Source organism: Oceaniglobus roseus, assembly GCF_002869745.1.
GTDB lineage: Bacteria > Pseudomonadota > Alphaproteobacteria > Rhodobacterales > Rhodobacteraceae > Oceaniglobus > Oceaniglobus roseus.
In genome coordinates, this window is the sequence record NZ_PNOS01000010.1 from 53889 (window position 1) to 109739 (window position 55851).

The 55851-nt window shown below is 70.6% G+C and carries 50 protein-coding genes and 2 pseudogenes (1 of these 52 cut by a window edge); 28 read left to right on the forward strand and 24 right to left on the reverse strand.

Going from position 1 to position 55851, the window contains the following annotated elements; translation table 11 throughout:
* A protein-coding gene (locus A7B20_RS07085; protein ID WP_216641177.1) for a threonine dehydratase crosses the window boundary here: on the forward strand, positions 1–684 show its 3' portion. The gene continues 285 nt to the left of window position 1, outside the view; only the last 684 of its 969 coding nucleotides appear in the window; its start codon lies off the left edge, out of view; its stop codon occupies positions 682–684.
* 223 nt (positions 685–907) lie between these two features.
* Here the strand turns inward: A7B20_RS07085 and A7B20_RS07090 are convergent.
* Positions 908–2032, reverse strand: a pseudogene (locus A7B20_RS07090) (acetoin utilization protein AcuC); the annotation flags it as partial.
* 153 nt (positions 2033–2185) lie between these two features.
* Here A7B20_RS07090 and A7B20_RS07095 point away from each other — a divergent pair.
* The 7 genes from A7B20_RS07095 to ptsP all read left to right on the forward strand — a co-directional run bounded on the left by A7B20_RS07095 (position 2186) and on the right by ptsP (position 9667).
* A complete protein-coding gene (locus A7B20_RS07095) occupies positions 2186–2656 on the forward strand; it encodes an NUDIX hydrolase (RefSeq protein ID WP_245866654.1) in 471 nt (156 codons plus the stop codon).
* A gap of 66 nt (positions 2657–2722) precedes the next feature.
* Positions 2723–3166 carry a DUF1178 family protein gene (locus A7B20_RS07100; RefSeq protein WP_102107867.1) on the forward strand — a complete coding sequence of 148 codons (444 nt, stop codon included), beginning with the start codon at positions 2723–2725 and terminating at the stop codon, positions 3164–3166.
* A gap of 13 nt (positions 3167–3179) precedes the next feature.
* Positions 3180–3821, forward strand: coding sequence for an SDR family NAD(P)-dependent oxidoreductase (locus tag A7B20_RS07105; RefSeq protein WP_102107868.1), 642 nt, complete (start codon positions 3180–3182; stop codon positions 3819–3821).
* A 50-nt stretch (positions 3822–3871) separates the two neighbouring features.
* Complete coding sequence (locus tag A7B20_RS07110) at positions 3872–4990, forward strand: THUMP domain-containing class I SAM-dependent RNA methyltransferase (RefSeq protein WP_102107869.1); 1119 nt, start codon at positions 3872–3874, stop codon at positions 4988–4990.
* A gap of 74 nt (positions 4991–5064) precedes the next feature.
* On the forward strand, positions 5065–6300 hold the full coding sequence (locus A7B20_RS07115) for an aspartate kinase (protein WP_102107870.1): 1236 nt from the start codon (positions 5065–5067) through the stop codon (positions 6298–6300).
* 120 nt (positions 6301–6420) lie between these two features.
* On the forward strand, positions 6421–7176 hold the full coding sequence (locus tag A7B20_RS07120; RefSeq protein ID WP_102107871.1) for an SDR family oxidoreductase: 756 nt from the start codon (positions 6421–6423) through the stop codon (positions 7174–7176).
* A gap of 232 nt (positions 7177–7408) precedes the next feature.
* On the forward strand, positions 7409–9667 hold the full coding sequence (ptsP, locus tag A7B20_RS07125) for a phosphoenolpyruvate--protein phosphotransferase (RefSeq protein WP_102107872.1): 2259 nt from the start codon (positions 7409–7411) through the stop codon (positions 9665–9667).
* Between the two features lie 124 nt (positions 9668–9791).
* Here ptsP and A7B20_RS07130 read toward each other — a convergent pair whose 3' ends face one another.
* Complete coding sequence (locus A7B20_RS07130) at positions 9792–11684, reverse strand: acyl-CoA synthetase (RefSeq protein WP_102107873.1); 1893 nt, start codon at positions 11682–11684, stop codon at positions 9792–9794.
* Positions 11685–11940: 256 nt separating this feature from the next.
* Complete coding sequence (locus A7B20_RS07135) at positions 11941–13731, reverse strand: ABC transporter transmembrane domain-containing protein (RefSeq protein WP_102107874.1); 1791 nt, start codon at positions 13729–13731, stop codon at positions 11941–11943.
* Between the two features lie 423 nt (positions 13732–14154).
* Between A7B20_RS07135 and A7B20_RS07140 the strand changes: the two genes are divergently transcribed.
* Positions 14155–14583: a glyoxalase superfamily protein gene (locus A7B20_RS07140; RefSeq protein ID WP_102107875.1), complete on the forward strand. Its 429-nt coding sequence runs from the start codon at positions 14155–14157 to the stop codon at positions 14581–14583.
* 80 nt (positions 14584–14663) lie between these two features.
* Here A7B20_RS07140 and A7B20_RS07145 read toward each other — a convergent pair whose 3' ends face one another.
* The 5 genes from A7B20_RS07145 to A7B20_RS07165 all read right to left on the reverse strand — a co-directional run bounded on the left by A7B20_RS07145 (position 14664) and on the right by A7B20_RS07165 (position 20324).
* Positions 14664–15611: an ABC transporter substrate-binding protein gene (locus A7B20_RS07145; protein ID WP_102107876.1), complete on the reverse strand. Its 948-nt coding sequence runs from the start codon at positions 15609–15611 to the stop codon at positions 14664–14666.
* 74 nt (positions 15612–15685) lie between these two features.
* Entirely contained in the window at positions 15686–16693 is a 1008-nt protein-coding gene (locus A7B20_RS07150; protein ID WP_102107877.1) for an ABC transporter permease, read from the reverse strand.
* On the reverse strand, positions 16690–18219 hold the full coding sequence (locus A7B20_RS07155) for a sugar ABC transporter ATP-binding protein (RefSeq protein WP_245866657.1): 1530 nt from the start codon (positions 18217–18219) through the stop codon (positions 16690–16692). The genes A7B20_RS07150 and A7B20_RS07155 overlap by 4 nt, the downstream gene beginning before the upstream one ends.
* Positions 18220–18444: 225 nt before the next feature.
* Positions 18445–19026 carry a methylated-DNA--[protein]-cysteine S-methyltransferase gene (locus A7B20_RS07160; protein WP_342747235.1) on the reverse strand — a complete coding sequence of 194 codons (582 nt, stop codon included), beginning with the start codon at positions 19024–19026 and terminating at the stop codon, positions 18445–18447.
* Positions 18954–20324, reverse strand: a complete 1371-nt coding sequence (locus tag A7B20_RS07165; RefSeq protein WP_102107879.1) for an aminotransferase — start codon at positions 20322–20324, stop codon at positions 18954–18956. Before A7B20_RS07165 ends, A7B20_RS07160 begins: the two co-directional genes overlap by 73 nt.
* A gap of 103 nt (positions 20325–20427) precedes the next feature.
* Between A7B20_RS07165 and argE the strand changes: the two genes are divergently transcribed.
* Positions 20428–21588, forward strand: a complete 1161-nt coding sequence (argE, locus tag A7B20_RS07170; RefSeq protein WP_102107880.1) for an acetylornithine deacetylase — start codon at positions 20428–20430, stop codon at positions 21586–21588.
* A gap of 50 nt (positions 21589–21638) precedes the next feature.
* On the opposite strand, the gene A7B20_RS07175 is transcribed toward argE, so the two are convergent.
* Positions 21639–23396 (reverse strand): ABC transporter ATP-binding protein, encoded by a 1758-nt coding sequence (locus A7B20_RS07175; RefSeq protein ID WP_102107881.1) that lies wholly within the window; start codon positions 23394–23396, stop codon positions 21639–21641.
* Between the two features lie 325 nt (positions 23397–23721).
* On the opposite strand from A7B20_RS07175, the gene A7B20_RS07180 reads away from it, so the two are divergent.
* The 3 genes from A7B20_RS07180 to A7B20_RS07190 are packed head-to-tail and all read left to right on the forward strand — an operon-like array spanning position 23722 to position 25627.
* A complete protein-coding gene (locus tag A7B20_RS07180; RefSeq protein ID WP_102107882.1) occupies positions 23722–24885 on the forward strand; it encodes an acyl-CoA dehydrogenase family protein in 1164 nt (387 codons plus the stop codon).
* Positions 24885–25220 carry a hypothetical protein gene (locus A7B20_RS07185; RefSeq protein ID WP_102107883.1) on the forward strand — a complete coding sequence of 112 codons (336 nt, stop codon included), beginning with the start codon at positions 24885–24887 and terminating at the stop codon, positions 25218–25220. The genes A7B20_RS07180 and A7B20_RS07185 overlap by 1 nt, the downstream gene beginning before the upstream one ends.
* Positions 25217–25627, forward strand: a complete 411-nt coding sequence (locus A7B20_RS07190; protein ID WP_102107884.1) for an ASCH domain-containing protein — start codon at positions 25217–25219, stop codon at positions 25625–25627. The genes A7B20_RS07185 and A7B20_RS07190 overlap by 4 nt, the downstream gene beginning before the upstream one ends.
* Before the next feature lie 4 nt (positions 25628–25631).
* On the opposite strand, the gene A7B20_RS07195 is transcribed toward A7B20_RS07190, so the two are convergent.
* The gene (locus A7B20_RS07195; RefSeq protein ID WP_102107885.1) at positions 25632–26651 is read right to left on the reverse strand and encodes a ribose-phosphate pyrophosphokinase; all 1020 of its coding nucleotides are present in this window, start codon (positions 26649–26651) and stop codon (positions 25632–25634) included.
* Positions 26652–26756: 105 nt separating this feature from the next.
* Between A7B20_RS07195 and A7B20_RS07200 the strand changes: the two genes are divergently transcribed.
* Together A7B20_RS07200 and A7B20_RS07205 are read left to right on the forward strand one after the other, a co-directional pair.
* Entirely contained in the window at positions 26757–27350 is a 594-nt protein-coding gene (locus tag A7B20_RS07200) for a 2-hydroxychromene-2-carboxylate isomerase (protein WP_102107886.1), read from the forward strand.
* Positions 27350–28147, forward strand: a complete 798-nt coding sequence (locus A7B20_RS07205) for an alpha/beta fold hydrolase (RefSeq protein WP_102107887.1) — start codon at positions 27350–27352, stop codon at positions 28145–28147. The genes A7B20_RS07200 and A7B20_RS07205 overlap by 1 nt, the downstream gene beginning before the upstream one ends.
* Here A7B20_RS07205 and A7B20_RS07210 read toward each other — a convergent pair.
* The 5 genes from A7B20_RS07210 to A7B20_RS07230 form a co-directional block, all read right to left on the reverse strand.
* Positions 28137–29180 carry a threonine aldolase family protein gene (locus tag A7B20_RS07210; protein WP_102107888.1) on the reverse strand — a complete coding sequence of 348 codons (1044 nt, stop codon included), beginning with the start codon at positions 29178–29180 and terminating at the stop codon, positions 28137–28139. The two genes, A7B20_RS07205 and A7B20_RS07210, sit on opposite strands and share 11 nt — an antisense overlap.
* Positions 29180–29659, reverse strand: coding sequence for a YcgN family cysteine cluster protein (locus A7B20_RS07215; protein ID WP_102107889.1), 480 nt, complete (start codon positions 29657–29659; stop codon positions 29180–29182). The genes A7B20_RS07210 and A7B20_RS07215 overlap by 1 nt, the downstream gene beginning before the upstream one ends.
* Entirely contained in the window at positions 29656–30594 is a 939-nt protein-coding gene (locus tag A7B20_RS07220) for a bifunctional riboflavin kinase/FAD synthetase (protein ID WP_102107890.1), read from the reverse strand. Before A7B20_RS07220 ends, A7B20_RS07215 begins: the two co-directional genes overlap by 4 nt.
* Before the next feature lie 39 nt (positions 30595–30633).
* Positions 30634–31086: a MaoC family dehydratase gene (locus tag A7B20_RS07225; RefSeq protein ID WP_102107917.1), complete on the reverse strand. Its 453-nt coding sequence runs from the start codon at positions 31084–31086 to the stop codon at positions 30634–30636.
* A gap of 100 nt (positions 31087–31186) precedes the next feature.
* Positions 31187–32059 carry an HAD family hydrolase gene (locus A7B20_RS07230; RefSeq protein ID WP_102107891.1) on the reverse strand — a complete coding sequence of 291 codons (873 nt, stop codon included), beginning with the start codon at positions 32057–32059 and terminating at the stop codon, positions 31187–31189.
* Between the two features lie 263 nt (positions 32060–32322).
* On the opposite strand from A7B20_RS07230, the gene A7B20_RS07235 reads away from it, so the two are divergent.
* The gene (locus tag A7B20_RS07235; RefSeq protein ID WP_102107892.1) at positions 32323–33417 is read left to right on the forward strand and encodes a transglutaminase-like domain-containing protein; all 1095 of its coding nucleotides are present in this window, start codon (positions 32323–32325) and stop codon (positions 33415–33417) included.
* Positions 33418–33433: 16 nt separating this feature from the next.
* On the opposite strand, the gene A7B20_RS07240 is transcribed toward A7B20_RS07235, so the two are convergent.
* The 6 genes from A7B20_RS07240 to A7B20_RS07265 form a co-directional block, all read right to left on the reverse strand.
* Complete coding sequence (locus A7B20_RS07240; protein ID WP_102107918.1) at positions 33434–34741, reverse strand: TRAP transporter large permease; 1308 nt, start codon at positions 34739–34741, stop codon at positions 33434–33436.
* A 151-nt stretch (positions 34742–34892) separates the two neighbouring features.
* The gene (locus A7B20_RS07245) at positions 34893–35399 is read right to left on the reverse strand and encodes a TRAP transporter small permease (protein WP_102107893.1); all 507 of its coding nucleotides are present in this window, start codon (positions 35397–35399) and stop codon (positions 34893–34895) included.
* 424 nt (positions 35400–35823) lie between these two features.
* Positions 35824–36819: a TRAP transporter substrate-binding protein DctP gene (gene dctP / locus A7B20_RS07250; protein WP_102107894.1), complete on the reverse strand. Its 996-nt coding sequence runs from the start codon at positions 36817–36819 to the stop codon at positions 35824–35826.
* Positions 36816–37367, reverse strand: a complete 552-nt coding sequence (locus A7B20_RS07255) for a 3-isopropylmalate dehydratase small subunit (RefSeq protein ID WP_102107895.1) — start codon at positions 37365–37367, stop codon at positions 36816–36818. Before A7B20_RS07255 ends, dctP begins: the two co-directional genes overlap by 4 nt.
* Positions 37364–38731 carry a 3-isopropylmalate dehydratase large subunit gene (leuC, locus tag A7B20_RS07260; protein ID WP_102107896.1) on the reverse strand — a complete coding sequence of 456 codons (1368 nt, stop codon included), beginning with the start codon at positions 38729–38731 and terminating at the stop codon, positions 37364–37366. Before leuC ends, A7B20_RS07255 begins: the two co-directional genes overlap by 4 nt.
* A 328-nt stretch (positions 38732–39059) precedes the next feature.
* On the reverse strand, positions 39060–39863 hold the full coding sequence (locus tag A7B20_RS07265) for a GntR family transcriptional regulator (RefSeq protein ID WP_102107897.1): 804 nt from the start codon (positions 39861–39863) through the stop codon (positions 39060–39062).
* A gap of 137 nt (positions 39864–40000) precedes the next feature.
* Between A7B20_RS07265 and A7B20_RS07270 the strand changes: the two genes are divergently transcribed.
* Genes A7B20_RS07270 through A7B20_RS07295 form a run of 6 tightly spaced genes read left to right on the forward strand, consistent with a single transcriptional unit; the run spans position 40001 to position 46931 of the window.
* The gene (locus A7B20_RS07270; RefSeq protein ID WP_342747231.1) at positions 40001–40375 is read left to right on the forward strand and encodes a nuclear transport factor 2 family protein; all 375 of its coding nucleotides are present in this window, start codon (positions 40001–40003) and stop codon (positions 40373–40375) included.
* Positions 40372–42063, forward strand: a complete 1692-nt coding sequence (locus tag A7B20_RS07275; RefSeq protein WP_102107899.1) for a hydantoinase B/oxoprolinase family protein — start codon at positions 40372–40374, stop codon at positions 42061–42063. Before A7B20_RS07270 ends, A7B20_RS07275 begins: the two co-directional genes overlap by 4 nt.
* Positions 42060–44105: a hydantoinase/oxoprolinase family protein gene (locus A7B20_RS07280; protein WP_102107900.1), complete on the forward strand. Its 2046-nt coding sequence runs from the start codon at positions 42060–42062 to the stop codon at positions 44103–44105. The genes A7B20_RS07275 and A7B20_RS07280 overlap by 4 nt, the downstream gene beginning before the upstream one ends.
* Positions 44102–44719, forward strand: a complete 618-nt coding sequence (locus A7B20_RS07285) for a cysteine hydrolase family protein (RefSeq protein ID WP_102107901.1) — start codon at positions 44102–44104, stop codon at positions 44717–44719. Before A7B20_RS07280 ends, A7B20_RS07285 begins: the two co-directional genes overlap by 4 nt.
* On the forward strand, positions 44716–45579 hold the full coding sequence (locus tag A7B20_RS07290) for an isocitrate lyase/PEP mutase family protein (protein ID WP_102107902.1): 864 nt from the start codon (positions 44716–44718) through the stop codon (positions 45577–45579). The genes A7B20_RS07285 and A7B20_RS07290 overlap by 4 nt, the downstream gene beginning before the upstream one ends.
* Positions 45576–46931 (forward strand): FAD-dependent oxidoreductase, encoded by a 1356-nt coding sequence (locus A7B20_RS07295; RefSeq protein WP_102107903.1) that lies wholly within the window; start codon positions 45576–45578, stop codon positions 46929–46931. Before A7B20_RS07290 ends, A7B20_RS07295 begins: the two co-directional genes overlap by 4 nt.
* Positions 46932–47107: 176 nt before the next feature.
* Here the strand turns inward: A7B20_RS07295 and A7B20_RS07300 are convergent, their stop codons facing one another.
* The gene (locus tag A7B20_RS07300) at positions 47108–48511 is read right to left on the reverse strand and encodes an amidase (RefSeq protein WP_102107904.1); all 1404 of its coding nucleotides are present in this window, start codon (positions 48509–48511) and stop codon (positions 47108–47110) included.
* Positions 48512–48759: 248 nt separating this feature from the next.
* Between A7B20_RS07300 and A7B20_RS07305 the strand changes: the two genes are divergently transcribed.
* Positions 48760–50058, forward strand: a complete 1299-nt coding sequence (locus tag A7B20_RS07305; protein ID WP_102107905.1) for a glycerate kinase type-2 family protein — start codon at positions 48760–48762, stop codon at positions 50056–50058.
* 48 nt (positions 50059–50106) lie between these two features.
* On the opposite strand, the gene A7B20_RS07310 is transcribed toward A7B20_RS07305, so the two are convergent.
* A complete protein-coding gene (locus A7B20_RS07310; RefSeq protein ID WP_102107906.1) occupies positions 50107–50469 on the reverse strand; it encodes a response regulator in 363 nt (120 codons plus the stop codon).
* Positions 50470–50676: 207 nt separating this feature from the next.
* Between A7B20_RS07310 and A7B20_RS07315 the strand changes: the two genes are divergently transcribed.
* From A7B20_RS07315 to A7B20_RS07335, 5 genes are all read left to right on the forward strand, one after another.
* Positions 50677–51051: a DUF1636 family protein gene (locus A7B20_RS07315; RefSeq protein ID WP_102107907.1), complete on the forward strand. Its 375-nt coding sequence runs from the start codon at positions 50677–50679 to the stop codon at positions 51049–51051.
* Positions 51048–52085 (forward strand): aminotransferase class I/II-fold pyridoxal phosphate-dependent enzyme, encoded by a 1038-nt coding sequence (locus A7B20_RS07320; RefSeq protein WP_102107908.1) that lies wholly within the window; start codon positions 51048–51050, stop codon positions 52083–52085. Before A7B20_RS07315 ends, A7B20_RS07320 begins: the two co-directional genes overlap by 4 nt.
* Entirely contained in the window at positions 52082–52984 is a 903-nt protein-coding gene (gene cbiB / locus A7B20_RS07325; protein WP_102107909.1) for an adenosylcobinamide-phosphate synthase CbiB, read from the forward strand. The genes A7B20_RS07320 and cbiB overlap by 4 nt, the downstream gene beginning before the upstream one ends.
* Before the next feature lie 54 nt (positions 52985–53038).
* A complete protein-coding gene (locus A7B20_RS07330) occupies positions 53039–54226 on the forward strand; it encodes a lytic murein transglycosylase (RefSeq protein ID WP_102107910.1) in 1188 nt (395 codons plus the stop codon).
* A 310-nt stretch (positions 54227–54536) separates the two neighbouring features.
* Positions 54537–55010, forward strand: coding sequence for a PRC-barrel domain-containing protein (locus A7B20_RS07335; protein ID WP_102107911.1), 474 nt, complete (start codon positions 54537–54539; stop codon positions 55008–55010).
* Between the two features lie 6 nt (positions 55011–55016).
* Here A7B20_RS07335 and A7B20_RS07340 read toward each other — a convergent pair.
* Positions 55017–55851: pseudogene (locus tag A7B20_RS07340) on the reverse strand (chromosome segregation protein SMC); the annotation flags it as partial.

Consider the following 55851-nt stretch of genomic DNA (forward strand, 5'->3'; position numbering starts at 1 on the left):
CTGGTCTATGTCCCGAAGGGCAACTCGCCCGAGAAGAACGCCGCCATGCGCGCCTTCGGGGCCGAGCTGGTGGAGTTCGGCGAGGATTTCGACACGGCGCGCGAGGAAGCCTTCCGCACCGGCGCCGAACAGGGGCTGACCATCGTGCCGCCCTTCCACCCCGAACTCGTGCGCGGCGTCGCCACCTATGCGCTCGAACTCCTCACCGCCCATCCCGACCTCGACCGCATCTACGTCCCCATCGGCTGCGGCTCGGGCATCTGCGGCACGATTCTCGCCCGCGATGCCCTCGGCCTCGGGACCGAGGTGATCGGCGTGGTCAGCGAGAACGCGCAGACGGCGAAACTCTCCGCCGAGAAGGGCCGCCTCGTCGAAACGGACACCGCCCGCACCTTCGCCGACGGCATCGCGGTGCGGGTGCCCGTCCAGGCGGCCCTCGACATCTACGGCCACGGCGCGGCCCGCATCGTGACGGTAAGCGACGACGAGATCGCCCGGGCGATCCGCATCTACCTCACCGACACCCACAACCTCGCCGAAGGTGCGGGCGCCGCGCCGCTCGCGGCACTCCTCAAGGAGGGCCCCGCGCGGGCCGGAGAGAAGGTCGGCGTCATCCTCTGCGGCGGCAACCTCGACACCCCGAAACTGGCCGAGATCCTCGCGGGCCGCACCCCCGCGCCCTGAACCTTCGCCCGACCGGCGCAGCGCCCCCCATCTTTGCTTCCCAAATATCCTCGGGGGAGCGCCGCAGGCGCGGGGGCGGAAGCCCCCTGCAACGCCTCCACCCGCCGGGCGACGTTGCCCTGGATGTGCCGGGGGGGTGCCGGGGGGGCGCCCCCGCCCGCCCCCCCCCCCCCCCCCCCCCCCCCCCCCCCCCCCCCCACCCCCCCCCCCCCCCCCCCGCCCCCCGCGCCCCGCCGTCGCGCACCGCGTCGTTCGGCGCGCCCTCGCGGGGCGCATCGCGCAGGGTGGTGAACCAGTGGGCGGGCGGCGCCCTGCCGTGGCGGTGGCCCTCCCAGACGAGGCCGCGCAGCACCGCCTCGGCCTCGGGCGGCAGGCGGTCGGGGATCTCGTGACCGTTCAGCACCGCCCAGATGCCCGACCAGCAGCGGCCGACGGACCATGGGTTGTAGCCACCGCCGCCCAGCACCAGCAGGCGCGGCGCGACGTCCCTGAGCGCCCGCACCACGGCGAAATAGGCGTTGTTCGACAGCGACAGCCGCGACAGCGGATCCTCCTCCAGCATGTCGGCCCCGCACTGGAGCACCAGCGCCTCGGGCCGGAAGGCCGACAGCACCGGCAGGATCAGCTCCTCCAGCACCGCCGCCATGCCGGTATCGTCGAAGCCGCGCGGCACCGGCAGGTTCCACACCTGCCCCGCGCCCCGCTCCTCCAGCGCGCCGGTGAAGGGCCAGCGCCGCTCCTCGTGGACCGAGAGCAGGAGCGTCTCGGGATCGGTGGCGAAGGCGTGTTCCACCCCGTCGCAGTGATGCGCGTCGATGTCGACATAGGCGACCCGCCCGATTCCTGCCGCGCGCAGCGACAGGATGGCGAGCACGGGGTCGTTCAGGAAGCAGAAGCCGTTGGCGCGGTCAGGCATGCCGTGATGGGTGCCGCCGCCGGGGCTGTGGATCACCCCGCCCTTCGCCAGCAGCTGCCCGGCCATGATCGACGCGCCCGCCGCGGTCGCCGGGCGGCGGTACATCTCGGGATAGACCGGGTTCGACGGCGTGCCGAGCGCGTGGCGCGCGCGCACCTCGTCGCTGACCGCGCCCTCCGCCTCGGCCCGCTGCAGCGCCGCGATGTAGTCGGGCGTGTGCCAGGCGGTCAGGGCCGCGGGACGGGCGCGGGGGCTGGTCAGGTACTGGCCCGGGGCGATCCAGCCGAGGGCGCGGGTCAGGTCCATCACCGTCGACACCCGCGGCACCCTCAGGGGATGCCAGCCGCCATAGCTCGACGCGCGGTAGATGTTGGATCCGATGAAGCGCGGCAGTGTGGCCCCGGCAGGGCCGGAGGCGATCGGCTCCGGCATGCTGCGCGGCTTTTCCATGTGCAGCGAGGTAACAATCGCCCGACACCTGTCAAGGTCCGGACGGTCCGACTTTGTCTTTGCTTAATGAAGCGTTAGGTTGAACTCCGGTAGCATTCACCAACCCTTCGGGAAGAGGAGCGCCGGGTCACTTCCATGAGCATGTCGGACCGCACGAAGATCGTTCTCGACGTCGACCCCGTGCGCAAGCGCGACGTGCGGACGCAGTTCGGCGCGCTCTGCTGGCGGCGCCGCGGGGGCGAGGTGCAGGTGCTGCTCGTCACCACCCGCAGGACCCGCCGCTGGACGCCGCCGAAGTGCTGGCCGATGCCGGGCGAGACGCCCGCCCGCGCCGCCGCCCAGGAGGCGTTCGAGGAGGCGGGGGTCGAGGGCCAGTCGCCCGAGGTCTGCCTCGGAATCTACACCTACACGAAGGAGATGCCGGACGACGACCTGCCCTGTGTCGTCGCCCTGTTCCCGCTCCGCGTCACCACCGTCCACAAGCGGTGGCCCGAGATGAAGGAGCGTCGGCGCCGCTGGGTCGGGCTGAAGAAGGCGGCGAAGCTCGTGACGGAGCCCGAGCTGGCGCGCATCCTGGCCGAGTTCGATCCCCGGCGCCTGATTTGACGCCGATGGATATTGCAGGCGCCGCCGGTCCGGCTAAATCAGGGAGGTAAACCGGGAAAAGGGCCGATGATCCGCTTCACCCTGCGCTGCTCCAACGATCACCGCTTCGACAGCTGGTTCAAGTCCGGCGACGCCTTCGAGGCGCTGAGCGCGCGCGGCCAGCTGACCTGTCCCGACTGCGGCGACAGCGAGGTGGCGAAATCCCTGATGGCCCCGCGGGTAAACACGGCCGCGACAGGGGACGGCGCGCCGCGCCTCCCCGCGCCCCGGCCGGCCGATCCCGAGGCCGAGGCGCGCCGCCGGGCACTGGCCGCGCTGCGCCGGAAAATCGAGGAATCTGCGGACTACGTCGGGGCCGACTTCGCCCGCGAGGCCCGTGCGATCCACGAGGGCGAGATCCCCGACCGCCCGATCTATGGCGAGGCGCGTCCCGCCGAGGCGCGGGCGCTGATTGAGGACGGTGTGCCGATCGCGCCGCTGCCCTTCATCCCCAAACAAAAGACCAACTGAAAGGGCGAGAACCATGAAAACCCTCATCACCGGCGCCAGCCGGGGCGTCGGCGCCGCGCTGCTCGACGCCTGCCGCAGCGCCGGGCACGACGTCCAGGGCACCGCGACCGCGACCGAGGGGCTGATTCCCCTCGACGTGACCGATCCCGAGGGCTTCGGAGCGCTGAAGGCGGCGGCGGGCGACCGTCTGGACCTGCTGGTCTGCAACGCGGGCGTCTATCTCGAGAAGGGCCAGCGGATCGAGGACGGCTATGCCGCCGATCTCTGGGCGAAGACCTTCGCCACCAACGTCACGGGCGTGTTCCTGACGGTGCAGCACCTCCTGCCCGCCCTGAAGGCGGCGGAGGGGGCGAAGATCGCGATCATCTCCAGCCAGATGGGCAGTTCCGAACGCGCGGGCGGCAATTCGCTGATCTACCGCTCGTCCAAGGCGGCGGCGCTGAACCTCGGGCGCAACCTCGCCGTGGCGCTGAAGGACCAGGGGATCGCCGTCGGCATCTACCACCCCGGCTGGGTCCGCACCGACATGGGTGGCAGCGGTGCCGACATCTCGCCCGAACAGTCCGCCGCAGGCCTTCTGCAGCGGTTCGAGGCGCTGTCGCTTTCCACCTCCGGCTGCTTCGAGATGTGGAACGGGGAGCCGATGCCGTTCTGAGCGGCCGGATCCCCCTCGCCGCGCCCGGCAATCGGCGCTAAGGAACGGCGATGACCGACACCGCCTTCGAATTCTTCGTGACCGCGCCCCCGGGGCTGGAAGACGTCCTGCTGGCCGAGATGCAGGCGAAGGGCTTCGCGAGCGCCGTGGCGATCCCGGGTGGCGTCACGGTGCAGGGCGGCTGGCCCGAGGTCTGGCGCGCCAACCTCGAACTGCGCGGCGCGGGCCGGGTGCTGGCGCGCATCGGCGGCTTCCTCGCCTTCCACCTCGCCCAGCTCGACAAGCGGGCGCGGAAATTCCCCTGGGGCGAGGTGCTGCGCCCGGAGGTGCCGGTCCGGGTCGAGGTGACCTGCCGCGCCTCGAAGATCTACCACGCGGGCGCCGCGCAGCAGCGGATCGAGACGGCGCTGCGCGACGGCTTCGGCGCCACGGTTGATCCGGCCGCGCCGGTGGTGCTGAAGATCCGCATCGACGACAACAACGTGCTGGTCAGCGTCGACACCTCGGGCGAGAGCCTGCACAAGCGCGGCCACAAGGAAGCCGTGGGCAAGGCCCCGATGCGCGAGACGCTGGCGGCGATGTTCCTGGCCCGGTGCGGCCATGCGGGCACCGAGCCGGTGCTGGACCCGATGTGCGGCTCGGGCACCTTCGTGCTGGAGGCGGCCGAGATCGCGGCGGGTCTGGCACCGGGCCGCGACCGCCGCTTCGCCTTCGAGCAGCTGGCAACCTTCGATCCCGCAGCATGGTCCGCGATGAAGGACGGTGCCGCGGCCCGGGCCGTGATGCCCGCCCCGATGTTTTACGGCTCGGACCGCGATGCCGGTGCGGTGCGGATGAGCCGGGACAATGCCGCGCGCGCCGGGCTGGCCGACGCGACCCGGTTCGACTGCCTGCCCGCCGCCGACATCGTGCCGCCCGAGGGGCCGCCGGGCCTCGTCATCGTCAACCCGCCCTACGGCGGGCGGATCGGCAACCGCAAGCTTCTCCTCGCGCTGCACGGCCAGCTGGGCGAGGCGCTGCTGACACGGTTCAGGGGCTGGCGCGTGGGTCTCGTCACGTCCGAGCCGCCCCTGGCCAGGGCCCCCCGCCTGCCCTTCGGCAAGCCGGGCGCGCCGGTGCCCCACGGCGGGCTGAAGGTGCAGCTTTACCAGCCCCCGCCCCTGCGCTGAGTCCTGCCCTTGCGTGAGCGCGCCGCCAGCCGTAAAAGCCCGCGGACTGAAAGACGCGCGAAGGCCCGCCGACCATGACCCGACTCGTGATGAAATTCGGCGGAACCTCCGTCGCCACCCTCGACCGCATCAAGCGGGCAGCGAAGCGGGTCGGCCGCGAGGTGGCGAACGGCCACGAGGTGATCGTCATCGTCTCGGCCATGGCCGGCAAGACGAACGAGCTGGTGGGCTGGGTGAACGAGACCTCGCCCTTCTACGACGCCCGCGAGTACGACGCGGTCGTGAGCTCGGGCGAGAACGTGACCGCCGGGCTGATGGCGCTGACGCTCCAGGAAATGGATATCCCGGCCCGCAGCTGGCAGGGCTGGCAGGTGCCGCTGAAGACCAACGGCGCCCACGGCGCCGCCCGGATCGAGGAGATCCCGACCCGCAACATGGACGTGAAGTTCGCCGAGGGCATGAAGGTGGCGGTCGTCGCGGGCTTCCAGGGCGTCAGCCCCGAGGGCCGGATCACCACGCTGGGCCGCGGCGGCTCGGACACCACCGCCGTCGCCTTTGCCGCCGCCTTCGACGCGGTGCGCTGCGACATCTACACCGACGTCGACGGCGTCTACACCACCGATCCCCGGATCAGCTCGAAGGCGAGGAAGCTCGACAGGATCGCCTTCGAGGAGATGCTGGAGCTTGCCTCGCTCGGCGCGAAGGTGCTGCAGACCCGTTCCGTCGAGCTTGCGATGCGCTACAAGGTGAAGCTCAGGGTGCTGTCCAGCTTCGACGAATATGACGAGGACGCGGGCACGCTTGTCTGCGACGAGGAGGAAATCATGGAATCCAAGGCCGTGGCCGGTGTCGCCTATTCCCGCGACGAGGCGAAGATGACCCTGATCTCGGTGGCCGACAAGCCCGGGATCGCCGCCGCGATCTTCGGCCCGCTGGCCGCCGCGGGGGTGAACGTGGACATGATCGTGCAGAACATCTCGGAAGAGGGGCGCACCGACATGACCTTCTCCTGCCCCGTCGACCAGGTGAAGCGGGCCGAGAAGGCGATGTCCGAGGCGAAGGCGGCGGGCAAGATCGACTACAGCGAATTGGTGGCGGACACGGACGTGGCCAAGGTCAGCGTCGTCGGCATCGGGATGCGCAGCCACGCGGGCGTCGCCGCGCGGATGTTCGAAAGCCTCCGGGACGAGAACATCAACATCAAGGTCATCACCACGTCCGAGATCAAGATCTCGGTCCTGATTGACCGCAAGTACATGGAACTGGCGGTGCAGGCGCTGCACGACTGCTTCGAGCTGGAAAAGGCCTGACAGGACCGGGCGGACGCGGCGCATCCCCCTGCCCCCGGCAGGTCGGGCGCCGCGATGCCCCGCACGGGTGGATGTCCCGGCGCCGCCCGCCCGCACCAGGATCAACGAAAGGGCCACACCATGACCGACACCGCGAAGACCATCGTCATCACCGGCGCCTCCCGCGGGATCGGGCGGGCGACCGCCCTGCTCTGCGGGGCGCGGGGCTGGAACGTGGCCGTCAACTACCGCGCCGATGCCGCGGCCGCCGAACGCACCGCGGATGAGGTGCGCGCGGCAGGCGGACAGTCGATCGCCGTGCAGGGCGACGCCACCGACGAGGCGGCGACCCTCGCGCTGTTCGACGCCGCCGAAGCCGCCTTCGGCCGGATCGACGGCGTGGTGGTCAACGCGGGCATCGTCGCCCCGGGCATGGCCCTGGCCGAGATGACGCTGGAGCGGATGCGCCGCGTGGTGGAGACCAACGTGATCGGCGCCCTGCTCTGCGCCCGCGAGGCGGCGCGCCGCCTGCCCCGCCCCATGGGCGAACCCGCCGCATCGCTCGTCTTCGTCTCTTCCGTCGCCGCCCGCCTCGGCTCGGCCGGCGAATACGTCGACTATGCAGCGTCGAAGGGCGCCATCGACACGCTGACCGCCGGTCTGGCCGTCGAGCTTGCGCCGCAGAACATCCGCGTCAACGCCGTGCGCCCCGGCGTGATCGAGACCGAGATCCACGCCAGCGGCGGCCAGCCCGACCGCGCCGCCCGCGTCGCCCAGATGGTGCCGATGAAGCGGCCGGGCCGCGCCCCCGAGGTGGCCGAGGCGCTGGCCTGGCTGCTGAGCGAAGCCGCCTCCTACACCTCCGGCGCGATCCTCGACGTCTCCGGCGGTCGCTGACGGCATCGGCCGCCAAGTCCCCTTCTTCTTTGCAGAAATACTCCACGGGGGTCCGGGGGTGTGAAACCCCCGGTCCGCCGCCCGAAGCGCATGCACCATCGGCAGCAGGGCCGCCCGAACGTCACCGGCCGCGAAACGGACTGTCCGCGAATCCCGTTCCGTTCTCCGCCGCGTTGTGGTCTAACGGGCCCGCGCGTTCACGCCAGCGCGAGGGAAGCACGGACGACACGGGATGGCCGATAGCACGGAAAGCGAAAGCCGCAAGCTGCTGGGCCGCCTGCGCGAGGCATTGGCCGAGGATTCGGCCGGGCAGGCGCGGCTCGACCGGATCACCCACCTGACCGCCACCTCGATGAACACCGAGGTCTGCTCGATCTACCTGTTCCGCGACGCCGACACGCTGGAACTCTGTGCCACCGAGGGCCTGAAGAAGGAGGCGGTGCACCAGACGCGAATGCGCCTCGGCGAGGGGCTGGTGGGGCGCGCCGCGAAGTCGGGCCGCCCGATCAACTCGGCCAACGCCCCGCAGGAACGCGGCTTCCGCTTCATGCCGGAGACGGGGGAAGAGATCTATTCCTCCTTCCTCGGGGTGCCGATCCAGCGGCTGGGCGAGCGTCTGGGCGTCCTCGTGGTGCAGAGCAAGGAGGCCCGGCAGTATTCCGACGACGAGGTCTATGCCCTGGAAGTCGTCGCCATGGTGCTGGCCGAGATGACCGAGCTTGGCGCCTTCGTCGGCGACGGCGCGGCGATGACGGCGCGGCACAAGAACCCCGAGCTGTTCCGCGGCACCGTCGGCCAGGAAGGCACGGCCATCGGCCACGTCTACCTGCACGAGCCCCGCGTCGTCGTGACCAATCCCATCGCCGACGATCCCGCGCGCGAGCAGGAGCGGCTGAACGCCGCCATGGAGTCGCTGCGCACCTCGGTCGACGACCTGATGAACAGCGCGATGGGCACGGACACCGACAGCCGGCAGGTGCTGGAAACCTACCGGATGTTCGCCAATTCCCGCGGCTGGCTCAGGCGGATGGAAGAGGACATCGCCCGCGGCCTCTCGGCTGAGGCGGCGGTGGAGAAAGAGCAGTCGGTCGCCCGCGCCCGCCTGCGCTCGCAGCCCGACGCCTATCTGCGCGAGCGGTTGCAGGACCTCGACGACCTGTCGAACCGTCTGCTGCGAATCCTGACCGGCCAGGGGGCCGAGACCGGCGCCGCGATGCCCGAGAACCCGATCCTCGTCGCCCGCAACATCGGCCCCGGCGAGCTCCTCGAATACGGCCGCGCGCTGAAGGGCGTGGTTTTGGAACAGGGCTCGGTCGGCAGCCACGCCGCCATCGTGGCCCGGGCGCTGGCGATCCCGCTGGTGATCCATGCCGAGCGGATCACCACCGAGGCGCTGAACGGCGACCCGATCCTCGTCGACGGCGACCAGGGGATCGTCCACCTGCGCCCCGAGGAAACCGTCGCCAACGCCTTCCGCGACAAGATCGCCATGCAGGCCCATGCGCAGGAGCGCTATGCCTCGCTGCGCGGGTTGCCGGCGCAGGCGAAATGCGGCTCGGTGGTCGCGCTGATGATGAATGCGGGACTGATGGCCGACCTGCCCTCGCTCGAAGGCTCGGGGGCCGAGGGCGTGGGCCTGTTCCGCACCGAGCTGCAGTTCCTGATCCGCTCGAAGGTGCCGCGCCGGGGCGAGCTTGCCGCGCTCTATTCCCGGGTGCTGGACGCCGCCCAGGGGCGGCCGGTGGTGTTCCGCACCCTCGACATCGGCTCGGACAAGGTGCTGCCCTACATGAAGCCCCAGGACGAGCCGAACCCGGCGCTCGGCTGGCGGGCGATCCGGGTGGGGCTGGACAAGCCCGGTGTGATGCGGATGCAGCTCCAGGCGCTGATCCGCGCCGCCAACGGCCGTCCGCTGAACGTCATGTTCCCCTTCATCGCCCAGTTCGACGAGTTCCGCGATGCCCGCCAGCACATGCTGGCCGCGCTCGAGAACGAGGATCGGCTGGGCCACGTGATGCCGTCGGACTACAGGATCGGCGCGATGCTGGAGACGCCGAGCCTCGCCTTCGCGCCGCGGCAGTTCTTCGAGATGGCGGATTTCATCTCGATCGGCGGCAACGACCTGAAGCAGTTCTTCTTCGCCGCCGACCGCGAGAACGAGCGGGTGCGCCGCCGCTACGACACGCTGAACGTCAGCTTCCTGCGGCTGATCGAGCATATTGTCGCCCGCTGCGCCGAGACGGAGACGCCGCTGAGCTTCTGCGGCGAGGATGCGGGGCGCCCCTTCGAGGCGATGTGCCTGGCGGCCATGGGACTGCGGACCCTGTCGATGCGCCCCGCCTCCATCGGCCCGGTGAAGCACCTGCTGCGCCGCGTCGACCTAACCGAGGTGAAGGCGGTCATCGACCGGGCCTTCGCCTCGGGCGAGCAGTCGGTGCGGCCCGCGGTGATGGACTGGCTGACGACCGAAGGCTGGGCCGTGGGCCGCTAGGCCGCCGGCCCCCTGCGGGCGGAGGGTGCGGACGGGGGCCCTGCCCCCGCGGCGCTGGCGCACCGTCCCCCGGAGTATTTGGGCAAAGAAGAAGAAGCAGGGGGCGGTGCGAAGGGGCGTCCCGTCAGGCCGCCCACTCCCAGGGCGTCGTGAACTCGCCCATCACGTGGGGCACCTTGTCGGCGCCCGCGGCGTCGCGGCCCGAGAGGCGGGCGACGAGGCCGCGCTTCTTGTCCTCGACCACCTCGGCGACGCGCGCCTCGCAGCCCGCGGTCTTCAGCGCGGCATCGAAGACACGGGTGATCGCGCGACGCCGCAGGTCGGGCTTGAACACCTTGCCCACGGCGGTCTTCGGCAGCTCGTCCAGCACCTCGACGTATTTCGGCACCGCCGCCCGCTCGCTGATCTTCTCGCGGGCGTATTTCATCAGCTCCTCGGCCGTGCACTCGGCGTCCTTCACCAGCTCGACATAGGCGCAGGGCAGTTCGCCCGCGAAGGCGTCGGGCTGGCCGATGGCGCCGACCATGGCCACGGCCTCGTGGCCGGCCAGCGCCTCCTCGATCTCGGCGGGGTCGATGTTGTGGCCGCCGCGAATGATAAGGTCCTTCGCGCGGCCGGTGATCCAGATGTAGCCGTCGGCGTCGATCCGGCCCAGATCGCCGGTGCGCAGGTAGCGGTCGTAGTGGAACAGCTCGTGGTTCTTGTCGGCCTCGGTATAGGTCGAGCCGGCAAAGACGCCCGGGTTGGCGACGCAGATCTCGCCCACGCTGTCGCAGGGGCATTCGATCACGCCCTCGGGCGAGTGTTTCAGGATCTTCACGTCGGTATAAGGGAAGGGGATGCCGACCGAGCCGATCTTCTTCGTCCCGTCGATCGGGTTGATCGAGACCAGGCAGGTCGCCTCGGTCAGCCCGTAGCCCTCGCAGATCGCGACGCCGGTCGCCGCCTCGAACCGCTTGTAGAGCTCGACCGGCAGCGGCGAGGAGCCGGAGAACGCCTGCCTGATCGAGGAGATGTCGGCATTCACCGGGCGCTGCATCAGCGCCGAGATCGCCGTGGGCACGGTGATGACGAAGCTGATCTTCCAGCGCTCGACCAACTTCCAGAAGTTGTCGAACACCCCCTCGCCGCGATAGCCCTGCGGCGTCGGGAAGACGACATGGGCGCCGGAGCGGATCATCGCCATCAGGATGACGTGGCAGGCGAAGACGTGGAACAGCGGCAGCGGGCAGATCACGTTGTCGGTTTCCGAGAACAGCAGCCGGTCGCCCAGCCAGCCGTTGTAGACCATGCCCGAGATCTTGTGCTGCGCCACCTTCGGCATGCCCGTGGTGCCGCCCGTGTGGAAATAGGCGGCGACGCGGTCGGCCTCGGGGTCGTCGAAGGTCAGCCCGTCGGCTTTGCGCTTCGCCACCTCGCGGGTGAAGTCCATCACCTTCGCCTTGTGCGCGACCGGGTTCTTCGGCCGGATCAGCGGCACGATCCAGGACTTCGGCGGGGTGAGGTAGCGGTTCAGGTCCACCTCCAGCACCGTCGTGACGTTCGGCGCCAGCTTCACCGCCTCGGCGGCCTTCTGCGGCACGTCGGTCTTCGGGAAGGCCTTCAGCGTCACCAGCACCTTCGCCTTAGTCTCGCGCAGGATCGCCGCGATCTGCTCGGCCTCGAGCAGCGGGTTGATCGGGTTGGCGATGCCCGCGATGCAGCCGCCCACCAGCGTCACCGCCGTTTCGAGGCAGTTCGGCAGCAGGTAGGCGACGACGTCGGTCGGGCCCACGCCGAGTTCGCGGAACAGGTTGGCGGCCTGGGTGGTCTGGCGGTGGAACTGCGTCCAGGTCAGGGTCTCGGCCTTGTCCTTCGGGCCGGACTGGAGCTGGAAGGTGATCGCCGGGCGGCTGCCGTGGCGGGCGGCCACGTCGGCCATGAAGCGGTGCATGGTGCGCGGCAGGTCGCGCTGGTCCCAGGGGGCCTCGGCCTCGATGGCGGCGCGGTCGGCCGCGCCGGCGAAGTGGCGGTTCATCGTGCAGTCTCCTCCGCAGGACGGGCTTGGCGCCCGCTCTCTTGTCGCGGGAAAGATGCTGGCAAAGCCCGCGCAGGGCAAGACGGGCGCGCGGGCGCAACGTGGCGTCACGGGGCGGGATGACGAAGGGTCACGCAGGGTGCGGCCGGCGGCGCGGAACCGGGCCACCCAGCCCTTGGCCGGTGCGGGGCGGGGCCATTTTCCTCGAGGAAAATGGTCCGGTTTCCTCGAGGAAACCGGATCCGGCGCGGTGGGCCTATTCCGCCGCCAGACCCTCGGTGAACTGGAGCCGGGCGAGGCGGGCGTAGAGGCCGCCTTCGGCCACCAGAGCGTCGTGGGAGCCCTGGGCGACGATCCGCCCCTGGTCGAAGACCACGATCCGGTCGGCCTTCTTCACCGTGGCAAGGCGGTGCGCCACGATCAGCGTCGTGCGCCCGGCGCTGAGCCGGTCCACCGCCACCTGCACCAGCCGCTCGCTCTCGGCGTCCAGCGCCGATGTCGCCTCGTCGAGGAGCAGCACCGGCGCGTCGCGCAGGATCGCGCGGGCGATGGCGATGCGCTGCTTCTGGCCGCCCGACAGCATCACGCCGCGTTCGCCGACATAGGTGTCGTAGCCCTCGGGCAGCGCGGTCAGGAAGTCGTGGGCGGCGGCGGCGCGGGCGGCCTCCTCGACCTCGGCATCGGTGGCGGAGGGACGGCCGAAGCGGATGTTCTCGCGCGCCGAGGCGGCGAAGATCACCGGGTCCTGCGGCACCAGCGCCATGTGGCGGCGGAACGCGGCGCGGTCCAGGTCCTTCAGGTCGACGCCGTCGAGCCGGATCGTCCCCGCGTCGGGATCGTAGAAGCGCAGCAGCAGCTGGATGATCGTCGTCTTGCCCGCGCCAGAGGGGCCGACCAGCGCCACCGTCTCGCCCGGGGCGACGTCCAGCGTCACGCCGTCGAGCGCGGCGGCATTGGGGCGGGCGGGGTAGTGGAACACGACGTCCTCGAAGCTGAGCGCCCCCCTGACCGGTGCCGGGAGGGTCGCGGCCGTCTCGGGGTCGGTCACGGTGTCGAGCGCGTTCAGCAGCTCCACCAGCCGCTCGGTCGCCCCGGCGGCCCGCTGGAGTTCGCCCCAGATCTCGGAGAGGGCGGCGACCGCGCCCGCCACCATCACGGCGTAGATCACGAACTGCACCAGCTCGCCCACGCTCATCAGGTCGGCGCGCACGTCGCGGGCGCCGATCCACAGCACCCCGACGATGCCGGAGAAGATCAGCGCGATCACGATCACCGTCATCACCGCCCGGGTGCCGATGCGCCGCTTCGCCACCTGGAAGCTCTTCTCGGTCACGTCGCCGAAGGATTTCCGGCTGATCGCCTCGTGGGTGAAGGCCTGCACCGTCTGTACCGAGGACAGCAGCTCCGAGGCCGAGCCGGAGGAGGCGGCGATCCAGTCCTGGTTCTCGCGGCTGAGCACACGCAGGCGGCGGCCGAGCACGATGATCGGCACGATCACCGCGGGCACGATCAGCAGCACCATCAGCGTCAGCTTCGGCGAGGTGAAGAACAGCAGCACCAGCCCGCCGACGAGGATCAGCGCGTTCCTGAGCGCGATGGACACGGAGGAGCCGATGACCGACAGGATCAGCGTCGTGTCGGTGGTGATCCGGCTCAGCACTTCGCCGGTCATGATCCGCTCGTAGAAGGCGGGGCTCATCCCGATCACGCGGTCGAAGACGGCCTTGCGGATGTCGGCCACCACCCGCTCGCCCAGCCGGGTCACGAAGTAGTAGCGCAGGCCGGTTCCGACGGCGAGCAGCCCGGCGATGCCGAGCGCGGCCAGGAAGTAGCCGTCGAGAAGGTTCGCGGCCGAGGTCTCGAACCCGTCCACGACGCGGCGCACCGCGATCGGCAGGACGAGCGAGACGCAGGCGGTCAGGATCAGCGACAGGAGCGCGAGGGCCAGCAGGCGGCGATAGGGGCGCAGGAAGGGCCAGAGATGTCCGAGGGCGCCGATCTTGCGGGATTTCGCCCGCTCCTGCTCTGAATACTTGTCCGCCGCCATGCCCGTCTCTTGAGTTCTGCGCCTGCGGCTTACCCGCTCCGCCCCGGCGAGACAAGTTTTCCCGCCGCGGCATATGGCCCGAAGACCCGGCCCCGCCACCGGCGGCCGGGTGGAGCACGGCGCGGCGGCTGCGGATTTGTCTTGTCCGGACGGCGCGTTCGCCGTATCCGACTGTCAGGGTGCCGGGCACCTGCCGCCTGCAGACGAAAGTCACGGTGAAGCCCGGAACGCGACGACATCTCACCCCCGAAGCATTTCGAAGGTGGGCAATGCAGGCTCCCTCCCGATCCGGAATGCATTTGCGAAGGAGTGGGCGATGTCTGTCGGACAAGCCGAATGTTCCAGATCCCGTGCGGCCCCCGTCGAACGGACCCCGCGGATTCTCGCGCGCGGGTCCGGCCCGGCGTGCGTGGAGGGCCGGGCATGACGCCGGCGACCCTCGACACCGTCAAGGCGCAGGCACGGGCATTGCGCCAGGCGCTGGAGGCCGACGGCACCCCGGTCAGTCATGCACAGGCGCTCGAACTGGTCGCGCGGCAGCACCGTGCCCGCGACTGGAACACCCTCAGGGCCCGGCTGGCGCAGCGCAACGCCCCGCCGGAGCTGGCACTCGGAGACCGGGTGACGGGGCTCTACCTGGGCCAGGCGTACAGCGGCGAGATCATCGCCCTGTCGGGTCCGGCCGACCTTCGCACCGTCGAGATCCGGCTGGACCGCCCGGTCGACACGGTGCGGTTCGCGAGCTTCTCGAACTGGCGCCACAGGATCCGCGGCACCGTCGATGCCGAGGGCCGCAGCCGCCGGAAAACTTCGGACGGCGCGCCCCAGATGACGGTGCGGAAGGCGACCTGAACGCAGGCGCGGGTCGCAGCGTCTCTGACAGCAGAAGGCCCGGCCCCGTTTCCGGGGACCGGGCCGCGTCACGGCATGGCTCAGTTATAGAGCACCGCCTTGATGTCGGCGTCGTCGATGTTCGACTTGTCGTAGTAGTAGAAGCCGGTGTCGATGCTGGCCGGGACGCTCTCGCCCTTGGCCGCGGCCACGGCGGCCTTCACCGTCTCGTAGCCGATGCCGACCGGGTTCTGGGTGATCGCGCCCGCCATCACGCCGTTCCGGATCGCGTCCATCTGCGCCTGGCCCGAATCGTAGCCGATGATCACCACGTCGTCGCGCTTCATCTCGGTGACGCCGTTCACCACCCCGATGGCCGAGCCCTCATTGGCGCCGAAGATGCCCTTGAGGTCGGGGTTCGCGGTGAGGATCGCCTTGGTCAGCTCGGTCGATTGCAGCTGGTCGCCGCCGCCGTACTGGACCGTCACCACCTCGATGTTCGGATGCTTGTCCTTCATCTGGTTGACGAAGCCGTCGACCCGGTCGATGCCCGTGCGCGAGGTCTGGTCATGGGCCACCACGGCGACCTTGCCCTCGTCGCCGATCAGCTCGGCCATCTTGTCGGCCGCCAGCGCCGCCGCGGCGACGTTGTCGGTGCTGGCCGTCGTCACCGGGATGTCGCTGTCGACGCCCGAATCGAAGGCGACGACCGGGATCCCCTTCTCCTGCGCCTGGCGCAGCAGCGGGATCGCGGCCTGGCTGTCGAGCGCGGCGAAGCCGATGGCGGTGGGGTTCTTGGCCAGCGCCGCGGCCAGCATGTCGATCTGGCGGTCGACCTGCGCCTCGGTGTCCGGCCCCTCGAAGGTGATGTCGACGCCCATCTCGGCGGCGGCCTTGTCGGCCCCGGCCTTCACGGCCTGCCAGAACTGGTGCTGGAACCCTTTCGAGATCAGCGGAATGTACATCTTGTCCTGCGCCATCCCCGGCAGGCTGGTGGCCAGCAGGGCCGTGGCGGCGATGGTGCCCAGAAGGCTTCTGCGTGTGAACATGTGGGTCTCCTCCCGTTTGCGTTCAGTCGATTCGTGCGCGCCTTGCCGGCGTCTTGTGATGTCTGGTGGTCGTCTCAGGCCTGCCGCCGCTTGCGGGCCATGTCGGCATAGACGGCGAGGATGATGATCGCGCCGGTCACCACGGTCTGCCATTCCTGGGCGACCGACAGCACGCGAAGGCCGTTGGTCAGCACCGCCATGATCAGTGCCCCGATCAGCGTGCCGAGGATCGTCCCCCGCCCGCCCGACAGCGACGTGCCGCCGATCACCACCGCGGCGATGGCCTCCAGCTCGTAGCCGAGGCCGAGGGCGGGCTGCGCCGAGTTCAGGCGCGAGGCGATGAGGATGCCCGCGACGCCGCAGATCGAGCCCGACAGCGCGTAGATCGCGATCTTCCAGCGGTCGGTGTTGACGCCGGACAGGCGCACGGACTCCTCGTTGCTGCCGAGGGCGAAGCAGTAGCGCCCGAGGACCGTGCGCCCGAGGATCCAGGCGGCGCCGCCCGCCACGAGGAACAGGATCAGCACGCCGTTCGGGATCGGCGCCCAGGGAAACACCGCCCCGATCAGCGAGCCGCGCGAGATCAGGTCGAACCCCGGCGTGTCGTTGAAATAGATCGGCCGGGTGCCCGAGATCACCAGCGACAGCCCCTTCAGGATCAGCATCATGCCGAGGGTGGCGATGAAGGGCGGGATCTTCATCTTGGCGACGAAGGTGCCCGAGCAGAAGCCGCAGAAGGCCCCCGCCGCGATGGCCGCGATCACGCCCATCGGCAGCGGCAGTCCCATGTAGGTCAGCACGACCCCGGCGATCACGGCGCAGAAGGTCATCAGCGTGCCGACCGACAGGTCGATCCCGCCCGTGATGATGACCAGCGTTGCCGCCACCGCCAGCACCCCGTTCACCGAGGTCGCCTGGAGGATGGCGATCATGTTGCTCATCTGCATGAAGTTCGACGAGGCGAGCGAGAAGCCCACCAGCAGCACCATGAGCGAGGCGAAGGCCAGGAGCTTCTGGTGCGCGCCGGATTTCGTCAGCCGCGCCAGTGCGCCCGGCCTGGTCCCTGAATCGATGGCGGTCATGTGGTCGCTCCCTCCGGCTGCATGGCGGGCGCGCGCAGCGTCGCCAGGTGCATGATGTCCTCCTGCCCCGTCTCGCGGCCGCCGGGCAGGATCCCGGTCAGCCGCCCCTCGCACATCACCGCGATCCGGTGGGAAAGCCGCATCACCTCGGGCAGTTCGGACGAGATGACGACGATCGCCTTGCCCTCGGCGGCGAGCGCCTGGAGCAGGCGATAGATCTCGGCCTTGGCGCCCACGTCGATGCCGCGGGTCGGTTCGTCGAAGATCAGGATGTTGCAGTCCCTGAGCAGCCACTTGGCGATGACCACCTTCTGCTGGTTGCCTCCGGACAGAAGCCGCACCTCCTGCGTGTCCGAGGGCGTGCGGATGCCGAGCCGCTGGATGTAATTCTTCGCCACCCTGCGCATCGCGCCCTCGTCCAGCGTTCCGGCTGCCGAGGTGAAGCGCGGCATCGAGGCCATGGCGATGTTGGCGCGCACGTTCATGCCGGTGGCCAGCCCGAACTGCTTGCGGTCCTCCGAGAGGTAGCCGATCCCCGCCCGCACCGCGTCGTGCGGCGAGCGGATGTCGGTCTTGCGGCCCTCGACGAAGACCTCGCCCGCGTCCAGCGGATCGGCGCCGAAGATCGCCCGCGCCACCTCGGTCCGCCCTGCGCCCATCAGGCCCGCGAAGCCCAGGATCTCGCCCTTCCGGACGGAAAAGGACACGTCGCGGATCTCCCGCCCCCGGCACAGCCCCCTCACCTCCAGCGCGACCGGCGCGGCCGAGAGGTCGGGCGGGGCGACGAACTCCTCGCCCACCTCGCGGCCGACCATCATCGAGATGATCCTCGACACCGGCGTCTCCGCCGCATCCACGGTGCCGACATGGGCCCCGTCGCGCATCACCGTCACCCGATCGGCGATCCGTTTCAGCTCGTCCATCTTGTGCGAGATGTAGATGATCCCGACGCCTTCCGCCTTCAGCCGCCGGATGATGACGAACAGCTCGGCGATCTCGGCGTCGTTCAGCGCCGCGGTCGGCTCGTCCATCACCAGGATCCGGGAGCGGAACGACAGCGCCTTGGCGATCTCGATCATCTGCTGTTTGGCGATCGTCAGGCCGCCCACCCGCGTCGTCGGCGCGAGGTTCAGGTTCATCGAGGCGAAGATCGCGGCGGCATCGGCGTTCAGCTGCCGTTCGTCCAGACGCCCGAGGCTTTTCCGCGGCTCGCGCCCGATGAAGATGTTCTGCGCCGCGGTCAGGTCGTTCATCAGCGCCAGTTCCTGGTGGATGATCCCGATCCCCAGCGCCTGCGCCTCGCGCGGGCTTGTCGGGGCGGCGTCCTGCCCCATGATCCTCAGCGTGCCGCCGTCGCGGGCATAGATCCCCGAGAGGATCTTCATCAGCGTCGACTTGCCCGCGCCGTTCTCGCCCATCAGCGCGTGGACCTCGCCCGCGCGCAGGTCGAAATCCACCGCCTTCAGCGCGTGGACGCCGGGGAACCGCTTCTCGATCCCCTTCATCGCGACGATGGTGTCGGTCACGGGCGATCCTCCCAAATCGCAGGTGTCCGGTAAGACGGCATCCCCGGCAGGACGCCGCCGCCTCCCCGATGACCGCGGCATTTTAACAAGGGTGCAGGGCTCTCCGGCCCCGTGCTCCCCGCCGCCGCGGATCGGTCCGGGCGGTCCTGAACCGCTCCGGCCTTGGCACGCTAGGGCGGCAAAATTCGTTCGTCAACGCACATGGTTGGCAAGAGGCGCGCCGGGTCAGAGAAGGCTCGGCTGGCCGTTCAGCCCGCCCGCGACGCGCGCCTCGTGCTCCAGCAGGAAGGTCTTGACCGGCAGCCCGCCGCCGAAGCCGGTCAGCGCGCCGTTGGCGCCGATCACCCGGTGGCAGGGCACGATGATCGGCAGGGGATTGGCGCCGTTCGCGGCCCCCACCGCGCGGCTCGCCCCGGGATCGCCGAGCGCCCGGGCGATCTGGCCGTAGCTGCGGGTCTCGCCATAGGGGATCGCCGACAGCAGCGCCCAGACCCGGCGGCGGAAGTCGGTGCCGCGCGGTGCGAGGGGCAGGTCGAAGCTGCGCAGGGTGCCGGCGAAATAGGCGGCAAACTGGGCGCGCAGGTCGTCGAAGGCCGCGTCGTCGCGCCGCCATCCGGGGTCCGGGGCGACGGCGCGGGAGCCTTCGGGGAAGCTCAGCAGACGCAGCCCGGCGGCGTCCCCGGCGGCCAGCAGCGGGCCGACGGGGCTGTCGATGTGGGTGTAGAGCGTGCCGCTCAGCCCAGCACCTGCTCGACCGCGGCCTTCGTCGCCGCCACGATCTTGTCCGCCTCGTCGCGGGTCAGGCAGAGCGGCGGCGCGAAGCCGAGCGAATCGCTCTGCGGCATGGCGCGGGCGATCACGCCCTTCTCGGCCATGGCCGCGATGACCTGGGGACCCTTCTTCTTCGCCGGGTCGAAGAACACGGCGTCGTCCCGGTCCTCGACCAGTTCCACCGCGCAGAGCATCCCGTCGCCCCTGACCTCGCCGACATGCCTGTGATCGCCGAGCGCGGCGCGCATCTGCTCGACCAGGTAGGGGCCGACCTTGGCGGCGTTGGCGACCAGCCCCAACTCGTCCACCAGCTTGAGGTTGGCGACCCCGGCGGCGGCGCCGATCGGGTGTGCGGAATAGGTCCAGCCGTGGCCCATGGGCCCGTTCCGGTCCGTCCCCTCCTCCAGCACCTTCGCGACGCCCTCGGACAGGATCGACCCCGACAGCGGGGCGTAGGCCGACGTCAGGCCCTTGGCGATGGTCATCAGGTCCGGCTTGATGCCGTAGTATTCCGAGCCGAACATCGTGCCCATGCGCCCGAAGCCGGTCACCACCTCGTCTACGACCAGCAGGATGTCGTGCTTCTTCAGCACCTTCTGCACGCCCTCCCAGTAGCCCTTCGGCGGCGGCACGATGCCGCCGGTGCCGAGGATCGGCTCGGCCCAGAAGGCGGCGATGGTGTCGGCGCCCTCACGCTCGATCAGCGCCTCGAGCTCGGCGATCAGGTGCGCGGTGAACGCCTCCTCGTCCATCGAGCGGTCTTCGCGGCGGTAGAAATACGGCGCCTCGGTGTGCAGGAAGCCCGGCAGCGGCAGGTCGAAGGTCTTGTGGAACAGCTGGAGGCCGGTGAGCGAGCCGGTGATGAGGCCCGAGCCGTGGTAGCCGCGCCAGCGGGCGATGATTTTCTTCTTCTCGGGGCGGCCGAGGATGTTGTTCATCGCCCAGACCAGCTTCACGTTGGTCTCGTTCGCGTCCGAGCCGCCCATGCCGAAGTAGATCTTGCTCATCCCCGGAGGCGCGCGGTCGATCACCATCTGGGCGAGCGTCACCGAGGCCTCTGTCGAATGGCCCGCGTAGGCGTGGAAATAGGCGAGCTTTCTCGCCTGCTCGGAAATCGCCTCGGCGATCTGCTGGCGGCCGTAGCCGACGTTGACGCAGTAGAGCCCCGCAAAGCCGTCGAGCATCCGGTTGCCGTCGCGGTCCTCGACATAGACTCCCTCGCCCCCCGCCATGATCCGCGTCGCGCTTTCCCCCCGGCTGTGCTGGGCCCAGTGGGTGGAGGGGTGCAGCATCGAGTTGCGGTCCCATTCGTCGAGCGCGTCATTGCGGAGCATGTCAAAAACCTCGGGTTCTGTGTTGTGGCGGCAGACTAGGCGGCGGCGGGGGAAAGCGCAAACGCCACTGGCCCGGCGCGCGCATCTGGTGTTGGATCGGGGCATGAGCCGCCTCGACGACACCATCGCCCACCTCGCCCGCCTCGTGGCGTTCCCGACCGTCTCCTCGGACAGCAACCTCGCCATGATCGCGCACATGGCCGGGATCCTGTCGGAGGCCGGGGCGCGGATCGACGTTCAGCCGAACGGCGAAGGGACGAAGGCCAACCTCTTCGCCTCGCTCGGGCCCGAGGGGCCGGGGGGCATCCTGCTGTCGGGCCATTCCGATGTGGTGCCGGTGGCCGACCAGCCCTGGACGAGCGACCCGTTCGAGATGGTCGCGCGCGACGGGCGGCTTTACGGGCGGGGCACCTGCGACATGAAGGGGTTCCTCGCCGCCTGCCTCGCCCTGGCGCCGGTCTTCGCCGCGAAGCCCTTGAGTCGGCCGCTGCACTTCGCCTTCACCTACGACGAGGAGACGGGCTGCATCGGCGGCCAGCACCTCGCCCATGTGCTGAAGGACCGCGGGCTGGTGCCCGAGATCTGCATCGTGGGCGAGCCGACGATGATGGGGCTGATCGACGGCCACAAGGGCTGCAACGAATACACGACGCGGTTCACCGGGCTCGAAGGCCACGGCTCGGCCCCCGAACGGGGGGTGAACTGCGCGGAACACGCTAGCCGCTATGTCATGCACCTTCTGGAGCTGCGGGAGGCGCTGAAGACGCGGGCGCCCGAGGACAGCCCGTTCGAGCCGCCCTGGCCGACGCTGAACATCGGGCGGATCGCGGCGGGGCAGATCCACAACGTGATCCCCGGCACGGCCGAGGTGTTCTGGGAGATGCGGCCGATCCGCGACGGCGACGCGGCTTTCGTGCTGGTCTCGGCCGATGCCTTCGCACAACGTCTGCAGGACGAGATGCGGCAGGTTTTCCCCGGCGCCGAGGTCGCGCGGGACACCGTCGGCGAGGTGCGTGGCCTGCTGCCGACCCGGGCCAACCGGGCGCGCGACCTGGTGGCGCGGCTGACCGGGGCCAACCGGGCGGGGGTCGTGTCCTTCGGCACCGAGGCCGGGCTGTTCCAGGAGATCGGCACCGACACGGTGATCTGCGGCCCCGGCGACATCGCCCAGGCCCACAAGCCCGACGAGTTCGTGTCCGTGGACCAGCTGGGCCAGTGCGTCGCCCTGCTGGAGGCGCTGGCGGATCACCTGCACCGGGGCTGACCCGCGGGTCCGGCCCCCCCTGCGGAGGGCCGGGCGATGGTGTCGGCGGATCAGGCCGCGAGCGTCTGGCGCTGGCGCAGCGCGCGGTAGAGCCCGCCTTCCCGCCGCATCAGTTCGGCCGGGGTGCCGTCCTCCACGATGCGGCCCCGCTCGAACACTAGGATCCGGTCCATCCGCTCGACCGTCGCCAGCCGGTGCGCGATGACGAGCGTGGTGCGCCCCACCATCAGCCGCTCGGCCGCCTCGGCCACCCGCGCCTCGGCCTCGGAATCGAGCGAGGAGGTCGCCTCGTCCATCACCAGAACCGGCGCGTCCGACAGGAAGGCCCGGGCGATGGCGACCCGCTGACGTTCGCCGCCCGAAAGCTTCACGCCCCGCTCGCCGACCTCGGTGTTGTAGCCCTTGGGCAGCTTGTCGATGAACCCTGCCGCCCCGGCCCGCGCCGCGGCCTCGCGCACCTCCTGGAGGGTCGCGCCGGGCCGCGCATAGGCGATGTTGTCGGCCAGCGAGCGGTGGAACAGGACCGGATCCTGCGGGACAAGGGCGATCTGCCGCCGCAGCTCCGAAAGCGGCACCTGCGCGATGTCGACCCCGCCGAGCGTGATCGCGCCGCCCGTGACCTCGTGCAGCCGCTGGATCAGCTTGACGAAGGTCGTCTTGCCCGACCCCGACCGGCCCACCAGCCCCACCTTCTGCCCCGCCGGGATGATCACGTCCAACCCGGTGAACAGCGGCGTGGCGGCCCCGTGATAGCCGTAGTCGACCCGCTCGAACGCCAGCGTGGCGGCACCGGGCGGCAGCGCGCGCGCGGGCACCTTCGCGACCTCGCGCTCGGGCGGCGCGGACATGAGCGCGACCAGCTCCTCGGCATCGTTCACCGATTTCTGGAGCATCCGCACATGCTGGCCGATCTGCCGCAGGTAGCCGTCCAGCATCCCGAGCGCGGTGACCACGAAGGCGATCTCGCCCGCGCCGGCCGCACCCTGCACGAAGGCGAGGAGCGCGCTCCCCAGCACCGCCGCCCTGAGTGCCCAGAGCGAGCCGTCCTGCATCAGCCCCGAGACGGTGCCGCGCCGCCAGGTCCGCTTCGTCCGGTGGCCCCATTTCTCCAGCACCCGCGCCAGCCGCGCCTCCTCGCGGGTCTCGCCCGCGTGGGCGCGCACCACGGCGTTCGAGGTGATGGCGTCGGCCAGCGCGCCCGACACGCGGCTGTCCTGCGCGTTCGACAGCCGGGCCGCCGGGGCCACCCAGCGCAGCGTCAGCACCAGCGACAGCGTGACGAACAGCGCCGCCCCGAGCAGCGCGACGAGGCCGACCTGCCAGTGGAAGGCCGTCAGCGTGCCGATGGTGCCGAGCAGCACCAGCGTCGAGGGCAGGAGCGCCAGCAGCAGCACGTCGGCCATGTCGTCGAGCGCCCAGGCGCCGCGGGTGATCTGCCGCACGGTCGAGCCCGCGAAGGCGTTGGCGTGCCAGTCCGTCGGCAGCCGCTGGACCCTGGCGAAGGCCTCGGATTCGGCGGCGATCATGGTCGGCACGGTCAGGGCGATGATGGTGAAATAGCTCAGGATCTTGGCCGCGATGGAGACGGCGCCGAGCACCAGCAGGGCGCCGAAGAAGCTCCAGGGCGAGGCATCGGCCGATACGGCGTTCACGAGGCGTCCGGTGACGACGGGGATCGCGACATCGGCGGCGGTCGAGGTCAGCACCAGCGCCAGCAGCGCCGCGACAAGCCGGAGCCTGCGTTTCCACAGGTCGAAAGCGAAGGAGAGAACGCGGGCGAAGGCGCCGCGGGAATGGGAACGGGACATGGTGATCTCGCGAACCGCGGTTCGCGTCCTGCACTGGAGATTTCAGGAGTCCGGGAAACGGACGGTCTGGCCGAGGCGGGGGCGTTGGCGCCCGCGGTCGTCAGGCGGTGGCGAAGCCGGGGATGCGGTCGCGACCGGGGAGAAAGCGAAATGCGATGTCCATGTTCGTCCTCCTGGCGCAGATGGTTGTCCTGCGATGCTCATAGTGCGCCAAAGTGTCGCGAGTCAAGCGCGTGTGACACGGCGTGGCGGGACATCGCCGGGCGCTCGACAGCGGCGCGGGGGCTGTGGCAGGCTGAGCGCGTTCAAGGTGGGGAGGCGGGCCATGTTCACGGCAACCATGAAGTTCGGGCTGGGCGAGGACATCGACGCCCTGCGCGACACCGTCCACCGCTGGGCGCAGGACCGGGTGAAGCCGCTCGCCGCCGCCATCGACCGCGACAACGACATGCCGCGCGAGCTGTGGCGCGAGATGGGGGAGCTGGGGCTGCTCGGGATCACGGTGCCGGAGGAGTACGGCGGCGCCGGGCTGGGCTATCTCGCCCACGTCGTGGCGGTGGAGGAGGTGGCGCGGGCCTCGGCCTCGGTGTCTCTCTCCTACGGCGCCCATTCCAACCTCTGCGTGAACCAGCTGGCGCTGAACGGCACGGCCGAGCAGAAGGCGAAGTACCTGCCGAAGCTCGTGTCGGGCGAACACGTCGGGGCGCTGGCCATGTCCGAGGCGGGCGCCGGGTCGGACGTGGTGTCGATGAAGCTTCGCGCCGAGAAGCGGAACGGGTACTACAGCCTGAACGGGACGAAGTACTGGATCACCAACGGCCCCGACGCCGACACGCTGATCGTCTATGCCAAGACCGACCCCGAGGCGGGCAGCAAGGGCATCACCGCCTTCATCATCGAGCGGGAGATGGCCGGCTTCTCCACCTCGCCGCATTTCGACAAGCTGGGGATGCGCGGATCGAACACCGCCGAGCTGGTGTTCGAGAACGTCGAGGTGCCGTTCGAGAACGTGCTGGGCGAGGAAGGCCGGGGAGTCCGGGTGCTGATGTCCGGCCTCGATTACGAGCGGGTGGTCCTCAGCGGGATCGGCACCGGGATCATGGCGGCCTGCCTGGACGAGATCATGCCCTACATGGCCGAGCGAAAGCAGTTCGGTCAGCCGATCGGGAATTTCCAGCTGATGCAGGGCAAGATCGCCGACATCTACACCAAGCTCGGGTCCGCCCGCGCCTATGTCTATGCCGTCGCCGCCGCCTGCGACCGGGGCGAGGTAACACGGCAGGACGCGGCGGCCTGCGTGCTTTATGCGTCGGAGGAGGCGATGACCGTCGCCCACCAGGCGGTGCAGGCGATGGGCGGCGCGGGCTTCCTGAACGACAGCGCGGTGTCGCGCATCTTCCGTGATGCGAAGCTCATGGAGATCGGTGCGGGCACCTCGGAAATCCGGCGGATGCTGATAGGGCGCGAGATGATGGGAGCGATGGGGTGATGCGGGAGGCCCCGAAATACCTCCAGGGCGGTGCCGCGGTGAACCTGCCGCGCTCGCTCCTGTGGGTCATCGCGATACTCTGCCTCGCCGCGGGGGTGCTGGGCTATTCCCGCGGCCGCGACGTGGCGGCGCTGACCGAGACCGACGTGCTCCAGGCCTATGCCGAGGTCTATGCCTCGGAAACCGGCGGGCGGCATGTGGAATGCCTGGGGGTGCCGGGCGAGGGCAAGGTGTGGATCGTGGTGCGCTGCGGGTCCGGGGCCGATCAGCGGATCTACAGCGTCGGGCGCGACGGCGGGCTGGTGAATCCGCTGGGCAAGGGACCGGACGCATGAGCCCGGAACAGGCGAAGGCGCTGTACCCGGGGGCGGAGACCTTCACCTTCGGCGACAACCGCGCGCTTTGCGACAGGCTGCTGGCGCTGGTGCGGGAGGGGCGCAAGACGGCGACCTGCGGCGCGCTGCGGGACTTCGAGGCAGGCGGCGAAGCCCTGCCCGTGGCCGGACGGCGCGACATCGCGCTCGACTGGGACGGCAACGCGGCCCTGGTGATCGAGACACTGGAGGTGACGCGGCGGCGCTTCTGCGACGTCGACGCCGGTTTCGCCCTCGCCGAGGGCGAGGACGAGACGCTGGAGGGATGGCAGGAGGGCCACCGCGCCTATTTCGAGCGCAACGGCGGCTTCGCGCCCGACATGATGCTGGTCTGCGAGCGCTTCCGCCTGATCGAGGATCTGGCCTGAGCCCTCAGTGCGAGGAATACATCCCCTCGTAGATCGGCCCCAGAGTCGCCGGGTCGAAAAGCGAGGACACCGACGTGCCGTTCCAGATGTTCAGGATCGCCTGCGCGAACATCGGCGCGGTCGGCACGATGCGGATGTTCTGCGCGGTCCGGACCGCCTCGGTTGCCTCGATGGAGTCGGTGATGACGAGGCTCTTCATGACGGAATTCGCGATCCGCTCCACCGCCGGGCCGGACAGCACGCCGTGGGTGATGTAGGAGTGGACCTCCTTCGCGCCGGCCTTGATCAGCACCTCGGCCGCCTTGCAGAGCGTGCCGGCGGTGTCGCAGATGTCGTCGACGATGATGCAGGTCTGCCCCGTCACGTCGCCGATCACGGTCATCTCGGCCACCTCGCCCGCCTTCTCGCGCCGCTTGTCGACGATCGAGAGGGGCACGCCGATCCGCTGTGCCAGTTCCCGCGCGCGGCCCACCCCGCCGACGTCGGGCGAGACCACGGTGATCTCGCCCAGGCGGCCCTTAAACTGGTGCTGGATGTCCAGCGCGAAGACCGGCGCGGCATAGAGGTTGTCGACGGGAATGTCGAAGAAGCCCTGGATCTGCGCGGCGTGCAGGTCCATCGTCAGGATCCGCTCGATCCCCGCCTCGACCATCATGTTCGCGATCAGCTTGGCGGTGATCGGCGTTCTCGCCTTGGTGCGGCGGTCCTGCCGGGCATAGCCGAAGTAGGGGATCACCGCGGTGATCCGCGCCGCCGACGACCGGCGCAGCGCGTCGGTGATGATCAGCAGCTCCATCAGGTTGTCGTTGGCGGGATTGCTGGTGGGCTGGATGATGAACATGTCCTCGCCGCGGACGTTCTCGAACACCTCGACGAAGATCTCGGCGTCGTTGAACCGTTCGACCCGGGCATCGACCAGCTTCACCCCGATGCCGCGGTGCATCGACATCCGCCGGGCGATGGCGGTGGCAAGGGTACGGTTGGAGTTGCCCGAGATGAGTTTCGGTTCGATCATGGATGGCATTTTTCAGGGGTCCCGAGGTAGCGGCGGCCGGGGAATCGACACGTTGACACCGCTTAGCATGGGGGTAGCGTGGCGCAAACCTTTGACCCGGCAGGAGGCGGCGCGATGGCCCACATAGATTACTATCTGGCGACGATTTCGCCCTATACCTATCTCGCGGGCACGCGGCTGGAGGAGATCGCGCGGAAGCACGGCGCGACGATCACCTATCGCCCGGTGGACGTGGCGCAGGTCTTCGCCCGCACCGGCGGCACCGCGCCGAAGGACCGCCACCCGGCGCGGCAGGAGTACCGGCTGCAGGACCTCGTCCGCTCGGCCGCCATCGCGGACATGCCGCTGAACCCCAAACCCGCCTTCTTCCCCACCAACATGGCGCCCTCGTCCTACGCGATCATCGCGGCGCAGGCGGCGGGCGGCGGCGACCTGGGCGGGCTGGTGCACGGCCTGACCCGCGCCTGCTGGGCGGAAGAGAAGAACATCGCCGAGGACGAGGTGATCCGCGCCTGCCTGTCGGAGGCCGGGTTCGATCCCGACATCGCGGACAAGGGTCTCCTGGCGGGGGCCGAGGCCTATGCGGCGAACCTCGAGGCGGCGGTGAACGCGGGCGTCTTCGGCGCGCCGTTCTACGTGGTGGACGACGGGCAGAAGTTCTGGGGCCACGACCGGCTGGCGCACCTGGACTGGCACCTCGGACGCTGATGCCGAGGGAGAGGCGCGCGGGCTACGACACGTTCTGGCAGGACTGGCAGAGGGGCGCGCGGCGCGCGCTGGCCCTGCACTGCGCGCAGGGACATTCGGGGATGTGGGCGCCGGTGGCCGGGGCGCTGCCGCTGCATGTGACGGCGTTCGACCTGCCGGGGCACGGACACAGCGCCCCCTGGCCCGCCGACCGCGACTTCCAGGGGGCCTGCGCCGAAATCGCGGCGACCTTCTGCGACGGGCCGACGGACCTGATCGGCCATTCCTTCGGCGCGACGGTGGCGCTCCGGCTGGCGCTGGAGCGTCCCGAGCTCTGCCGCTCGCTCTCGCTGGTCGAGCCGGTGTTCTTCGCCGCCGCCCGCGCGGCCGGGGCGCCGGAAGCGACGCAGCACGACCGCGACTTCGCGCCCTTCCTCGCGGCGGCAGGCGCGGGCGACCACATGACCGCGGCGCGGGTGTTCAGTGACCTCTGGTCGGAAGGGCCGTCCTTCGACAGCCTCGACCCGTCGCGGCAGGCACGGCTGGCGGCGCAGGTGCCGCTGGTCATGGCCGGGGCTCCGGGGATCGAGGAGGACAGCGGCGAGATGCTGGCGCCGGGGCGGCTGGAAGCCCTGTCGGTGCCGGTGCTGCTGATCCGCGGGGCGAGGACGCAGCCGATGGTCGGCGCGGTGCACCGGGCGCTGATCGCCCGGCTTCCTGACGCGCGGGAAGAGGTGATCGAGGGCGCGGGCCACATGGTGCCGGTGGTCCGCCCCGGCCCGGTGGCCGAGGCGATCCGCCGTCACCTCAGCCCTTGAGCAGGCCGATGAAGCGGTCGAGTTCGGCCTCGGGCAGGGACCAGTCGCAGACCAGCCGCGCCACCACGCTGTCCGGCGTCGCGTTGGCGGGCGTGCCGCCCTTCGCGTAATAGACCGCCCCCGCCCCCTTCAGCTTCTCGTGCAGCGCCATCGGCAGGCGGGCGAAGAGCATGTTGCCCCGCGGCTGGTGCAGCATCTCGACCCCGGTCTCCCTGAGCCCCTCGGCCAGCTTCGCGCAGTTGGCGTTGGCCTGCGCGGCCATCTTCAGCCACAGACCGTCGGCCAGATAGGCTTCCATCTGCGCCGAGAGATAGCGATGCTTCGAGAACAGGTGCGCCGCGCGCTTGCGGCGCAACTCGAACTCCCATGCCTTTTCGGGATCGAAGATCACCGCCGCCTCGACGCCGGGCAGGCCGTTCTTGGTGCCGCCGAAGCTGACGCAGTCCACCCCCGCCCGCCAGGTCATGTCCGCCGCCGAGCAATCGAGCGCTACCAGCGCATTGGCGAAGCGCGCGCCGTCCAGATGCACCGGCAGGCCATGCTCCTTCGCGATGGCGGTCAGCGCGGCGATCTCGTCAAGTCCGTAGAGCGTCCCGCTCTCGGTGATCTGGGTGATGCTGAGCGGACCGGGCTGCACCCCGTGGACGACACCCGCGGGATGCCGGGCGATGGCGGCCCTCAGCGCGTCCGGCGCGATCCGCCCGTCCGCCGTCGGGATCAGCGACAGTTTCGCGCCGTTGGTGAAGAACTCCGGCGCACCGCATTCGTCCTGTTCGACATGCGCCACGTCGGCGCAGAACACTGCGTGCCACGGCTGCGCATAAGTGGCCAGCAGCAGCGCGTTTGCGGCAGTGCCTGTGGCGACGAGGTAAACCGCCGCCTCGGGCGCCTCGAACACCTCGCGGATTTTCGCGCGCACCCGCTCCATGATCGGGTCGGCCCCGTAGGACCCCATGTATCCGCTGTTCGCGTCCACCATGGCCTGCATCACCGAAGGATGCGCGGGGCCCGCGTTGTCGGAGGCAAAAAACATCAGGTCGGCTCCTCGATGATGTGGTCTTCCCATTCCTCTTCCGGCACCTCGAACTCGGGCACCGTCCAGCCCTGCACCGAGACGCCCGCATCGTGCACCGACTGCGCCGTGCCCGAGATCAGCGGGTGCCAGTCGTAGAGCTTCTTGCCCTCGTAGAGCAGGCGGTAGGCGCAGGTGGCGGGCATCCAGTAGGCGTTCTTCGAGATGTTGGAGGGCGTCAGCACGATGCATTCCGGCACGAACTGCTTCCGGATCGGGTACTGCGAACAGCGGCAGCTTTCGCCATCCAGCAGGCGGCAGGCGACGCGGGTCAGGGCGACCTCGCCCGTGTCCTCGTCCTCGAGCTTGTTCAGGCAGCACTTGCCGCAGCCGTCGCAGAGCGCCTCCCACTCCTTCGGCGCCATGTTCTTCAGCGGCACCCGCTCCCAGAACCGCTCGCGCAGGCCCTCGCGGTCGATGGGGTCCCGGGGACGCCTCATGTCGCCGCCAGGATCGCGCGGGCCTCGGCGCTGTCGCGGTCCATCTGGGCGATCAGGGCGTCGAGGCTGTCGAACTTCTCTTCTCCGCGCAGGTATTCGACCAGCGCGATGGACAGGTGGGTGCCGTAGAGGTCGCCCTTGAAGTCGAAGAGGAAGGTTTCGATGTTCGGCGCATTGACCCCGAACATGGGCCGCACGCCGATGGAGGACACCGCGTCGTAGGTGCCTGCATAGGGGCCCGACAGCACGTCGGCCTTCACCGCGTAGATCCCGAATTTCGGCGGGTGCAGCCCCGCGATGCTCATGTTCGCCGTGGGATAGCCAAGGTCCCTGCCCCGCTGGTCGCCATGGATCACCGCGCCCTCGATCCGGTGCAGGTGGCCCAGCATGGCGGCGGCGTCCCGCGGGCGGCCCTCGCTCAGCGCCTCGCGGATGCGGGTCGACGAGACGGCGCCGCTGTCGGCCTGAAGGAGCGGGGCGATGGTGGTGCCGAAGCCCATCTCTTCGCCGAAGCGCACGAGGTCCTCGGCCTTGCCCGTGCGCCCCTTGCCGAAGCAGAAGTCCGACCCGACGACGACGTGGGACAGGCCAAGACCGTCGGCGATGACCTTCCCCGCGAAGGCCTCGGGGGTCAGCGCGGCGAGCGTGGCGTTGAAGGCGATCTCGTACAGCCGCTCGATCCCGAGCTTGGCAAGGCGGTTCGCCTTCGCCTCGGCGTTCATCAGGCGGAACGGGGCGGAGTCCGGCGCGAAGAACTCACGCGGATGCGGCTCGAACGTCAGGATGCCGAGGGGGCAGCCCAGCCGCCGCGCCTGCGCGGCGGCAAGGTCGATGACGGCGCGGTGGCCCTTGTGGACGCCATCGAAATTGCCGATCGCGACGCTGGCCCCGCGGTCCTCGTCGGCGACGAACTGATAATCCCGGATGATCCGCATGGGGACAGCGATAGTCGCCGCCCCCGGGAGGTGCAAGCGTCAGTCGAACTTGCGCGAGGGGGCCAGCACCGTCGCCTCGCCCTTCAGCACCGGCTTGCCGTCGATGGTGCACTGCGTTTCCAGCTGCACCCGGCGCTTGGCGAAGTCGATGGCCAGCACCGTGACCTCGGCGCGCACCGTGTCGCCGGGGCGGACGGGGGCGAGGAACTTCAGGCTTTGCCCGAGGTAGACGGTGCCGTGGCCGGGAAGCTGTTCGCCGATCACGGCCGAGATCAGGCCGGCGGTCAGCATCCCGTGGGCGATGCGCCCCTCGAAGATCGTGTCGCGGGCATAGGCGTCGTCGAGGTGGACGGGGTTCCTGTCGGTCGAGACCTCGGCGAACAGCTCGATATCGCGGTCGGTCACCACCTTCGTCAGGTGCCGCGACATGCCGATTTCCAGGTCCTCGATACAGATGGTTCCCCGGGGAAAGTTGTGCATGGTGTCGAGCATCCCGATGCCTCCGCGCAGCAAAAGTTCCTGCAAGCCGCAGTCATCGCAACAATATTGCTTTGCGGATGCAGAAATCAACCTGTCTGGAGCTATTATCGGGTCAGCGCAGCTTCCCTATCGTGAAGGTCGGCGCCTGCATCTCTTCGCGCAGGTACTCCTCCAGCGCCGCCGGGTCGGGCTGGTCCGTCGTCTTCGTCTGGCTGGCGGCCAGTCCGCCGGAGATGAAAAGCGAATCAAGGTCTTCGCCCTGAGCGCCGCGGATGTCGGTGTGAATGCCATCGCCGATGCAAAGGATGCGGCTGTCGGGAATGTCCTTCCCCAGCTCGGCGATACGGCGGCGGGCGAGGTCGTAGACGGGCGGATGCGGCTTGCCGAAATAGAGGCTGGTGCCGCCCATGTCCTCGTAAAGCCGCGCCAGCGCGCCGGCGCACCATTCGCGGGTCTCGCCCCGGTCGACCACGATATCGGGATTCGCGCAGAGCAGCTTCAGCCCCCTCTCCTTCGCATAGAGGAAGTCGGGCCGGTTCACCGAGGGATCGGCGAAGGGATCGACGGGGCCGCAGCAGACGATGCCCTCGGCCTCCTTCAGGGGCACGCGGCGGACCGGCAGGGGATCGTCGAGCAGCTGGATCGGCTCGAAGAAGACCTCGTCATGGGGTTGGCCGATGAAGTAGACCTTCTGGCCCACTGCGCCGGTGAACATGGCGAGGCGGGCGCTGTCGCCGGAGGTGGCGATGCTGTCCCAGCAGTCGCGGGGGGTGTTCATCCGCTCGATCTGCTTCTGGACGCTGGCCCGCTGGCGGGGGGCGTTGGTGAGAAGGATCACGGTGCCGCCCTTCTCGCGGAAGGCACGGAGGGCGGATATGGCCTCGGGGCAGGCTTCGATCCCGTTGTGCAGGCACCCCCAGAGGTCGCAGAAGACCGCGTCGTAGTCGGCGGAGATGTCGGCGAGGCGGTCGATGATCCGGGTCATGGGCGGGCGGTCCTGGGCGTATGAATTGCGTATGATCGGCGTATGACATCCGTGCATACGATTGGCGAGACCCGTCGGCGTGGACAGGGCGGCCGGAGCGCCGCGGGGCGGGCCGGGGATTCGAGTATTTGGAGCAAGAAAGAGAAAGGGTGTGGCGCGGGAGGGGCGCGGCGGGGCGACCGCGGCGGCCCTTGTCCTTCGGCCCTGCCGATTCTAAGCGGGGCGCGTCCGGATGGGCCGGGCGGCGGACACGGAGAGATGCGATGGACCGGAACAGGCGGCAGGTGATGGCGTTCGGCGGGGCGGCCCTGGTCGGGGCGGCGTTGCCGCGGTGGGCGGCGGCGGCCTATGCGCCCGCGCCCTCGGGCTGGCGGCGGTTCGAGGTCGTTACGCGGCTGGAGATACCGCGCGCCGGCAAGGCGGTGCAGGCCTGGGTGCCGGTGCCCTCGGTGACCGAGGGCGACTGGCAGCGTGCCGGGGAGACGGACTGGACCGGGGATGCGGCCGAGGCGCGGATCGCCACGGTCACCGGCGGCGCGCGCTGCGTCCATGCGACCTGGCCCGCGGGCAAGGGCGAGGCCGTGCTGGAAGTGCGCTCGACCGTCGAGACGCAGGACCGGGCGGTGGACCTGTCGCAGCCGGGTACGCCGACGCCGCTGGGCGCCGAGGAGCGGGCGCTCTACACCGCGGCGACGGACCTGATCCCGACCGACGGGATCGTGCGCGAGCGGGCGCTGTCGATCACCGAGGGCGCTGCCGACGACCTGGAGGCGGCGCGGCGCATCTATGCCTGGATCGTCGAGGAAACCCAGCGCAACCCCGAGACACGGGGCTGCGGGTTGGGCGATGTCGGCTCGATGCTGGCGATGGGGGATCTGACGGGCAAGTGCGCCGACCTGAACGCGCTGTTCGTCGGGCTGGCCCGGGCGGCGGGGCTGCCCGCGCGGGACGTCTACGGCCTGCGCGTCGCGCCCTCGGCCTTCGGGTACAAGAGCCTCGGCGCCGGGTCGTCGGACGTGACGAAGGCGCAGCACTGCCGGGCGGACGTGTACCTGGAGCGGTTCGGCTGGGTGCCCGCCGATCCGGCGGACGTGCGCAAGGTCGTGCTGGAGGAGCCGCCGAAGACGCTTACCCTGGCCGATCCCGAGGTGCAGGATGTGCGCGCGGCGCTGTTCGGCGCCTGGGAAGGCAACTGGATCGGGTACAACTTCGCCCATGACGTGGTCCTGCCGGGGGCCGAGGGCGGTCCCCTGCCCTTCCTGATGTACCCGGCGGCGGAGGTCGGCGGCGTGCGGCTGGACGAGCTGGATCCCGGCAGCTTCCGCTACACGATCACGGCGCGGGAACTGGACGCCTGATCCGTTCGCCGGGGCGTCAGCGCCCCGGCAGCCATGTGGCGAGGGGCGGAAACAGGATCAGCAGCGCCACGACCCCGAGGGCGCAGGCGATGTAGGGCATGGCCGAGAGGTAGATGTCGCGCATCGTCGTCCCCTCGGGCGCCACCCCCTTCATCACGAAGAGCAGCAGGCCGAAAGGCGGCGTGGTGAAGCTGATTTCCAGCGCCAGCAGCATGATGAGGCCGAACCACACCAGGTCGAACCCGAGAGACTGCGCCAGCGGGAAGAAGATCGGGATGGTCAGCAGCATGATCGAGATCTGCTCCATGAACATGCCGAGGATCAGCAGGACGCCGAACATGATCAGCAGCATGACCGTGGGCGCCACATCGAAGGATGTGGCCCAGCGGATCAGGCCCGACGACGCGCCGGAGAAGGCCAGAAGCTGCGAGAAGGTCGCCGAGCCGAAGACGATCAGGTAGGACATCAGCGTGACCTTCAGCGCGCCGACCACCGATTTCCGCATCGCCTCCCAGGTCAGGCAGCGGAAGGCGAGGCCAAGGAGGATGGTGCCGAGCGCGCCGAAGGCCGCTGCCTCGGACGGGGTGACGAGGCCCGCGACCATGGCGATGACGATCACCACCATGACGCCGATCATCGGCACCACGTCGCGCAGCACGAGCTTCAGCTTGGCGCCGAGGGTGATCTCGTCGACCTCGTAGGCGGGGGCGGCATCGGGATCGACCCTGCACTGGATCCAGATCATCGCGGCGTAGAAGGCGGCGAGGATCAGGCCGGGGATGATCCCCGCGATCAGCAGCGCGCCGACGTCGATCTGCGCCAGCGTCGCCAGCAGCACGGCCAGCGCCGAGGGCGGGATGATGATGGCAAGGCCCCCGGTCCCGAGGATCGGGCCGATGCTCATGTGCTTCTTGTAGCCGCGGGCGATCATCTCGGGGACCATGAGGCTTCCGAGAAGGGCGGTGGAGCCCATGGAGGAGCCCGATAGCGTCGAGAAGCCGGTGCCGCCGAGGACGGTGACATAGGAAAGGCGGCCCGGCAGCTTGCCGAGCAGGCGGTCGATGGCGTTGAACATCCGCCCGCCAAGGCCGGTGTGGAAGAAGATCTCGCCCATCAGCAGGAACAGCGGGATCGGCACCAGCGCGAAGGTGGTGAGCGAGCCGAGTCCGTTGTTCAGGAGCTGCGAGAAGCCGCGGGTGCCGCCCATGAACATGTAGGCACCGATCAGGTTCGCGGCGAGGAAGGCCAGCGCCACGGGCATCCCGAGGGCCATCAGGAAAACGATGGAGCCGAGCAGGATCGCCAGCGCGTCGTACCATTCCATCATGGGCTGAGGCCTTTCGTGGGGTTCGTGGGGGCGTCCTGCCTCGGGGCGGTGGTGCGAAGGGGCGAGCGCGGATGGGCACTGGGGGCAGGAATGCACCGCAGGATCGTGGCGGGGCCCGCGCATGAGGGCTTTCGGGCGGTGGTGCGGCTCATTCGTGGATCCCCGCTTCGCCGGCGTGCATCAGCTCGTCGCCGAAGACGAAGCGGGCGAACTCGATGGCCATGAAGGTGAACGAGACCGGGAAGGAGGCGGTCAGGATCCAGCGGGGGAAGTAGTAGGCGCGCACGTCGTAGTCGTTCCTCTGGATGTTGGTCCAGCAGAGCTCGGCCCCCTTCCAGGCGAGAACCAGGCAGACGATCACGCAGAGCGCGGCGACAAGGCGGCTGATGGCGTGCTGGATCGCGGGCGGCAGGGCGGCGGTGACGAGCTCGATGTGGACATGCCCTTTCTCGCGCACCAGCCAGGGGGCGCCGAGCATGGTGAGGTAGAGGATGCCGTACTCGGTCGAGGTGAAGAGCCAGGCGAAGGGCTGGAGCCCGGTATTGCGCATGACGACGGAGACGATCACGGCGACCATCAGCCAGACGAGCGTCGCCCCGGCGATGGCGGCCATGGCGTAGAGCAGGGCGGTGTAGGCGCGGATCAGGTGGGACATGGGATGGGGTTCGGTTGGGGGTATGTGGGATGCAGGCGGGCTAGTGGCGCGGTTTGGCCAGCCCGGATCATGATTTTGGAGTCAGGCGCGCTCCGACGCGGCCGGTTCATGGAAGGCTGGGGGCGGGCCGACGTCCTGAGATTGCCGTCGGTCGACCTGCGCGAACCGGCAAAGATGGAAGTGCGCACAGCGAAGATGTCTCGCCCGGCGTCTACGCCGGGCAGCCCCCGACCGCCCCCCTGGGCGGGGGCTTCTCCCCCGCCCGCGGACGGGGGCTGCCCTTTGTGCGAAGTGGGGGCGTCGGAGTTGGCGGGCTTGGTGGCGGAACGCGAGAGGCGCGCGGTCGTCACGGCGCACCGCATGATGCCTCCGAAGGACTGGCCCCCGGCACAGATCCCGCGGGGCGCTCTGGCGCGTGCGCAGGTCACTCCTTGTAGAACAGCTTGACCAGCTCGTCGTAGTTGCCGTCGCCCTGGGGGCTTTCGGCCATCAGCTCCTTCATCCGGTTCAGCGTGGTCGAACGGGCCGCGTCGATGTAGTTCTTCGCCGCGTCGCCCTCGAGCGCGATGACCTTCATGCCACCCTCTTCCAGCGCCTTGAAGTCCTCGTCGCGCTTGGCGCGCATCGCCATCACGCTGTCCTTCTCGTGCTGGATCGCCTGCTCGGTCAGGATCTTGCGGGACTCGTCCGAGAGCGAGTTCCACTTGTCGAGGTTCACGATCACGCCGAGATCGGTGGAGAAGAAGTTGGGCTCGATCCGGTAGTTCAGGAACTCGTTCCACTTCAGGTCGATCAGGCCGATCTGGGTCCAGCCCGTCGCGTCCACCACGCCGGTCTCGAGCCCGGAATAGACGTCGGTCGTCGGCAGGTCGATCACCTGGGCGCCGAGGTAGTCGGTGAAGAAGGCGTTGTAGACGGCGTTGCCGCGCAGCTTCAGGCCCGCGACGTCGAGGTTGCCCTCGGCGTCGAGCTTGGGCTCGTTCCGGGTCCAGAGGTTGTAGGTCACGCCCGAGTCGAACCAGCCGAGGTATTTCACCCCCATCTTCTCCTGGTGGATCCGGTCGATCAGGTCGAGGCCGCCGTTCTCCCGCGTCTCGATGGCGGTGAGGTTGGAGGTCACCAGCGCGTCCTTCTCGGGCAGCGCGCCGCCATAGAACGAGCCGGGGGTATAGACCATGTCGACGATGCCGTCGCGCACGGCGTCGGCCTGCTGGAACATGCCGATCGCCTCGGGGCCGCCGCGCACCTGGATCTCGACCACGCCCTTGCCGGCCTCGTTCACCTTGTCGACGAATTCGAGGAAGCTTTTCGTGTAGATCAGCGTCGCCGGAAAGGCGTGGACCGCCGTCAGCGTGTCCATGGACCACGCCGGCGCGGCGAGGGTCGTGGCCGCGAGGGCGGCGATCAAGGTCTTGTTCATCTGGTGTCTCCCTGGGTTGGTATGCTCCACGGTATTGTCCCGTGGTATTGCCTGGTGAAGGTTTCGATCTGTTGCAGGCGGCTGAGGGTCAGGTCGATGTCGTCCCAGCCGTTGACCAGCTTGTCGCGGGCGGCGGGGTCGAGGCGGAAGGGGCGACCGCCCACGGTGCAGGTTTCGAGGTCAACGGTCAGCGTGCCTTCGAGGGACGCGATGTCTTCGGGATCCATCGCGGCGGGCAGCAGGCCGTTGTTCACCGCGTTGGCCGCGAAGATGTCGCCGAAGGAGGGGGCGAGGACGGCGCGGATGCCGAAATCGGCCAGCGCATAGACCGCCGCCTCGCGCGAGGAGCCGCAGCCGAAGTTCCGGCCCGCGATCAGGATGGTCGCGCCGTTCAGCGTGTCGCGGTCGGGATGATCGTGCAGAAAGTATTTGCCATACCCTTCCGACCGCGGGGTGGACATGAAGCGGGCGGGAATCAGCTGGTCGGTATCCACGTTGTCGTACGGGAAGCGCAGGGCGGGGCCTTCGACGCGGGTCCAGCCGGTCATGTCCTGCCCTCCAGCATCGGGCGCACGTCCGTCAGGGCCCCGGCGACGGCGGCGGCGGCGGCCATGGCGGGGCTCATCAGGTGGGTACGGGCGCCCTGCCCCTGTCGGCCGCGGAAGTTCCGGTTGGTGGTCGAGGCGCAGCGCTTGCCCGCCTCCACCGTGTCGCCGTTCATCCCGACGCACATGGAGCAGCCGGAGGCGGCCCAAGTCAGGCCCGCGTCGGTGAAGATCTGCGCCAGACCCTCCTCCTCGGCCCGCTTCTTGACCGCGGCGGAGCCGGGAGAGACGAGGCCGGGCACCTTCGCGGTGCGGCCCGAGAGCACCGCGGCGGCGGCGCGCAGGTCCTCGATCCTGCCGTTGGTGCAGGAGCCGATGAAGACCTGATCGACCGGCGTTCCTGCCAGCGGCCTGCCGGGGGTCAGGCCCATGTACGCCAGCGCCTCGGCGGTGCGGTCGGTCCTCTCGGGCACGGTGCCGGTGATCGGCAGGGCGTCCTCGGGCGAGGTGCCCCAGGTGACGAGCGGGGCGATCTCGGCCGCGTCGATGCGGATGTCGCGGCTGAAACGGGCGTCGTCGTCCGAGGCGAGGGCGCGCCAGTCGTCACAGGCTTGTTCCCATGCCGCGCCTGCGGGGGCGAAGGGGCGGCCTTGGAGATAGGCGAAGGTGGTCTCGTCGGGGGCGACCATGCCTGAGCGGGCGCCGCCTTCGATCGAGAGGTTGCAGAGGGTCATACGGGCTTCCATCGACATGGCGCGGACGGCGGATCCCGCGTATTCCACCGCGTGGCCCTGCGCTCCGCCCGTGCCGAGCCTTGCGATCCAGCCGAGGGCGATGTCCTTCGCCGTGACTCCGGGGGCGAGGTCTCCGTCGACGGTCAGGCGCATGACCGGCGGGCGTTTCTGCCAGAGGGTCTGGGTGGCGAGGACATGGGCGACCTCGCTGGCGCCAATGCCGAAGGCGATGGCCCCGAAGGCGCCGTGGGTCGAGGTGTGGCTGTCGCCGCAGTTGATCGTCAGGCCCGGCAGGGTCAGGCCCTGTTCGGGGCCGATGACGTGGACGATGCCCTGCCGTGGGTCGTCGGGGCCGAAGCAGCGGATGCCGTGTTTCGCGCAGTTCTCCAGGAGGCCCGAGAGCATGCCGCGGATATTGTCGGGGACGGGGCCGGGGCGGGTCGGGGCGTAGTGGTCGGTGACGCCGAAGGTGAGGTCCGCGCGTTTGACCGGAAGGTTCCGCTCGGCCAGCTTGCGGAAGGCATGGTGGGAGCCTTCGTGGACGAGGTGCCGGTCGACGAAGATCAGCGACACGCCGTCGTCGCGGCGCAGGATCTCGTGCCGGTCCCAGACCTTGTCGAAGAGGGTGGTCATGGGTCGACCTCCACCCCGGACGAAAAGGTCATGGCGGCGGGACGACGTGGAACAGCGGAGATCGCATGCCCGGCGGCAACGCCGGGCAGCCCCCGACCGCCCCCACGGGCGGGGGCTTCTCCCCCGCCCGCGACCGGGGGCTGCCCTATGTGCGGAGCGGGCGCCAGCTTTTCGCGAGAGGCGAACCAACGATAAGAGATGTCCCGCCCGGCGGCACGCCGGGCATCGCCCGACCGCCCCCCCGGGCGGGCGATATCGCCCACCCGGCGGCCGGGCGATGCCCTTTCCGCGATGCTCCACCGCTGCGCCTGCCGGGGGTTCTGTCGGTTCATTCCGCCGCCCTCAGCGGCTTGGCGATCACCGGCTCCCAGTGCCGCGCCTCGCCCTTGCCGACGCGGGCCAGGGACATTTCGAGGCGGAACATGTCGGGGCGGTAGAGGGCGGAGAGGTATTCGCCCCCCGCCCCGTCCGCGTCCTGCACCACCCGGGTCAGCGACAGCAGCGCCGAGCCGGTGGCGACGCCCAGCGCCTCGGCCACGTCGGGGGCGGCGAGGGCGGCGGTCACGGACTGGTGCGCGCCGCCCAGCCGCACACCGCCGCGTTCGAGCAGGGCGAAGAGCGGCGTGGTGGCGAGGTCGGCCTCGGAATAGTTATTCGCGATAAGTTCCGGAACATGGGTCGTCAGGTGCGAGAAGGCCACGCCCTCGGCCGAGCGGACGCGCACGGCGGTCTGGACGCGGGCGCCGGGGGCAAGGCCCAGCCCCTCGGCCACGGGCCGGGGCGCGGGGCCGTAGGAGAAGGACAAGAGCCGCGCCGTGGTCTGGTGGCCCATGGCGACGATCTGCGGGATCAGCGTGGTCATGTCGGCGGCGATGGGCCCCGGCGCGCCGGGCTGCGCGCGCACCACGGACCCGGAGCCGCCGCGTTTCTCGATCAGGCCGTCGCGGGCCAGCGCGTCGAGCGCGCGACGCACGGTGACACGCGAGACGCCGTGCTGTTCGGCGAGGCGCTGTTCGCCCGGCAGCATCGCGCCCTCGGGCAGCAGGCCGCCCGCGATCTCGTCCCGGAGCAGCAGGTAGACCCGGCGGGATTTCCCGCCCTCGGGCATCTGCGGCTGGTCGTGATCGGCCATGGACCTCGCTCCTGTTGCTTGGCGAAGCATATCCGGCGATTTCCGGAAATCAATAATTTATGTTCACCCTGACATCGGTTGTTGATTTTTTCTGTCCCCCAAGCTGTATTGCAGATAATACAAGTGAAGGGAGCGCCATGGATCACGCAGCCCAGGACACGAGCGCCGCGCTCGTCCGCCGCTATCTCGACGCGATGGAGGCGCGGGACCTCGCCACGGCGAAAGGGTTCCTGGCCGAGGGGTTCACGATGCGCTTCCCCGGCACGGCGCCGATGACGACGCTGGAGGAACTCGTCGCCTGGTCGAAGCCGCGCTATCGCTTCGTAAGGAAGACTTACGACGGGTTCGACGATGCCAGGGTTGTGGTCTACTGCTACGGCACGCTCTCGGGCGAATGGCCCGACGGGACGGCGTTCGAGGGCATCCGCTTCATCGACCGGTTCGAGGTGGCGGAGGGCAAGCTGCAACGGCAGGACGTCTGGAACGACATCGCCGAGGTCAGGCCCCAATGACCGCTGCAAGCGACATCGACCCGATCACCCTGGCCGTGCTGGCCGGGCGGATGGAGCAGATCGCCGACGAGATGGACGCGACGCTGTTCCGCGCCGCCTTCAACCCGATCATCGCCGAGGCGCACGATGCCTCGCACGGGCTGTACCATGCCGAGACGGGCGAGACGCTGGTGCAGGGAAAGTCCGGGCTGCCGATCTTCGTCGGAGTCATGGCCTTCGCGGTGAAGGCGGTGATCGACAAGGCGGCGGCGCAGGGCGGTCCGCGGGACGGCGACGTGTGGGTGTTCAACGACGCCCATATCGGCGGCACGCACCTGTCGGACATGCGGCTGGTCCGGCCTTATTTCCGGGAGGGTGACCTGTTCTGCTGGCTGGCCTCGGTGGGGCACTGGCACGATGTGGGCGGCGCGGTGCCGGGGAACTACAACCCCGGCGCGACGGACGCCTTCGCCGAGGCCTTCGTGCTGCCGCCGGTGCGGCTGGTGCGGGAGGGCGAGTTGCAGCAGGACATCGTGGATATCCTTATGCGGAATACCCGTCTGCCGCAGTCGGCGATGGGCGATCTGAACGGGCAGCTCGGGGCGCTGGACCTTGGCGTGCGGCGGATGGACGAGTTGCTGGACGGCTATGGCGGCGAGGTGGTGTCGGCCGCCCTGTCCGCGCTTCAGGACCGGGCCGAGGCGCTGATGCGGGCGGAGGTCTCGGGGCTACCGGACGGGCGGTGGGAGGCCGAGGACTGGCTGGACAACGACGGGATCACCGACGAGGCGCTGCCGATCCGGGTGGCGCTGGAGATCGAGGGCGACCGGCTGCGGCTGGACTTCACGGGCACGTCGCCCCGGGTGGCGGGTCCGGTCAACATCGCCCTGCCGACGGCGGTGGCGACGGCCTATGTGGCGATCAAGCACATCTTCCCCGCCCTGCCCGCGAACTCCGGCGTGATGCGGCCGGTTGAGGTGGTGGTGCCCGAGGGATCATTGCTTTCCGCGCCGTTTCCGGCGCCGGTGGGGGGCTATACCGAGACGATCCTGCGGATGATCGACGTGATCTTTGCCGCGGCGGCCCATGCGGCGCCCGAACGGGTGGTGGCGAATGCCTATGGCACGATCAACGCGCTGTCGATTGCCGGGAAGCGGGACGACGGGTCGCCCTTCGTGATGTTCTCGTTCTACGGTGGCGGCCACGGCGGATCGGCGGAGAGCGACGGGCTGAACCATGGGAACGCGCCGATCTCGACCGCGACGATCCCGCCGATGGAGATCCTCGAAGCGGCCTATCCGGTGGTGTTCCGGCAATGGGCGCTGCGCCCCGACTCGGGCGGCGCCGGGACGCATCGCGGCGGGCTGGGCGCGGTCTACGAGATCGAGCTTCTGGCGGAGAAGGCCGAAGCGTTCCTGTTCGGCGAGCGGGGGCGGCATGCGCCGATGGGGGCCGCCGGAGGCGGTTCGGCGGCGCTGAACGTCTTCTCCTACGAGCAGGCGGACGGCTGGCACCATCCGCCGCTGGCCTCGAAGATGCGGGGGATCGCGCTCAGGAAAGGGCAGCGGGTCCGGCTGGAGACGCCGGGGGGCGGCGGCTATGGGCCCGCGTCCGGGCGCGACCGGGCGGCGGTGGCGCGGGACGTGGCGCAGGGGCTGGTCTCTCCGCAGGCGGCGGCGCGGGATTACGGCTGGGAGGACGGGCGATGAGCGTGCTGGCGGGGGTCGACGTCGGCGGGACGTTCACCGACATCTTCGTGCTGGCCGAGGACGGGACGGCCAGGATCGCCAAGGTGCCGACAACGCGGCCCGACCAGGCGGGGGGCTTCCTCGCCGGGCTCGGGGTGCACATCCCCGACCTGTCGGACATCGCCGTGGTGGTGCATGGCACGACCGCCGGGACCAACGCGCTGCTGGAGCGGAAGGGCGCGAAGATCGGGGTCATCACCACCGCAGGTCTGCGCGACGTGCTGGAGATGCGGCGGCGCGACCGGCCGCGCACCTGGGGGCTGCGGGGGGATTTCACCCCCGTGGCGGACCGGGAGATGCGGCTGGAAGTGCCGGAGCGGACGCTGGCGGACGGCACCGTGATGGTGCCGGTGGATCTGGACGCCGTGCGCGATGCGGCGGCGCAGTTGCAGGCGGCGGGCTGTGCGGCGGTGGCGGTGCTGTTCGCCCATGCCTATGCCAATCCGGAGAACGAGCGGCTGGCGGTGGAGGCGGTGCGCGAGGTCTGGGGCAACCCCCATGTCGCCGCGTCTTCGGAGATCCTGCCGGAGATCCGGGAGTTCGAGCGGTTCTCGACCACGGCGCTGAACGCCTACCTGCAACCCGAGGTGTCGGGGTACCTGGAGCGGCTGGAGACGGCCTTGATCCATGGCGGGTTCGACGGCGAGTTCATGATCGTGCAGAGCAACGGCGGAGTGATGGACGTGGGCACGGCGCGGCGGCTGCCGGTCAGGACCGCGCTTTCGGGTCCGGCGGCGGGGGTGATCGCGGCGGGATACATCGCCGAGACGGCGGGGTTCCCGGATGTCATCACCGGCGACGTGGGCGGGACGAGTTTCGACGTGGCGCTGATTGCCGGGGGGCAGTCGATGCTGGCGGCGCAGACCTCCATCGACTTCGGCATGGTGATCCGCACGCCGATGATCGAGATCGCGACCATCGGGGCCGGGGGCGGATCCATCGCCTGGGTCGACAGGGGGGGCCTTCTGAACATCGGACCCGAGAGTGCCGGGTCGGACCCGGGGCCTGTCGCCTATGGGCGGGGGAACGACCGGCCCACGGTGACGGATGCCAACGTGGTGCTGGGGCGGATCGACCCCGAGAGCCCCATCGGTGGTCTCGGCGGGATGGACGTGGCGGCCGCGCGGCGGGCCATCGACGCGAATGTGGGCCGGCCGCTGGGACTTGGCACCGAGGCGGCGGCGGAGGCGATCCTGCGAGTCGCCAATTCGCGCATGGCCGGGGCGATCCGGCTGGTGTCGGTCGAGCGGGGGTTCGACCCGAAGCGGTTCGCCTTCATGCCGTTCGGCGGCGGCGGTGCGCTCCATGCCGGGGCGATGTTGCGGGAGGCCGGGATCGGGCGGGCTTTGGTGCCGCGCTATCCCGGCGTGACCTCGGCCATGGGCTGCGTCATCGCCGACATGCGGCAGGACTTCGTGCAGACGGTGAACGCGACCGTGGCCGAGGTGGATTGCGCCGCGCTGCAGGGGCTGATGCAGGAGCATGTCGAAGCCGGGATGGCGATGCTGGCCGCCGCGAAATCGCGGTTCGAGGCAGAGGAGGCGGTGTTCGAGCTGGACATGGCCTATGCCGGGCAGACCCATACGGTTGCGGTGCCGCTGCCGGTCTCCGTCCTCGGCGGCCGCGTCGAGATGCCGACGCGCGAGGGGATCGCGGCGGCCTTCGACACCGCCTATCGCGCGGCCTATGGCCGGGTGCTGGAGACGGGGGTGCGCCGGGTCATCAACCTGCGCTCCTCGGTGATCGGGCGGCGGCCGAAGTTCGACCTGGCGACGCTCGCGCCGACCACCACGGGCGCGCCGGTGGTGAAGGCGACGCGACAGGTGCATTTCGCCGACGCCTGGCACGAAACGGCGATCTACGACCGCCTGACCCTGCCGGTGGGCAGCGTCATCGCGGGCCCGGCGATCCTGGAACAGCCCGACACGACGATCCTGATCGAACCCTGGCTGCAAGGCACCGTCGACGCCTTCGGCAACGTCATCCTGGAGGAAAAGCCATGAGCCACGGCGCCCTCGACCCGGCCAAGACGGCCGTCCTGACCATCGACCTGCAGAACGATTTCCTGCACCCCGAAGGCGCTTATGGCCGCGCCGGGCAGGGCTCGGCCTCCATCGCCGCCCTGCCCGCCCGCGTCGCGCCGGTGGTGGCGGCGCTGCGGGACAAGGGGGGCACCTATGTCTCGGCGCAGTTCACGCTGGTGCCGGGGCCCGGGGGGAAACCGCTGATCTCGCCGCACCTGAAGGCGCTTCGGCCGTTCCTGACCAAGGGCGATTTCGCGCCCGGCGCCTTCGGGCATCAACTGGTCGATGCGCTGGCGCCTGCGGATTACACGGTCGAGAAGGTGGCCTATTCCGCGTTCTACCAGACGCGGCTGGAGTACATCCTTCGGGCACTGAAGATCGACACGCTGATCGTCGGCGGGATCGTGACGAACGGCGGCGTCGCCTCGACGGTGCGGGACGCGCACCTCAGAGACATCCGCACGGTGCTGCTGTCGGACGGCTGCGCGGCGTTCAGGTCGGAGGTTCACGACGCGACGCTGGTCTCGCTCGGCTCCGTCACCGAGGTCGTCACCTGCGAAGCTGCCGTGGCGATGATCGGGGCGGCGTCGTGAGCCTGCGCGCCCGCCTCGCCCGCCCCGAGATCCTCGTCGCGCCCGGCGTCTACGACGGGCTGACCGCAGGCCTCGCCGCCGCCGCCGGATTCGAGGCGCTGTACCTCTCGGGCGCGGCGGTCGCCTATACCCGTCTCGGCCGCCCCGACATCGGCCTGACGACGATGAGCGAGATGGCCGACACGCTGGCGCTGATCCGCGACCGGGTGGACCTGCCGGTGGTGATCGACGCCGACACCGGCTTCGGCAATGCGCTGAACGCCCAGCGCACCATGCGCGTCTACGAACGCGCGGGGGCGAACGCGCTGCAGGTCGAGGACCAGACATACCCGAAGCGCTGCGGCCACCTCGCCGACAAGTCGCTGATCCCGAAGGCCGAGATGGCGGGTAAGATCGCCGCCATGGCCGAGGCGCGCGCCTCGGACGAGACGCTGATCGTGGCACGCACCGATGCCATCGCGGTCGAGGGGTTCTCGGCCGCCGTGGACCGGGCGGGCGCCTACATCGAGGCCGGGGCGGACGTGCTGTTCATCGAGGCGCCACGGACGGGGGACGAGCTGGCGCGCGTCGCAGCCGAGTTCCGCGGTCGGATACCGCTGCTCGCCAACATGGTCGAGGGCGGCGCGACCCCGGTGCAGGGGGCCGCGGACCTTGAGGCCCTTGGCTTCTCGCTGGTGATCTTCCCGGGCGGCATCGTGCGGGCGCTGGCGCGCGTCGCGCAGGAGTACTACGGCAGCCTGAAGGCGCACGGGTCGAACCGACCCTTCGCCGAGCGGATGTTCGATTTCGCCGGGCTGAACCGGGTGATCGGCACCGAGGAGATGCTGGCGGAGGGGCGGCGCTTCGAGGGCAAGCCGTGAGCGCCACCGTCGCGCCCCCTCCTTCCTCCTTCCCGGTGACGGTGGAAACGCTGATCGTCGGCGCCGGGGCCTGCGGGCTGATCGCGGCGCTGACCGCCCACGAGGCCGGGCAGGAGGTGCTGGTGGTCGAGCGCGACGCGGTGCCCTCGGGCTCCACCGCGCTGTCTGCGGGGCTGATCCCGGCGGCCGGGACCCGGGTGCAGAAGGCGGCAGGGATCGAGGACACGGCGGCGCTGTTCGCGGCGGACATCCAGAGGAAGGCAAAGGGCGAGAACGATCCTCGGCTGGTGGACCTGCTGGCGGGCGGCGCGGCGGAGGCGGTCGACTGGCTCTGTGACCGTCACGGGCTGCCCTTCTCCGTCGTCGACGATTTCGACTACCCGGGCCATTCGCGGCGGCGGATGCACGGGCTGCCGACGCGCTCGGGGCGGGAGCTGGTGGATGCGCTCAGGGCCGCCTGCGAGGCGGAAGGGATCGACATCCTCTGCGGCGCGGCGGTGGACCGGCTCTTTGCCGAGGGACGGGAGGTGCGCGGCGTGTCGCTGCTGCGCGGCGACCTGCGCGAGGAGATCGGCTGCGCCCGGCTGATCCTCGCCTGCAACGGCTTCGGCGGCAACCGCGCCCGCGTGGCGGCACACATGCCCGGGATCGCCGGGGCGCTGTGGTTCGGCCACGACGGCAACCGCGGCGAGGCGCTGGACTGGGGCGAGGCGATGGGGGCCGAGGTCCGCCACCTCGGCGCCTACCAGGGCCACGGGAACGTGGCGCATCCCCACGGGATCCTCATCACCTGGGCCGTCATCACCGGCGGCGGCATCCAGGTGAACCGGGACGGGCAGCGGTTCTGGGACGAATCGCAAGGATACTCCGAGGCGGCGCGCGCCGTGCTGGCCCAGCCCGGCGGTGCGGCGGTCACGGTGTTCGACGCCCGCCTCGCCGCGATCGCCCGCCAATTCGCCGACTTCCGCGCGGCCGAGGCGGCGGGCGCGGTGAAGACGGAGGACACGCTGGAGGGCGTGGCCGCGGCCTTCGCGCTACCCGCCGACGCGCTGGCGGAAGAGGTCGCGGCCTGCCACGCGGGGCCGGACCGCTTCGGACGCCGCTTCGATACCCCGCCGCTGGCCCCGCCCTATTGCGGCGTGCGGGTGACCGGGGCCCTGTTCCACACCCAGGGCGGGCTGGTGGTGGACGGTCGGGCCCGCGTCATGGGGCAGGACGGCAGCGCCTTCCCGAACCTCCACGCTGCGGGGGGCGCGGCCTGCGGCGTCTCCGGAGCGGGCGACTCAAGCTACCTGTCGGGCAACGGGCTGCTTGCGGCGGCGGTGCTGGGCAGGATCGCCGGGCGGGGCTGACCCCCGGCGGCCGTGCTGCCTTCGGGCCGTGCGGGGGGCTGTCTGCCCCCCATTGCCTTCGGCAATTCCCCCCGAGGATATTTCGAAAGCAAAGATGGGAAGACCGCACCCCCCATCTTTGCTTTCCCAAATATCCCCGCCGGAGGCAACGGCGCGCAGCGCCGTATGTTGCGGCCTCAGCCTGCGACCGGGTCGATCGGGCCGAGCTTCAGGTCGAGTTCCTGCTCGATCCGGTGCGCGATCCGCAACAGCTGCGCCTCGGCGTGGGGGCGGGCGATGAGCTGCAGGCCGACGGGCAGGCCGTCGACGAGGGCCACGGGCAGGACCAGGGCCGGAAGTCCGAGGGTGGTGGCGAGGAAGGAGAACTTCAGCCAGTCGACGTAGTCCTTCACCGGCGTGTCGCCGACGCGGGACGGGTACTCGTCCTCCACCGGCCCCGGCATCAGGCCGACCGACGGTGCGGCGAGGACGTCGTACTGCGCGAAGGCGGCGGCGACGCGGTTGTAGACCGCGGTGCGGGCGATCTGCGCATCATAGACCTGCTGGATGTCGAGGGTCTGGCCCAGGGCGATGTTCTCCTTCAGCGTCGTCTTGAACCGCGACTGGATCTCCTGCGGCAGGCGGCCCGGGCCCGCCGCCCAGACCATGGCGCGGAAGGTGATGTAGGCCTGTTCGAGGCCGGAGAGGTCGGGGAAGGTCTCGTCGGTGCCGAAGGCCGGGGAGAGGCGGGCGAGGGCCCCGGCCAGCGCGCCCTCCATGATCGTGTCGCAGGGGGCGAAGCCGCCCATGGTCGGACTGAAGGCGATGCGCACCGGGCCTGGCTCCTTCAGCACGGCCTTTGCATAGGCGGTCGCGGGCGCGGTGCGGGAGAGCGGCCAGGCAAGGTCTTCCCCCGCCATGGCGTCGAGGAACAGGGCGCAGTCGCGCACGTTGCGCGCCATCGGGCCCTGCACCGACATGGTGTTGAAGAGGTTCGTGGCCGAAGCCCCGCCCGCCACCCCGGGCGAGCAGCGCAGGCCCACGACGCCGCAATAGGCCGCGGGCGTGCGCAGCGAGCCGGCGAGGTCGCTGCCGTGGGCCAGCCAGACCTGCCCCGAAGCGAGCGCCGCCGCCGCCCCGCCCGAGGAGCCGCCGGCGTTCCTCGCGGTGTTCCAGGGATTGCGGGTCATGCCGAAGACCGCGTTGAAGGTGTTTCCGCCCGCGCCCATCTCGGGCGTGTTGGTCTTGCCGATGACGATGCCGCCCCGCCCCTCCAGCCGCTCGACCAGCGGGTCCGAGGCCGGGGGGACGAAATCGGCGAAACCCGGCGTGCCGAAAGTGGTGCGCACGCCCCTGACCGGCGTCAGGTCCTTGATCGCGAGCGGCAACCCGTGCAGCGGCGCGCCCTGCGGTGTCGCGGCCGCCGCCCGCGCCCGGTCGGCGCAGAGGATCGGCATGGCGTTCACCGCGCCGTCCACGGCCGCGTGGCGGGCCGCGGCGGCCTCCACCAGTTCCGCGGGCGAGACCTTGCGCGCGGCGAGGAGGGCGACGGCCTCGGTGGCGTCGAGGGCGCAGAGGTCGGGTCCGCTAAAGGGGGGCATGGGCGAGGTCCTTTGGGCCGGGGTCAGAGGGCGAGTGCAGCAGATGCGCGGATCGGGGGCAAGGGGCCCTGCGGCACGGAACAGCGCGCGTTTCGGCGCGCTGGCGCGCGATCGGAGGTGCCCGCCGCGCGCGCGGGAAATCTCCGGGCGCGCCGGACGCCGCGCGTGGGGCGCGCCCGCGCACGGCGGACTTGATCTCGGCCGCGGGCCGTGCCCTTACAAAGGGCACAACCTTCCAGCCGGGGTCCATGTCCTTGTCCAACGCCATTCCGACCGACGACCTGCGCGATGCCGCGCGGGAGATCTTCCTGGCCGCCGTCGCCGCCGCCGATCCGGCCCGTGCCGTGTCGGCGGCGCTGGACGATCGTCCGCTGCCCCGTCCCGGTCCCGGCGGACTCACCCGGCTGGTCGCCATCGGCAAGGCGGCGCCCGCGATGATGGCGGCGGCACTGGCCCGCGTCGACGGTCCCCGTGAAGCGCTCTGCATCACCCACAAGGGCAACGGCGCCCCCTGCCCCGGCGCGCGCCTGCTGCACGCGGGCCATCCGGTGCCCGACGCCGACGGGCTGGCCGCGGGCCGGGCCGTGCTGGACCTGCTCGCCCCGGCGACGGCCGAGGACCGGGTGGTCGCCCTGATCTCGGGCGGCGGCTCGGCCCTGGTGCCCGCCCCGGCCGAGGGGCTGACGCTGGAGGACAAGATCGCGCTGAACCGGGCGCTCCTGTCCAGCGGGCTCGACATCGTGGCGATGAACCTGATCCGCCAGCAGGTGTCGCGGCTGAAGGGGGGCGGGCTGCTGCGGGTCGCGGCCCCCGCGCCGGTCAGCGCCCTGATCCTGTCGGACGTGATCGGCGACGATCTGCGCGCCATCGCCAGCGGGCCCACGGTCTCCCCGCTCGGCACCCGGGAAGAGGCGGCGGCGCTGCTGAAGGGGGCCGGGATCTGGGCGGACGTGCCCGAGGCGGTGCGGGCGCACCTGGACAGGCCCGCACCTGGCGTGCCGGAGATCGAGGCGGACAACCGGATGGTCGGCTCGAACGGGCAGAGCCTCGCGGCCGCGCGGCTGGCGGCTGAGGCGGCGGGTTTCGCGGCGCGGATCGTCTCGGACCGGTTGGTCGGCGACGTGGCCGAGGCGGCCGAAGCGCTTCATGCCGCAGCCGCCGCCCTGCCTGCCGGCGCACCGCCCACCGCCCTCCTCTGGGGCGGCGAGACGACGGTGCGGCTGCGCGGCAAGGGCATGGGCGGGCGCAACCAGGAACTGGCCCTGCGGCTGGCCCGCCGGGCGGCGGAGGCGCCGATTGCGCGCGTCTGGGCCGGCCTCAGCGGCGGCACCGACGGGCGGGACGGCCCGACCGAGGCCGCGGGCGGGATCGTGGATCAGGGCAGCTGGGCGCGGATCGGCGCGGCCGGGGGCGATGCGGCGGCACTCTTGGCGGACAACGACAGCCACGCGGCGCTGGGCCTTTCGGGCGACCTTCTGGTGACGGGGGCCACCGGCACCAACGTTGCCGACATCCAGGTGCTGCTGTCGCGACCCGCGCCCGCCTGACGGCGACGCGGCGGCGCCCCGGCCAGTCCGAGCCTGCCCGAGCCGGTCTCAGCCGGCCATGCCGTAGTGTTCGACGATCGTTGCCATGTCCTCGGGCGCCATGGCGATGCCGAGGCTGGTGCAGGCGTTCGGCACATGCCGGAACACGGAGCCGTCCGAGAAGAAGGTCGACGAGGTGACCGGGATGATCTTCGTGTCCGGATAGCGGTACGAGGCGAAATCGGCCACGGCCAGGGCCGAGCCGTCGCGCATTGAGAGGTTCAGGATCAGCACCTCCCACGCGCCGCTCTGCAGGGCCCGGATCGCGGCATCCTGGCAGGCGACCACCGTGACGGACGCACCCCTGGCGCGCAGGCAGGATGCCCAGAGATCGGTCAGCTTCGGCACATCGCCGACGATCAGGATCTTCATCTCGGAGACTTTCCTGCGGGACGGGCACCGGGACCGCGGCAGATTCGGCTGTTGCAAGGGTGCCCCAGTCCGGCAACCGGGTCAATTCTACACAAATCCATGCGGGCCCTGACAGGCGATCGCGGCAACAATCCGCTTGCATCTTCAGGGGGCACAATGGTTTGTCCGGGCCACCGGGAACGGCCCGGGGGAACGTCAGAGGCTGCGATGACCACCTGGATCACCGTCTGCGATACCTGCCGATTCGGCGAGCAGGGCGATCGGCCGGAGGCGCCGCGCGACGGCGCACGGCTGGCCGCGCTGGTCGAGGCCGAGGCCGAGACGCGGGAGGGCGTGCGCACCCGGCGCACCTCCTGCCTGATGGGCTGCACCCACGGCTGCAACGTCGCGGTCCAGGCGGCGGGGAAGATCGCCTATACCCTCGGCCGGTTCGCGCCCGAGGCCGACGCGGCGGCGGCGATCGCCGATTATGCGGCGCTCCATGCGGCCTCGGAGACGGGCCAGGTGCCCTATCGCAGCTGGCCGCAGGGGGTGAAGGGCCACTTCGTCACCCGCCACCCGCCGCTGCCCGACGCCGAATGACAGGCGCGGCGCGGGATCACGGCGGAGGCGTGGACGCCGCGGTGGCCCGGTGGGGGGGCTCCCGCGCCGACTGGCTGGATCTCTCGACCGGGATCAACCCGCGGCCCTGGCCCCGTCCCGCCCTGCCCGAGACGGCCTGGACCGCCCTGCCCGACCGCGGCGCGTCCGCGGCGCTCGAGGCGGCGGCGCGGCGGTTCTGGGCGGTTCCCGAGGGGGCGGCGGTGCTGGCGGGTCCGGGCGCCTCGGCCCTCATCGCGCAGCTGCCGTTCTGCCTTGACGGGCGCGCGGTGCGGATCCGGCCGGACACCTACAACGAACACGCCGCCGCCTTTCGCGCCGCGGGCTGGGAGGTGACGGAAGGCACGGCACCCGTGCGGCTGGAAGTCAGCCCGAACAACCCGACCGGGGAGTTCTGGGAGGGACCGGACAGGCCGCCGGGGATGCTGGTCGTCGACGAATCCTTCTGCGACACGGACCCGGCCCGCAGCCTCATCGGCCGCGCGGGTCCGGGCACGGTGATCCTGAAGAGCTTCGGCAAGTTCTGGGGCCTGGCGGGGCTGCGGCTGGGCTTCGCGATCGGCGACCCGGCGGTGCTGGAACGGCTGGCGGGCCGGCTCGGGCCCTGGGCGGTCTCGGGGCCTGCGCTGGCGCTCGGCACCGCGGCGCTGGAGGATGTGGGCTGGGCGGCGGCCGAACGCCTTGCCTTGCGCGACCGGGCGGCGCGGCTCGATGCGCTGCTGGCCACGGCAGGACTCGCGGCGGGGGGCGACTGTCCGCTGTTCCGCCTCTGCCGCACGCCCGATGTGGGGCTGTGGCACGACGCCCTGGCGCGGCGGCACATCCTGACGCGGGAGTTTCCCTATGCGCCGGACTGGCTGCGGCTCGGCCTGCCCCCGGACGACGGGTGGACAAGGCTCGAAGCCGCCCTCGCCGAGGCCGGGGCGGAGGTTCACGGGACGGCAAACGGGACGGCGGGCGGGGCGACGGCGCAGCCGAGCGCCGCACGGCGGACCGGCCCGCAGTCCCGCACATGATCCTGCCCGCGGCCCTGATCCTCGACGCCGCCCTCGGCGAACCGGAGTGGCTGTGGTCGCGCCTGCCGCACCCGGCGGTCCTGATGGGACGAGCGGTGGGCTGGTGTGACGTCACGCTGAACCGCGGGGGCCACCGGCGCGTGAAGGGGGTGGTCGCGCTGGCGCTCCTCGTCGCGTTCGCGCTCCTTGCCGCGGGACTGGTCGCCGCGATTCCCCTCGGCCCCCTGCCCGAGATCGTGGCGGCGGCGATCCTGCTCGCGCAGCGCTCGCTCTGCGACCACGTCCGCGCCGTGGCCGTGGGGCTGCGCCGTGGCCTGCCCGAGGGGCGGCGGGCGGTGGCGATGATCGTCAGCCGCGACACCGCCGCCATGGACGCCGCCGCCGTCGCGCGCAGCGCCATCGAGTCGGGCTCCGAGAACCTGTCGGACGGCGTGATCGCCCCCGCCTTCTGGTTCCTGGTCGCGGGGCTGCCGGGGATGCTGGTCTACAAGATGGTGAACACGGCCGATTCGATGATCGGTTACCGCACGCCGCGCCACGAGGCCTTCGGCTGGGCCGCCGCGCGCACCGACGACCTCCTGAACCTGGTTCCCGCCCGTCTGACCGCGGTGCTGATCGCCCTGACCGCCGGCCGCCTGCGCGACCTGCCCGCGATCCGGGCCGACGCCGCGCTGCACCGTTCGCCCAATGCCGGATGGCCCGAGGCGGCCATGGCCCGCGCGCTCGACGTGGCGCTGGCGGGGCCGCGGAGTTACGACGGCACGATGCGCGACTTCCCCTTCGTGCACCCCTCGGGCCGCCGCGACCCCGGCGCGGCGGAGATCGGGGCCTGCGTGCGCCGGCTGTGGCGCGCCTGGGCCGCGCTCCTGGTGCTCGCGCTGGCGGCAGCGGTTGCCTAGCGGGCCGCGGGTGCTAGCGTCTGTGGCAAAACGCCCCTGCCCGAAGGACCGCCCATGCGCCTGCCCCTGCTGCTGCCCGCCCTCGCCGCCGCCCTCCTGCCCCTCGCCGCCGCGGCGCAGACCGACGTGCCCTGCGGCGGCGATTTCCGCGGCTTCATCGCAGGGCTGAAGGACGAGGCGATCGCCGCGGGCCACGACCCCGCCAAGGTCGATGCCTTCTTCGCGGGGGTCTCGCAGGATCAGCGGACACTGAAGGCCGACAACGCCCAAGGCGTGTTCCAGCTGCCGTTCATCGAGTTCTCGCGCCGGGTCATCAGCCAGAACCGGATCGACAACGGCCGCGCCAACCTGAAGAAATACGGCGCCGTTTTCGACCGGATCGCGGCGGAGTACGGCGTCAGCCCCGGCGTGCTGCTGGCCTTCTGGGCGCTGGAAACCGACTATGGCGCGGTGCAGGGGGACTTCAACACAGTGAACTCCCTCGTCACCCTCGCCCATGACTGCCGCCGCCCCGACCTGTTCCGCCCGCAGGTGCTGGCCGCGCTGACCCTCTTCGAACGCGGCGCGCTGGACCCCCGCACCACGACCGGCGCCTGGGCCGGGGAGATCGGCATGGTCCAGATGCTGCCCGAGGACATCCTGGAGAACGGCGTCGATGCCGACGGCGACGGGGTGGTGAGCCTGAAGACGAGCGTGCCCGACGCCCTGACCTCGGGCGCGGCGATGCTCAGGAGCCTCGGCTGGCGCGCGGGGGAGCCCTGGCTGCACGAGGTCACGCTGCCCGAAGGCTTCGACTGGGCCGAGACGGGGCTGAACCACCGCAAGACCGTGGCGGAGTGGCAGGCCGAGGGCGTGACCCCGCGCAACGGGCCGCTCGGCGACGGCGGCCTGACGGCGGCGATCCTGCTGCCGCAGGGGCGCAAGGGACCCGCCTTCCTGGCCTATCCGAACTTCGACGTCTTCTTCGAGTGGAACAAGAGCTTCGTCTACGTCACCACCGCCGCCTATTTCGCCACCCGGCTGGAAGGCGCGCAGGTCTACGCGGCGGGGAACCCCGATCCGGGGCTCGACGGGCCGCAGATGCTGCGCCTGCAGGAGAAGCTGGTGGCGAAGGGATACGACGTGGGCGGGATCGACGGCATCCTCGGCGAGAAGACCCGCGAAGCGGTGCAGACCGAGCAGGAGCGCCTGGGCCTGCCCGCCGACGCCTGGCCCACGCCCGCCCTGCTGGACACGCTCTGAGGCGGGGCGGCGGTGGCGGCGCTCAGAGGCCGAGCGCTTGCTCCCACTCGGCGATCCGGTCCCGCCACGCGCCCAGCACGGCAACGAAATTGCTCCGCGAGATGCCGTCGTTGCGCATCAGGACGTCCATCTGCATCCGGGGATTGCCCTCGTCGTTCAGGAAGGCGCGGATGAGCTGGCACCGTGACCGGACCTTTCATCCCGCGGTCGGAGCCTGCGCCCCCTGCCTTCGGTCCGAACGCCCCACACGGCGGGAACCGCCCCGCCTCGCCGGGCCTTTTTCCCCCGATCCCCGTGGAAAGGACATCCGATGACCCCGCCCCTCCTGCGCCTCGCCCCTCTTCTGCTGCTCGCCGCCCCGTTGCAGGCGCAGGAGGTCGCGCCGGACACGCCGTTCCTCAGCCCGCGTCCGGCCGAGGAGGCGGGCCCCGGCGATCCCTTCCGATTCTCCGACCTGCAGGGGCACCTTGTCCACGCCGCGCCGACGCCGCCGGCCGAGGGGGAACGGGGGCTGCCGGAGGATGCGATCAAGCTCGGCACGATCAGCGACGTGATGATCGGCGCCGACGGTCGGGTGAAGGGGGTGCTGCTGGAAATCGGCGGGCTGTTTGGCATCGGCGCCCGCACGGTGGCGCTGCCGATGGATCGGCTGATCTTCCTGAAGAACGCCGAGGATCCGGAGAAGGTCGACATCCTCGTGGTCGCCGGGCGGATCGCGATCGAGAACGCGCCGTCCTTCGATCCCGAGGAAGACCCGGACCAGCCCGCGCCGACGCCGGACTGACCCGCCTCAGGCCACCAGCGCCTCGGCCCGCTTGAGGTCGACCGAGACCAGCTGGCTGACCCCCTGCTCGCCCATGGTGACGCCGAACAGGCGGTCCATCCGGGCCATGGTGACGGCGTGGTGGGTGATGATCAGGAACCGCGTCTCGGTCTGGCGGCACATCTCGTCCAGAAGGTCGCAGAACCGCGTCACGTTGGCATCGTCCAGCGGCGCGTCCACCTCGTCGAGCACGCAGATCGGCGCGGGGTTGGCGAGGAACACCGCGAAGATCAGCGCCATCGCCGTCAGCGTCTGCTCGCCCCCCGAGAGCAGCGAGAGGGTCGAAAGCTTCTTGCCCGGCGGCTGGCACATGATCTCGAGTCCCGCGTCCAGCGGGTCCTCGGATTCCACCAGCTCCAGCTTCGCCTCGCCGCCGTTGAAGAGGTGGGTGAAGAGCATGGAGAAGTTGGCGTTCACCTGCTCGAACGCTGTCAGCAACCGCTCGCGCCCCTCGCGGTTCAGCCCGGCGATGCCGGTGCGCAGGGTGCGGATCGCGGCCTCCAGGTCCGCCTTCTCGCGGATCAGCAGGTCATGCTCCTCCTGCACCGATCTCGCGTCCTCCTCGGCGCGCAGGTTCACGGCGCCGAGCGAATCGCGCTGGCGCTTGAGGCGGGCGACCTCGGCCTCGATCTCCTCGGCCGGGGGCATCCGGTCAGGGTCGGCGTCGAGCGTGTCGAGCAGCTTCTGCGGGGTGACGTCCAGCGCCTCCTCGATCCGCTCCTCGGCCTGGGCCACGGCCTCGCGGGCGGCCTCGCTGCGGGCCTCGGCGGCGGCGCGGGCCTCGCGGCTGTCGCCCGCCGCG

Bases quoted from the DNA above. Each gene is read 5' to 3' on its own strand.
- A7B20_RS07095 (WP_245866654.1), top strand. From the start codon at position 2,186: ATGAGCATGTCGGACCGCACGAAGATCGTTCTCGACGTCGACCCCGTG.
- A7B20_RS07100 (WP_102107867.1), top strand. From the start codon at position 2,723: ATGATCCGCTTCACCCTGCGCTGCTCCAACGATCACCGCTTCGACAGC.
- A7B20_RS07105 (WP_102107868.1), top strand. From the start codon at position 3,180: ATGAAAACCCTCATCACCGGCGCCAGCCGGGGCGTCGGCGCCGCGCTG.
- A7B20_RS07110 (WP_102107869.1), top strand. From the start codon at position 3,872: ATGACCGACACCGCCTTCGAATTCTTCGTGACCGCGCCCCCGGGGCTG.
- A7B20_RS07115 (WP_102107870.1), top strand. From the start codon at position 5,065: ATGACCCGACTCGTGATGAAATTCGGCGGAACCTCCGTCGCCACCCTC.
- A7B20_RS07120 (WP_102107871.1), top strand. From the start codon at position 6,421: ATGACCGACACCGCGAAGACCATCGTCATCACCGGCGCCTCCCGCGGG.
- ptsP (WP_102107872.1), top strand. From the start codon at position 7,409: ATGGCCGATAGCACGGAAAGCGAAAGCCGCAAGCTGCTGGGCCGCCTG.
- A7B20_RS07130 (WP_102107873.1), bottom strand. From the start codon at position 11,684: ATGAACCGCCACTTCGCCGGCGCGGCCGACCGCGCCGCCATCGAGGCC.
- A7B20_RS07135 (WP_102107874.1), bottom strand. From the start codon at position 13,731: ATGGCGGCGGACAAGTATTCAGAGCAGGAGCGGGCGAAATCCCGCAAG.
- A7B20_RS07140 (WP_102107875.1), top strand. From the start codon at position 14,155: ATGACGCCGGCGACCCTCGACACCGTCAAGGCGCAGGCACGGGCATTG.
- A7B20_RS07145 (WP_102107876.1), bottom strand. From the start codon at position 15,611: ATGTTCACACGCAGAAGCCTTCTGGGCACCATCGCCGCCACGGCCCTG.
- A7B20_RS07150 (WP_102107877.1), bottom strand. From the start codon at position 16,693: ATGACCGCCATCGATTCAGGGACCAGGCCGGGCGCACTGGCGCGGCTG.
- A7B20_RS07165 (WP_102107879.1), bottom strand. From the start codon at position 20,324: ATGCTCCGCAATGACGCGCTCGACGAATGGGACCGCAACTCGATGCTG.
- argE (WP_102107880.1), top strand. From the start codon at position 20,428: ATGAGCCGCCTCGACGACACCATCGCCCACCTCGCCCGCCTCGTGGCG.
- A7B20_RS07175 (WP_102107881.1), bottom strand. From the start codon at position 23,396: ATGTCCCGTTCCCATTCCCGCGGCGCCTTCGCCCGCGTTCTCTCCTTC.
- A7B20_RS07180 (WP_102107882.1), top strand. From the start codon at position 23,722: ATGTTCACGGCAACCATGAAGTTCGGGCTGGGCGAGGACATCGACGCC.
- A7B20_RS07185 (WP_102107883.1), top strand. From the start codon at position 24,885: ATGCGGGAGGCCCCGAAATACCTCCAGGGCGGTGCCGCGGTGAACCTG.
- A7B20_RS07190 (WP_102107884.1), top strand. From the start codon at position 25,217: ATGAGCCCGGAACAGGCGAAGGCGCTGTACCCGGGGGCGGAGACCTTC.
- A7B20_RS07195 (WP_102107885.1), bottom strand. From the start codon at position 26,651: ATGCCATCCATGATCGAACCGAAACTCATCTCGGGCAACTCCAACCGT.
- A7B20_RS07200 (WP_102107886.1), top strand. From the start codon at position 26,757: ATGGCCCACATAGATTACTATCTGGCGACGATTTCGCCCTATACCTAT.
- A7B20_RS07205 (WP_102107887.1), top strand. From the start codon at position 27,350: ATGCCGAGGGAGAGGCGCGCGGGCTACGACACGTTCTGGCAGGACTGG.
- A7B20_RS07210 (WP_102107888.1), bottom strand. From the start codon at position 29,180: ATGTTTTTTGCCTCCGACAACGCGGGCCCCGCGCATCCTTCGGTGATG.
- A7B20_RS07215 (WP_102107889.1), bottom strand. From the start codon at position 29,659: ATGAGGCGTCCCCGGGACCCCATCGACCGCGAGGGCCTGCGCGAGCGG.
- A7B20_RS07220 (WP_102107890.1), bottom strand. From the start codon at position 30,594: ATGCGGATCATCCGGGATTATCAGTTCGTCGCCGACGAGGACCGCGGG.
- A7B20_RS07225 (WP_102107917.1), bottom strand. From the start codon at position 31,086: ATGCTCGACACCATGCACAACTTTCCCCGGGGAACCATCTGTATCGAG.
- A7B20_RS07230 (WP_102107891.1), bottom strand. From the start codon at position 32,059: ATGACCCGGATCATCGACCGCCTCGCCGACATCTCCGCCGACTACGAC.
- A7B20_RS07235 (WP_102107892.1), top strand. From the start codon at position 32,323: ATGGACCGGAACAGGCGGCAGGTGATGGCGTTCGGCGGGGCGGCCCTG.
- A7B20_RS07240 (WP_102107918.1), bottom strand. From the start codon at position 34,741: ATGGAATGGTACGACGCGCTGGCGATCCTGCTCGGCTCCATCGTTTTC.
- A7B20_RS07245 (WP_102107893.1), bottom strand. From the start codon at position 35,399: ATGTCCCACCTGATCCGCGCCTACACCGCCCTGCTCTACGCCATGGCC.
- dctP (WP_102107894.1), bottom strand. From the start codon at position 36,819: ATGAACAAGACCTTGATCGCCGCCCTCGCGGCCACGACCCTCGCCGCG.
- A7B20_RS07255 (WP_102107895.1), bottom strand. From the start codon at position 37,367: ATGACCGGCTGGACCCGCGTCGAAGGCCCCGCCCTGCGCTTCCCGTAC.
- leuC (WP_102107896.1), bottom strand. From the start codon at position 38,731: ATGACCACCCTCTTCGACAAGGTCTGGGACCGGCACGAGATCCTGCGC.
- A7B20_RS07265 (WP_102107897.1), bottom strand. From the start codon at position 39,863: ATGGCCGATCACGACCAGCCGCAGATGCCCGAGGGCGGGAAATCCCGC.
- A7B20_RS07270 (WP_342747231.1), top strand. From the start codon at position 40,001: ATGGATCACGCAGCCCAGGACACGAGCGCCGCGCTCGTCCGCCGCTAT.
- A7B20_RS07275 (WP_102107899.1), top strand. From the start codon at position 40,372: ATGACCGCTGCAAGCGACATCGACCCGATCACCCTGGCCGTGCTGGCC.
- A7B20_RS07280 (WP_102107900.1), top strand. From the start codon at position 42,060: ATGAGCGTGCTGGCGGGGGTCGACGTCGGCGGGACGTTCACCGACATC.
- A7B20_RS07285 (WP_102107901.1), top strand. From the start codon at position 44,102: ATGAGCCACGGCGCCCTCGACCCGGCCAAGACGGCCGTCCTGACCATC.
- A7B20_RS07300 (WP_102107904.1), bottom strand. From the start codon at position 48,511: ATGCCCCCCTTTAGCGGACCCGACCTCTGCGCCCTCGACGCCACCGAG.
- A7B20_RS07305 (WP_102107905.1), top strand. From the start codon at position 48,760: ATGTCCTTGTCCAACGCCATTCCGACCGACGACCTGCGCGATGCCGCG.
- A7B20_RS07310 (WP_102107906.1), bottom strand. From the start codon at position 50,469: ATGAAGATCCTGATCGTCGGCGATGTGCCGAAGCTGACCGATCTCTGG.
- A7B20_RS07315 (WP_102107907.1), top strand. From the start codon at position 50,677: ATGACCACCTGGATCACCGTCTGCGATACCTGCCGATTCGGCGAGCAG.
- A7B20_RS07320 (WP_102107908.1), top strand. From the start codon at position 51,048: ATGACAGGCGCGGCGCGGGATCACGGCGGAGGCGTGGACGCCGCGGTG.
- cbiB (WP_102107909.1), top strand. From the start codon at position 52,082: ATGATCCTGCCCGCGGCCCTGATCCTCGACGCCGCCCTCGGCGAACCG.
- A7B20_RS07330 (WP_102107910.1), top strand. From the start codon at position 53,039: ATGCGCCTGCCCCTGCTGCTGCCCGCCCTCGCCGCCGCCCTCCTGCCC.
- A7B20_RS07335 (WP_102107911.1), top strand. From the start codon at position 54,537: ATGACCCCGCCCCTCCTGCGCCTCGCCCCTCTTCTGCTGCTCGCCGCC.